A 57,671-nucleotide genomic window follows, 5' to 3' on the forward strand; every position below is an offset into this window, starting at 1 on the left:
GCCGCCGCCGCGTTCCTCCTCGGCGCGGACTTCGTGCTCACCGGGTCCATCAACCAGTGCACGCCCGAGGCGGACACCAGCACGGCGGTCAAGGACCTGCTCCAGTCGCTGGACGTCCACGACGTGGCCCTCGCGCCCGCCGCCGAGATGTTCGAACTCGGCGTACGCGCCCAGGTCGTCAAGCGCGGGGTGTTCCTGCCGGCGCGCGCCACGAAACTCCACGACCTGTGGCGCCGCCACGACTCGCTCGACGCCATCGACGCGCCGACCCGCCGGCAGATCGAGGAGAAGTTCCTGCGCGGCCCGCTCGCGTCCGCCGCCCAGGCCGGCGACCCCAAGCGTCGGATGGCCGACGCCTTCAGGAGCTACCTCGACCGCGGCTTCGAGCTGGCGCGCCGCGGTGAACCCGGCAGGACCGTCGACTACCTGATCTACTGCGGGCCCGCGATGGGCGCGTTCAACTCCTGGGCGCGCGGCACCGTCCTGGAGTCCTGGCAGTCGCGGCACGTGGATGCGATCGCCGAGCAGCTGATGACCGAGACGGCGGCACTGCTGCGCCGGCGCGCGGCCGCGTTCGCCGCGCTCTGAGCCGAACGGGCCACCCGCCGAACGAACCGAACGCCGAACCGGCCACCCGCCGAACCGGCCGCACACCGGGCCGCAGCCGCACTCCGAGCCGAACAGGGCCGAGCAGCAAGGGAAGAGGGAACGACCGTGAGTTCGCACGACGCCACCGAGGTGTCCGGGAACGACATCGCCATCGTCGGCATGGCCGGGCGCTTCCCCGGCGCCGACAGCGTGGGGGAATTCTGGGAGCTGCTGCGCGCGGGCCGCGAGGGCATCACCCGGTTCAGCGACGAGGAACTGGCCGACGCCGGCGTACCCGCCGCGCTGCGCGCCGACCCGGCGTACGTACGAGCCCACGGCGTCCTGCCCGACGTCGACCTCTTCGACACCGGCTTCTTCGAGTTCACCCCGGCGGAGGCCGAGGTCATCGACCCCCAGCAACGCCTCTTCCTGCAAAGCTGCCACACCGCGCTGGAGGACGCCGGCTACGACCCGCGCCGCTACGACGGGCTGATCAGCGTCTACGGCGGCGCCGCCATCAACACCTACCTCCAGCAGCACGTCCTGCCAAGCATCGACCAGACCGCCACCTCCGACCACTTCAAGGTCATGGTCGGCAACGACAAGGACTTCCTCGCCACCCGCGTCAGCTACAAGCTCGACCTGCGCGGACCGAGCTACAGCGTCCAGACGGCCTGCTCGACCTCGCTCGTGGCCATCCACCTCGCCTGCCAGGGGCTCATCAACGGCGAGTGCGACATGGCGCTGGCGGGCGGCGTGACGGTCAAACTGCCCCAGACGCGCGGCTACCTGTACGAGGAGGGCGCGATCCTCTCCCCGGACGGCCGGGTCCGCACCTTCGACGCCCAGGCCGGCGGCACCGTCCTCGGCAACGGCGTGGGCATCGTCGTCCTCAAGCTCCTACAGGACGCCCTCGACGCGGGCGACACGATCCACGCCGTGATCAAGGGCACCGCCACCAACAACGACGGCTCCCTCAAGGTCAGTTACGCCGCCCCCGGCAAGGAGGGCCAGGCGGCCGTCATCGCCGAGGCACACGCCGTCTCCGGCACGGAACCGGAAAGCATCTCCTACGTCGAGGCGCACGGCACCGCAACGCGGCTCGGCGACCCCGTGGAGGTGTCCGCGCTCACCGACGCGTTCCGCCGCGGCACACCCGACACGGGCTTCTGCGCCATCGGCTCCCTCAAGTCCAACGTCGGCCACCTGGACGCCGCCGCGGGCGTCGCCGGAGTGATCAAGACAGCGCTCATGCTGCGCCACCGCTCCCTCGCCCCCACCCTCAACTATCAACGGCCCAACCCGGCCATCGACTTCGCCGCCACCCCGTTCTACGTCAGCACCGAGACGAAACCCTGGACGGCCGAGGGGCCGCTGCGGGCCGGGGTCAGCTCGTTCGGCATCGGTGGGACCAACGCGCACGCGATCCTCCAGGAAGCCCCCCAGCAGGACCCGGGCGACCCCTCCGCACGCGAGGAGCAGCTCCTGCTGCTCTCCGCCAGGACCCCCACCGCCCTCGACGCCCTCACCGACGCCCTCGCCGACCACTTCGAGGCCGCCCCCGGCACCGACCTCGCCGACGCCGCGTACACCCTCGCGATGGGCCGCCGGGCCCACCGCCACCGCCGCGCCGTGATCTGCGCCGATTCCACCGAGGCGGTGCGCGCCCTGCGTGCACGCGCCGAGCCCGGCTGCGCCACCGACCAGGCCGAAGACGCCGCCGAGCAGCGGCTGTTCACACCGGACCCGGAGCTCTCGGGCCGCGCCCTGCTGGACGCCGTGCGCACCGCCTGGCTCGGCGGTGCCGAGGTGGACTGGGAGGAGTTCTACGCGGGTGAGCGGCGCCGCCGTGTCCCGCTGCCCACCTACCCCTTCGAGGGCCGCAGGGTGTGGCTCGAACCGCCGTCGGACAGCGCGGGCGCGGACGCCGTCAAGGGCCCGCATCCGCTCATCGGCGCCAACGTCTCGACCCTGGCCGAGCACCGCTACGCCACCACCCTGTCCGGCGACGAGTTCTTCATCGCAGACCACCGCGTCGACGGCCGGGCCATCATGCCCGCCGTCGGCTACCTGGAGATGGCGCGCGCCGCGGGGGCGCTGTCCCTGCCCACCGGGGCGCGCTCCCTCGCCAGGGTCTCCTTCGAACGGCCGCTGTCCTTCCCGCACGGGCCGCGCACCGTGCACGTCGAGCTGACCCCGCACGGGGACGGAGCACGGTTCACGATCACGGACCCGACCGGGACGGCGGCGGGCGAGCCCGAGATCCACGCCCGCGGCGAGCTGTCCGGCACGGCCCCCGCCGACGCCCCGCCACCGGTGGACCCGGCCGCCCTCACAGCGCGCTGCCCCGACCTGCTCGCCGCGGCCGACCTCTACGGCCTGTTGCGGGCCCGCGGCCTCGACTACGGCCCGGCCATGCGCTCCCTGCGTGAGCTGCGCCGCGGCGACGCCGAGGCACTGGGCGTACTCGAACTGCCCGCCGACGCCTTCCCGGCGGGGGAGCGGGGCACGGACGACTTTGTCCTGCACCCGTCGCTGCTGGACGCCGCGCTGCACGCGGTGGTCGGCCTGCTCGCCGCCCGTGAGGACGAGGGCACCACCTACCTGCCGCTGGCGCTCGGCGCCCTCGACGTGTTCGCGCCGCTGCCCCGGCACTGCCTGGCCCACGTCACGCTGCCCGCCCACGGCGCAGGGGAGAAGCAGACCAAGGCGGACATCGACCTCCTCGACACCGAGGGACGCCCGCTCGCCCGCCTGCGCGACCTGTCCGTGCGCACCCTCAGGAACGGCCGCGACGAGCCCGGGACCGCCCTCTTCGCCGGCGTCTGGCGGCCGGCGGCATCCGATGTCCCGGCGGCCCCGCCCCCCGGCCCGCGGCTCCTCCTCGCCCACGACCCCGCCCAGCGCACCGCGCTGCTCGAAGCGCTCAGGGACGCCGGTGACACGGACTCCACGGTGGTCCTCGCCACCCCCGGCGAGGAGTTCACGCGGGTCGACGACGACCACTACACCGTGCACCCGCACCGCGAGGCGGACTTCGCCGCGCTCCTCGACCGGCTCGCCGGAACGGGCCGCACCCCCGCCACGGTGCTGCACACCTGGTGCGCGGCCGAGGGGGGCCACGACCTCGACGGCCCGCGCTCGGTCTTCGCGCTGACCAAGGCGCTCCTGGCCCGCCGTGGCGGCGACCGCACCGCGCTGCTGGTCGCCCACCGCACCGACGCCCACGGCGCGGACCCCGCCGAAGCCGCCCTCGCGGCATTCGGGCGCACCGTCACGCTGGAGAACCCGCGCCTCACCCACCGCCTGGTCGGCCTGGACGCCGACACGGCGCCGCTCCCCGCGCTCGTCGACGAACTGGCCCGCCTGGACGACGGCGAGAGCGAGACCCGGCACAGCGGCGGCGTCCGGCACGTGCACCGCCACCGCCGCCTGGCCCGCACCGAACCCCCGGCCGACACCGCCACCCCGCCGCTCCAGGACGGTGCCTGCCTGATCACCGGCGGCACGGGCAGCCTCGGCCTGGCCCTGGCCGAACACCTCGCCGCGCGCACCGGGGGCCCGCTCGCCCTGCTCGGCAGGTCCGCGCCCTCCCCGGCGGCCGCCCAGCGCGTCGAAGCCCTGCGCGCGGCCGGACACGACGTCACCTTCCACCGGGTCGACGTCACCGACGAGGCGGCCCTGCGCGCAGCCATCGAGTCCGTCCGCGCCGAGCAGCGGGCGATACGCGGGGTCGTACACGCGGCGGGCACGCTGGACGACGCCTATCTGCTGCACAAGAGCTGGGAGGAGTTCACCGAGGTCGTCCGCCCCAAGGCCCTCGGCGCGCGGCTCCTGGACCGGCTCACCGCCGAGGACCCGCTGGACTTCTTCGTCTGCTTCTCCTCCATCGCCGCGGCCTTCGGCAACGCGGGCCAGAGCGACTACGCGTACGCCAACGCCCACCTCGACGCCTTCGCCGAGCGCCGCCGGGCCCAGGTGGCCGACGGCAGCCGCTTCGGCCGCACGCTCTCCCTCGGCTGGCCGCTCTGGCTCGCGGGCGGCATGCGCCAGGACGAGGACGCCGTCCGGGCGCTGCGGCAGCGCACGGGGCTGTCCCCGATACCCACGGACGCCGCTCTCGCCGCCTTCGACCAGGCACTGCGGCACGACGGCGGAGCGCTGCTCGTCGGCCACGGCGACCTGGCCCGCGTCGCGGCGACGCTCGAACCCGCCCCCGTACGACGCCCCCGCGCGGCCGGGGGAGCGGAGCAAGCCGAGCCGTCCGGCACCGATCCGGCCGCGTGGGCCGCCACCTTCCTCAAGCAGCTGCTCGCCGAGCGCACGAAGCTCGACGCCGGGGAGATCGACCCGCGCGTGCCGTTCGACCGCTACGGCATCGACTCGCTGGTCATCACCCGGCTCAACGCCGAACTGGAAAAGCACTTCGACGACCTGCCGAAGACACTGTTCTTCGAGTACGCCACGCTGGAGGAGCTGGCGGAGTACTTCGTCGCGGAGTACGCCGGGCGGCTCGGGGAACTGGCGGCGGCGTCCAACGGCCCGGCGGGCAAGTCCGCACCGCCCGCGAGCACCTCGGCCGACCGCGCGGAGAGCGCGCCGGCGCTCACCGCCCGGACCACGGAACCGCACCGGCCCGGCCCCGCCGGCCCCGCCGACGCCGTGGCCATCATCGGCCTCGCCGGCCGCTACCCCATGGCCGACGACCTCGACGAGTTCTGGGACAACCTCGCCGAGGGCCGGGACTGCGTCACCGAGATCCCCGCCGACCGCTGGGACCACGGCCGCTACTTCGACCCCGACCCGTCGGCCGCCGGCCGCGCCTTCTCCAAGTGGGGCGGCTTCCTGCGCGACGTGGACCGCTTCGACCCGCTGTTCTTCGGCATCTCGCCGCGCGAGGCGGAGCTGATGGACCCCCAGGAACGCCTGTTCCTGCAGAACGCCTGGCACGTGTTCGAAGACGCCGGGTACCGCGGGGACGAGCTGTCCGGCCGCCCGGTCGGCGTCTTCGTCGGCGTCATGTACGGCGAGTACCAGCTCTACGGCGCGGCCGACGCGGAGCGCGGCGGCATCAGGGTCACCGGTTCGTCGTTCGCCTCCATCGCCAACCGCGTCTCGTACACCCTCGGTCTGAACGGGCCGAGCATCGCGCTCGACACCATGTGCTCGTCCTCGCTCACCGCGATCCACCTGGCCTGCGAGAGCCTGCGCGGTGGCGAGAGCGAGATGGCCGTCGCGGGCGGGGTGAACCTCTCGCTGCACCCCTACAAATACGTCTTCCTCAGCCAGGGCCGCTTCGTCTCCACCGACGGCAGGTGCCGTGCCTTCGGCGCCGGGGGCACGGGGTACGTGCCGGGCGAGGGCGTCGGCGCGGTGCTCCTGAAGCCGCTGGCCGCGGCCGAGCGCGACGGCGACCACGTCTACGGGGTGATCAGGGGCCACGCCGTCAACCACGGCGGCAAGACCAACGGGTACACCGTGCCGAGCCCGCACGCCCAGGCCGACTCCGTGCGCCGCGCGCTGCGCGGGGCGGGCCTCGAACCCGCCGACATCGGCTACGTCGAGGCCCACGGCACCGGCACGTCCCTGGGCGACCCGATCGAGATCGCCGGGCTCGCCAAGGCCTTCGGGGCGACGAAGGCGGACGGCCGGCGGTGGCCCATCGGCTCGGTGAAGTCCAACATCGGCCACCTCGAATCGGCGGCCGGGATCGCCGGACTCACCAAGGTGCTGCTCCAGTTCAAGCACCGGCGCCTCGCACCCTCGCTGCACGCCGACGAGCTGAACCCGAACATCGACTTCGGGCGCTCCCCCTTCCTGGTGCAGCGCGAGGCCGCCGACTGGCCCGCGCCGGCCGGTGAGCACGGCCCGGCACCACGCCGCGCCGGACTCAGCTCGTTCGGCGCGGGCGGCTCCAACGCCCACCTGGTCATCGAGGAGTACCACCGGGGCCCGGAGCGCCCCGAGCGGCCCGTCGCCGCCCAGCGCTTCCCGCGCACGCTGGTCTTCCCGCTCTCCGCACGGGACCCGGAACGGCTCGCCGTCTACGCCGGCCGCCTCGCCGACTTCGCCGAACGCGAGCACGTACGCGCCGAAGACCTCGCCCACACCCTGCAACACGGCCGGACGACCATGGCCGAACGCCTCGCGGTGGTCGCCGACGACGGCGCGGCCCTCGTCAGGGCGCTCCGCGCCTTCCAACAGGGCGCACCGTGCCCCGGCCTCGTGACCGGCGCGTCCCCCGGGCCCGAGCAGCCGGCCGAACACGACCCCGCCTACAGCGTCGCCGCGCGCTGGACACGCGAGGGGGCGGCCGACTGGAGCGGGATCGCCCCCGCGGGGCCGAAACCCCGCCGCGTCCCCGCGCCGGCCTACCCCTTCGCCCGCGAGCGCCACTGGGTGCCCGCCGCCGACCGGAGCACCGCCGGCGCTCCCGCCCGCCTCCACCCGCTGCTCGACGCCAACGAGTCCACCCTCGACGAGATCCGCTTCCGCCGTACCTTCCGGGCCGACGAACCGCTCGTACGCGACCACGTCATCGAGGGGCGGACCCTGCTCGCCGGTGCGGTCTGCCTGGAGATGGCACGCGCGGCAGCCCGTCTCGCCGGTCTCGACGACGCGCTCGGCCTGCGGGACGTCCTCTGGGGCCGGCCGGTGGTGATCGAGGACGGGCAGCACGTCGACGTGCACGTCGGCCTGACCCGCACGGGCGGCGGACCGGAGCGCACGGACGGCGAACTGGCCTTCACCGTCTGGACCGCCCAGGGACAGACAACCGGGCGCACCGTCCACGTGCGCGGCACGGTATACGCGAACCCCACCGGTCCCGCCGCGGCCCCCACCGACCTCGCCGCCCTGCGCGCGAGCTGCCCCGAGGTCAGGGAGCGCGCGGCGGTCCAGGCCGCCTACCAGGACGTCCGCTTCGCCTACGGCCCGGCCTTCGACGTCATCGAGGAGGCCAGGTTCGGCGACGGCGGCGCGCTCCTCACCCTCACGCTGCCGGAGCAGGACGGCGCCTCGCCGCTGCCGCCCGCCCTGCTCGACGGCGCACTGCGGGCCTGCCACTGGGCGGCTTCGCCGTCGCCGCAGGAGAGCGGGAGCCTCGCGGTCCCCTTCCACCTCGGCGCGCTGGAGATCCGGACGCCGCGGCCGCTGCCGCGCAGGTGCCACGCGCACGCCGTGCCCGCCCGGCAGCCCCAAGGCGCCGACCAGGGGCAGTTCGACCTGCGCATCCTCGACGACTCGGGGGCCGAACTGGTCCGCATCGACAACTTCGCCGGCCGGCACCTCGCGCAGCAGGACGCCCCCTTCTTCTACGAGCAGGTCTGGCAGGACCAGGCGCTCGTGGCGGGTGCCGCTCCCCGCGCCGACGCCGTGCTCGTCCTCGGGGACGACGACGAGGTGGCCCGTGGCCTCGCGGGGACAAGCGGCGGGCGGCGCGTCATCGACGTACGCGTGGCGCAGCGGTTCGCCAGGACCGGGCCCGATCGGTACGCCGTCGATCCCGCGCGGCCCCGCGACTTCGAGCGGCTCCTCGCGGACCTGGCACACGACGGCGTCCGCTCGCTCGACGTCGTGCACCTGTGGGGCCTGAGCGCCGAGCCCGTCGCCTACGGGCGCGAGGGGGACTCCGCCGAGGCACAGTCCGCGCTCGACGGCGCCTTCGCGCGCGGACTGCACTCCCTGCGCTCCCTCGCCCTCGCCCTGGACGCCGTCCGCCTCCCCGGCCGGGTGCGCTGCGCCTACGTACTCTCCGACACGGAACAGGGGCAACGCCCCGACCAGGAGGCCGTGGCGGGCTTCGCGCTCTCCCTCGCCGGGGTGCTGCCGCGCTTCGAACTGTTCACCGTGGTCGGCGCCGGCGGGCCGGAGCTGCCGGCCCTGCTGGACGCCGAGCTGGCGCAGGGCGGCCGCCCCACCGGGGCGGAGGTCCGCCACTCGGCGGCGGGCCGCCAGGTCCGCGTCCTGCGCAGGGCCGACACGCCGGGCCCCAAAGCCGCCGTCCCGCTGAAGCGGGGCGGAACCTACCTCGTCACCGGCGGCACCGGCGGCATCGGACGCGAACTGGCCCGCCACCTCGCGTCCACCTACCGGGCGCGGCTCGTGCTGGTCAGCCGCTCCGCCGACCGGCCCCCGGCCCGCGAGGCCGCGGACGAACTCGTCGCGCTCGGCGGCGAGGTGCTGCTCGCGGCGGCCGACACCGCGGACGCGGCGGGCATGCGGGCCGCGGTGGCGCGGGCCAAGGAGCGCTTCGGGCATCTCGACGGCGTCTTCCACCTCGCGGGCGCCGCCGACCAGTGCTCGCTCCTGGAGGCGGACCCCGCCCGCTTCACCGAGCTGCTGTCGGTGAAGGCGCACGGGGTCCGGCTGCTCGACGCGCTCACCGCCGACGAACCGCTCGACCTGTTCGTGGTCTTCTCCTCTATCGCCTCGGTCGTCGGCGACTTCGGCGCCTGCGCCTACGCGGCGGCGAACCGTTTCCTCGACTCCTACGCGGACCTGCGCGACCACCGGGTCCGCGAGGGCCGTGCGGCGGGCCGCACTCTCTCCCTGGCCTGGCCGCTGTGGCGCATCGGCGGCGTGGACGCCCTGATGGGGGAGGAGGAGCGGGCCGGCTACCGCCACCGCACGGGCATGCGGGAGTTCACCGGGGAGGAAGGGCTGCGCGCCCTCGAACTGGCCTGGCGCACGGGGCGGGCCCGGCTCGTCCCCGCCATCGGTGACCCGCAGGCCGTGGACGCGGCGCTGGCACCACGCGCGGCGGGCCCGGCCGCGCCCACACGCCCGCCGCACACGACGGGGCCGCTCGCGGCGACGCACGGGAACAGCACCGCCGACACCACCCGGCCCGCCGCCCCCGCCGCACCGGCCACCACCCCCGCTCCCGCCCTGCTGGACCGCATGCGGGACCACGTGCGCGCCCTGCTCGGCCACGTGCTCGGCCTCTCGGCGGAGCGCATCGACGACCACACCACCCTGGACGCCTACGGTCTCGACTCCGTCCTGGTCATGGAGACCAACCAGCACCTGGACCGGGACTTCCCCGGCGCCCGCGGCACCCTGCTCTTCGAGTACCGCACCGTGCACGACCTCGCCGCCCACCTCCTGGACGAACACCCCGACGCCGCCCGGCGGCTGTTCCCCGAGGAGACCGCGCCCCCCGTGCCGCCGGCCGCCGCAGAGGCACCTCCTATGGCCGCCGCCGAGGCGCGCCCCGCAGCCCCCGCCGTGCCCCCGCGGCAGCCCGCGGGCGACGACGACATCGCCATCATCGGCATCGGCGGCCGCTACCCGCACGCCCGCGACCTCACCGAGTTCTGGGAGAACCTGCGCCGCGGCCACGACGCGGTCACCGAGATACCCCGCGACCGCTGGGACGCCGAGGCCCACTTCGCCGCCGACCACGCGGCCCCCGGCACCAGCTACGGCAAGTGGGGCGGCTTCCTGGCGGACGTCGACGCCTTCGACTCGCTGTTCTTCCGCATCCCGCCCTCCCAGGCCAAGCTGATGGACCCCCAGGAGCGCCTGTTCCTGGAGGCCGCCTGGTCGGCGCTGGAGAACGCCGGCTACCCGCCCTCGCGCCTGCCGCGCCCCCGCTTCGGGGGACAGGGCCGCGACGTGGGCGTCTTCGCGGGCGTGATGTGGGGCGACTACGCCCAGCTCGCCACCGAGGAGGCCGCGCGGGGCAACCACCACACCGTCCTCACCAACCGCTCGGCCATCGCCAACCAGGTCTCCTACTTCGGTGACTTCCGCGGCCCGAGCGTCGTCGTGGACACCGCCTGCTCGGCCTCGCTCGTCGCCCTCCACCAGGCCTGCGAGAGCGTCCGCAGGGGAGAGTGCCGGTACGCCGTCGCGGGCGGCGTCAACGTCTCCGCGCACCCCTCGAAGTACGCGCACCTGAGCCGGATGCGGATGCTCTCCACCGACGGCCGCTGCCGCTCCTTCGGCGCGGGCGGCGACGGCTACGTGCCGGGCGAGGGCGTCGGCGCGGTGCTGCTCAAGCGGCTCCCGGAGGCCGTCGCCGACGGCGACCACATCCACGCGGTGATCAAGGCGACCACGGTCAACCACGGCGGCCGCACCGGCGGCTACACCGTGCCCAACCCCCAGGCGCAGCAGGCCCTCATAGAAGAGGCACTGGACCGCGCGGGCATCGACCCGCGCACCATCGGCTACGTCGAGGCGCACGGCACCGGCACCGCGCTCGGCGACCCCATCGAGCACACGGCCCTGCGACAGGCCTTCGCCGATGCCACCCGCCGACCGGGCACCATCGCCCTCGGCTCGGTGAAGTCCAACATCGGCCATCTGGAGGGCGCCGCGGGCATCGCGGGCGTCACCAAGGCCGTGCTCCAGCTCTCCCACGGCCAGCTGGTGCCCTCGCTGCACTCCGAGGAGACCAACCCGATCATCGACTTCGACCGCTCACCGTTCCATGTGCAGCGCACCCTCACCGACTGGGCGCGGCCCGTCATCGAGACGGACGGGGTCAGGATCGAGCAGCCGCGCAGGGCGAGCGTCAGCTCGTTCGGCGCGGGCGGCACCAATGCGCACGTGATCCTGGAGGAGTACCGCGCCCCCGAGGAGCAGCCCGCCGCCCCGCCGTCCGGTCCCGAACTGCTCGTGCTCTCCGCGCGCAACCCGGAGCGGCTGCGCGCCTACGCCGCCGAGATGGCGGCCCATCTGCGCCGGGAGCGCCCTGCCCTCGCCGACACCGGCCACACCCTGCGCGTCGGCCGCGAGGCGCTGCCCGAACGCCTCGCCTTCGCGGCCTTTGACATCGACGACGCCGCCGACAAGTTCGCCGCCTTCGCCGCCGGAGCGGGCGTCGCCTCCGCGATCACGGGCAACGCCGACCAGCACACGGCGCTGGCCGAGGTGTTCACCGACGGCGCGGGCCCGGACTTCCTGCGGACGCTCGCCGCGGCCGGGGACCACACCAGGCTCGCCCGGCTCTGGGTCTCCGGCGCCTTCGCCGACTGGACGGCGCTGGAGGAGTTCGCGGCGGGCGGCGGCCGCACGCTCCCGCTGCCGGGCTACCCGTTCGAGCGCCCGCGCCACTGGCTGCCCGACACCCGCAGGGAACCGACCGAGGCCCCCGCGCCGCCCCGTCGGCCGGCGGATCGGCCGACACCGCCCCCAGCGGTGGACACCACCCTGACCCTCACGCCCACCGACCCGGTCGTACGCGACCACGTGGTCGGCGGCCGTGCGGTGCTGCCCGGCGTCGGCCACCTGGACCTGGTGACCCACACCCTGGGCGCGGACGCGGCACGGGTCTTCAGCGACGTGCGCTGGCTCGCCCCGCTCGTGGTGGCCGACACCGGAACCGACGTCACCCTCACCACGACGGAGTCCGACACCGCCCAGGCGCTCGACTACCGCCTGACCGCACCCTCCACCGGCGACGCCCCCGTGTACTCGCTGGGCCAAGTCCTCGCCGCCGCCCCCGAACGCCCCGACCCCCTGCCCCTCGACCTGCTCAAGGCGGACTGCCCGCACCCGGTGAGCCACGAGGAGCTGTACGAGGGCCTGCGTCGGCAAGGCCTGCCCTACGGCCCCCACTTCCGCCGCGTCACCCAGGCCTGGACCGGTGAGCACACCGCCCTCGCCCGGCTGCGCCGGCCGCGGGAGCACTCCGGCGCGGTCGGCCGGCCGCTGGACCCCGGCACCCTCGACGCGGCGCTGCACCCCCTGGCCCTGCTGCTCGCCGACGGCGGTGCGCCGGCCCGGCCGCTGCTGCCGTACGCCGCGGACCGGGTGGAGCTGCACGCCGCCCTGCCCGACGAAGGCTGGTCCCACGTCCGCGACCTGGGCTCGCGGCGGTTCGACGTCACCGTCACCGACACGGACGGCCGGGTGTGCGTACGCGTCCTCGGCCTGGCCCTGCGGGAGGCGAAGCCGGAGCCGTCCATCGACTACCGGCCCCGCTGGGCGGTCGCGCCGCCCGCCGTCGCGGACACGGCCGCGCCCCGGGCGGTCCTGATCGTGACGGGGGAGGACGGCGCGCCGCTGGCGGACACCCTCCGCGCCGCCCACCCGGACGCCGAGCACCTGCGGCTGACCGTCGGCGACGGCGGCCTGGACGAACGCGCCACGGACGACCTCCTGGCCCGCGCCCCGCACCTGGACCTGGTGTACTTCCTGGGCATCGGCGGACCGCGCGAACCGGTGGACGACAGGGCCGGGCTGCACGCGGAGCAGGAGCGCGGCACCGTCTCGCTGCACCGGCTGGTCCGCGGCCTCGACCGGGCCGGCCTGCTCGACCGGCCCCTGGCCCTGAAGGTCCTCACCGCCGACGGCCTACCGCTCGGGGACGACGACGCGCTGCGCCCGGCGGCCGCCGGGCTCATCGGCTACTGCGAGGTCGCGGCCAAGGAGTTCCCGCAGCTCACCGCGGCCTGCCTCGACGTGCGCGGCGGTGAACTCGACGCGGCGGCGGCCGCGCTGGTCCACGAGCCGGCGCGGGCCAAGGTCCAGGCCGTGTCGCTGCGCGGCGGCGTACGGCGCGTCCGCGCGCTCGAAGCGGTCGAACCGGCCGCCGCCCCGACCCGCTTCCGCGAGCGCGGGGTGTACCTCGTCATCGGCGGCCTCGGAGTGCTCGGGCGCGACACCGCCCGGTATCTGGCCCGCGCCCACCGCGCCCGCCTGGTCCTCGTCGGCCGCGCGGCACTGGACGAGCGGCGCCGCGCCGACCTCACGGCACTGCAGGAGCTGGGCGCCGAGGTCTCCTACGTACCGTGCGACGCCGGTGACCCGGCGGCCCTGCGCCAGGTGATCGACGAGACCAAGGAGCGCTTCGGCGCGCTCCACGGCGTCATCCACTCCGCGATGGTGCTCGTCGACAAGCCCATCAGGGAGCTGTCCGAAGCCGAGCTGCGCACCGCCCTCGACGCCAAGGCGGACACCGTGTGGAGCATGTTCCGCGCCCTGCGCGGCGAGCGGCCCGACTTCGTGCTGCTGTACTCCTCCGCAGTCACGCTGGAGGGCAACCACGGCCAGGCCGGATACGCGGCGGGCTGCCACGTCGCCGACGCGTGGGCGCTCGCCGCGGCCCGCACCGCGCCCTACCCCGTGCGCACCGTCAACTGGGGCTACTGGCACGCCGCCGACGACGCCCACCGGGAGCGCGTCCTCGACCGATTCGCCGCCGCGGGCATCCGGCCCATCAGCGCGGCGGAGGGCATGGCGGCCGTCGAACGGGCACTGTCGGGCCCGCTGCCGCAGACGCTCGTCGTCAAGGCCGACCCGAAGATCCTCACCGGTCTCGGCGTCGACCCGGACACCATGCTGAAGGCGCAGCCGCACCGACCCGCCCCATCCGCCCCCATGACCCCCGGCCGCGCGGCGACCGGCGCGGGCGGCCACGGCGGCGCCGCGGCCGCGGACGTCGAGACCTTCGCCCGGCGACTCCTCGTCGGCGCCCTGCGGACCATGGGCGTCCTGCGCGATCCCGGCGAGCGGCACACCCGCGACGGGCTCCGCGTCCGCCTCGGCGTCGCCGCCGGGCAGGAACGGCTCCTCGGCCTCCTGATCGACGTCCTGCTGCGCGGCGGCCACCTCCGCGCCGAGGGCGCCGACCTGGTCACCACCAACGCGCTCGACGATCCGGAGCTGCGCCGCTGCGTCGCCCACCCGAAGGAGACCGCAGCCGAGCTGACGACACGTCATCCCGAGACGGAGGCCGTGACGACCCTGCTGCTGCGGTGCGTCGACGCGCTGCCCGACGTACTGACCGGACGGCGCGGACACATGGACGTCCTCTTCCCCGGCGGCTCACTCGACCTGGTCGAGGCCGTCTACGCGGGCGACCCCGTCACCGACCGGTGCAACGAGCAGGTCGCCGACACGGTGCTGCGCTACGTACAAGAGCGCCTGCGCGAGCGGCCCGGTGACCGGATCCGCGTACTCGAAGTCGGCGCGGGCACCGGCGGCACCAGCACCCGCGTCCTGCGCGCCCTCGCGGCGGCCGGACTCGGCGACCACGTCGCCTACCTCTACACCGACGTGTCCGACGGATTCGTGCGGCACGGCCGCAAGCGCTTCGCCGCCGACCACCCCTTCGCCGACTTCAGGGCCCTGGACATCGAACGCGACCCCGGGGAACAGGGCCTTGAAACCGGCGCCCACGACCTGGTGCTCGCCACCAACGTCTTCCACGCCACCGCCAGCATCGACCGCACCCTGGCCCACACCAAGCGGCTCCTGGCCACCAACGGCGTACTGGTGCTCAACGAGGGCGTGGAGCTGCGCGACCAGATGTCCCTGATCTTCGGCCTGGCCACCGGCTGGTGGCTGTTCGAGGACGCGGAGTACCGGCTGCCCGGCTCCCCGCTCCTTTCCACCACGGCCTGGCGCGACGTCCTCACCCACAACGGCTTTTGCCGCGTCACCGAGGGACCGCGCCCGGACGGCGGCACCCATCAATGCGTCCTGGTCGCCGAGAGCGACGGCTTCGTGCCCGTGTCCGCGCCGGCCCCGTCCGCGCCGGCCCGCCGGGCCGCCGACGAGGACCCCGCCGCGCGGCCCTCCGGCGCCGACCCGGTCGGTGGGGCGGAATGCCGGGTCAAGGAGGTCTTCGCCCGCGTACTCGAAATGCCCGAGGACCTTCTCGACCCCCGGGCCACCTTCGAGAACTACGGCGTCGACTCCCTCGTGGTCCTCAGCCTCACCAGGGAACTGGAGCGCGAGTACGGGCCGTTGCCGTCCACCCTGCTCTTCGAGCACATCACCATCGAACGCCTCGCCCGCCACCTGGCCACCCTCGGCTCCGGGAAGACCCCTGCACCGCAACCCGCTCCCGAGCCGCGGCCCGGGACCGGTGCGGGGCCACGGCCCGGCGGGACCGAGACCGCAGCCGGGCCCGAACCCGGCATCGAGCAGATCGTCGACAGCCTCTCGGACGCGGAGGTGGACCGCCTGCTGCGCCAGCTGAGCAGCGTCCTCGAGGACCAGGAGGAACAGCGATGACCACACCCTTCAGCGCCGTCCTGATCGGCGAGGAGCCCCTGCTCGCCGAATGCGGCGAGCACCTGCTGACGCGGGGCCACCACGTGGCCGCCGTGGTCGCCGAGGACCCGGGGCTGCGCCGCTGGGCCGCCGGGCACGGGCTGAGCGTCGTCGATCCGGGCCGGGGCCTCGCGCAGCGGCTGCGTCCGCTGCGGTTCGCCTACCTGTTCAGCATCACCAACCTGCGGATGCTGTCCGACGAGGTCCTCGCACTGCCCGAGCGGATGCCCGTCAACTTCCACGACGCGCCGCTGCCCCGGCACGCCGGCCTGCACGCCACCAGCTGGGCCATCCTGGAAGGCGCCACCGAGCACGGCGTCACCTGGCACGTCATGGAGCGCGAGGCCGACACGGGCGACGTGCTCAAGCAGCGGGCAGTGCCGGTCGGCCCCGAGGACACCGCGTACACCCTCAACCTCGCCTGCTACGAGGCCGCGGCGGCCGGCTTCGGCGAACTCGTGGAGGAACTGGCCGCGGGCACCGAGACCCGCACCCCGCAGGACCTCACCCTGCGCACCTACCACGGACTCCACGACGGCCCGCCCGACGGCGGCCTGTTCTCCTGGCGCCGGTCCGCCGCCGACCTCGGCGCCCTGGTGCGCGCCACCGACCTCGGACCGCACCGCAACGCGTTCGGCCTCGCGCTCCTCGCCCTGGACGAGCGCCTGTTCGCCGTACGGAAGGCGGAGGTCACCGACCGCCCCTCCACGAGCCCGCCCGGTACCGTGGTCGCCGTCGACGGCCCGGCCGTGACCGTCGCCACCACCGACTTCGACGTACGGCTGAGGGACCTGGCCGACCTGGACGGCGACCCGTCGGCCGTGGCGGGACTGCGTCCGGGCGACCGGTTCACGCAAGGGGACGACGCGGCCCGCCGGCAGTGGGCGACCACCGCCCGCGCCGCGCGGCGCCACGAGAGGCACTGGCTGCCCCTCCTCGCCGACCGGGCCCCCCTCGAAGTCCCCTGGCCGGCCGCCCCGGAGCCCGCCGAGCCGTCCGGCGCCGGCGACCTCGCCCGCGCCGCGGTCCCACCGGACATCCCGGCCGGGGGCCCCGACGAGGCCAGGGCCTGGCTGCTCGCCGTACTCCTGCGGTTCCTCGGCCGGATGGCGGGGGAGGACGAGGGCGGCTTCGACGTGGCGCTGCGCCTCACCGCGGAAACGACCGGGCCCCTCATGTCCGACGTGCCCTTCCGTGCCCCCGAGGCCGGACAGGACCGTTCCCTGGCGGCTTTCGCGGAAGAGGTCTCCCGACGGCTCACCGAGCAGGCCGGGCGGAGCGCCCCGCTGCGGGGAGCGCACCTGCGCCTGCCCGGCCCCGGCGGACGAGCGGCGCTCGCGGCGGGCGCGCTGCCGGTCACCGTGGACCTGAGCGACGGCCACGGCACCGCGCACCGCCCCGCCGGGCCCGCCGGGCCCGCCCTGACCGTACGGATCGGTGGGCCCGGTGCCGTGCCCCGCGCCGTCGCCTTCCTCCCGGCGGACGAGAGCAGGGCGGCCGCCGCCCACCAACTGGCCGCACGCTTCGAGCGGTTCCTGCGCTCGGCCGCCGAGCGGCCCGACGAGGACGCCGGACTGCTTCCCCTGCTGTCCGGCGACGAGAGCCGCCTGGTGCTCGACACCTGGAACGACACGGCCGCCGACTACCCCGCCGACCGCTGCGTGCACCAGCTGTTCGCCGAGTGGGCGGACCGGCGGCCGCAGGAGCCCGCCGTCCGGTCCGGCGACACCGTCCTCACCTACGGCGACCTCGACCGGCGGGTCAACCGGCTCGCCCGCCGCCTCGCCCACCTCGGCGCGGGTCCCGGCACCCTTGTCGGGGTCTTCCTCGACCGCTCGGCCGACCTGATCACCGGGCTGCTCGCGGTGTTGCGGACGGGCGCCGCGTACGTGCCGCTCGACCCGGTCTACCCGCCCGAGCGCATCCGGCACATGCTCGACGACTCCGGCGCCGCCCTGGTGCTCACCGAACCCGCGCTCTTCTCCGCGCTGCCCGCCGACTGCCCGGCACAGCCGGTGGAGATCCACCCCGGCGAGGAGGCGCACGAGGCACAAGAGGCGGACGTCGAGGAGGACTTCCCCGACCGCGCCTCCGCCAAGGACCTCGCCTACGTCATCTACACCTCCGGCTCCACCGGCCTGCCCAAGGGCGTCAGGGTCGGCCACCGCGCGCTGACCAACTTCCTGTGCTCCATGGCCAAGGAGCCGGGGTTCGGCCCGCGGGACTCCCTGCTCGCGGTGACCACCGCCTGCTTCGACATCGCGGGACTCGAGCTGTACCTGCCGCTGGTCACGGGTGGTGAGGTGCGGGTGGCGCCCGCCGAGACGGCCGCCGACGGATTCGCGCTGCGCGCCCTGGTCGAGGCCTACCGGCCGACCGTCATGCAGGCGACGCCCGTCACCTGGCGCATGCTGATCGGCGCCGGCTGGCAGGGCGGTGCCGGGCTGACCGTCCTGTGCGGGGGCGAGGCGCTGCCCGGCGACCTGGCCGCCGAACTGGTGCGGCGGGCGGACCGGGTCTGGAACATGTACGGACCGACCGAGACCACCATCTGGTCCTCCCTCGACCGCGTCGAGGCGGGCCGGCCGGTCACGATCGGCCGGCCGCTGGCCAACACGCGGATGTACGTGCTCGACGAGCGGCTGCGGCCCGTGCCGCCCGGCAGCCCGGGAGAGCTGTACATCGGCGGTGACGGGGTGGCCGACGGCTACCACGGCCGGCCGGACCTCACCGCGGCCAGGTTCCTCGACGACCCCTTCGCACCCGGCCGCGTCTACCGCACGGGCGACCTGGTGCGGCACCTGCCCGACGGCCGCCTGGAGTATCTGCGCCGGCTGGACAGCCAGGTCAAACTGCACGGCTACCGCATCGAGCCCGGCGAGATCGAGACCGCCCTGCGCGACCACCCCGCCGTCGCCCAGGCCGCGGTGGTGGTACGCGACGACGAGCCGGGCGGCGACAGGCTCGTCGCCTACACCGTGGCCGAGGGGGATGCGCGGGTCCCGGACACCGCCGAGCTTCGCGCCCACGTACGGGCGCGGCTGCCCGCGTACATGGTGCCGGCGGCCGTCGTCCCGCTGCCCGCGCTGCCGCTGACGCCCAACGGCAAGCTCGACCGCAAGGCCCTGCCCGCCCCGCACGGCGCGGCCGTCCACGACGGGCCGTCGGCCGACGCCGTGCCACGCGGCGCGCTGGAGCAGCGGATCTCCGCGATCTGGCGGAGCGCGCTCGGCCTCGCGGACGTCGGCGCCGACGTCAACTTCTTCGACGCGGGAGGCGACTCGCTGCGGCTGACCCATGTGGTGGCGCGGCTTCGGGCGGAACTGCGCCCCTCGCTGAGCCGGCTCGACATGTTCCGTCACCCGACGATCCGGGCGATGGCCCGCCACCTCGCCGAGGACGGCGCCCCGCCCCGGCCGCCGGAGGGCGGCCGGCCCAAGGGCGGCCGGGACAGATCGCTGCTCGGAGCGCGCCGTCGCAGGTCCGGCGCCGAACGCTGAGCCCGCCGCAGGCCGCAGGGCCGACACAACCCACCAGGAGGCACCGTGGAACCCACCATCGTCCGCTGCAAGATCTGCTCGCTCAAGGACGGGCACCCGGGGGTCGTCCTCGACGACCAGCAGGTGTGCAATCTCTGCAACCTCGATTTCGCGGGTGACCTGATCGTCAACTACAAGTACACCAACGAGGTGTTCGCCGAGTTCCAGGCGGCGCCGCCCAATCCGCGCGGCGAGTTCGACTGCCTCTTCATGTACAGCGGCGGCAAGGACAGCACGTACATGCTGGACAAGTTCGTCAACGAATACGGCAAGCGCACGCTCGCCTACACCTTCGACGTGCCCTTCGAGAGCACGCACGCCGCGCAGAACATCAAGCTGGCGCAGGAGAAGCTGCCCGCGACGTTCGTGGTGGACGCGGACGACGACAACATCAAGAAGATGATGCGGGACGTCTTCAACCGGCCGCGCCCGAAGAAGCCGGGCCAGTACCTCGACGAGAAACTGCCCTGCGTCTCCTGCCGCACGTTCTTCGTGATCCGCGCCATCCTGTACGCCTTCCGCGAGCGCATCCCCTACATCGCCCTGTGCGCCGATCCGCAGCAGATCCTCACGATGGAGTCGAACGTCAGGGAAGTGGTGCGCGGCTTCTACAAGTCCTTCGGGCCCGAGCTGGCGAGCGAACTCTTCGACGGCGAGATCGAGGAGATCCTCTTCGCCGAGGACGACGAACTCCCCAAGATCGTGTTTCCGTTCATCGCCATGCGGCACGACTACGACCCCGACCGCATGGTGGCGGAACTGAAGGAGAAGGGCCTGTACGCCTCGTCGCCGATGGAGACGCACTGCACGCTGTTCCCCCTCCTGAACTACTACTCGTTCAAGAACTGGGACTGCATGTTCTACAAGCTCAACGCGTCCAGCTACACGCGCGCGGTGAGCCGCAACAAGGACTACGACCGTTCCACCTTCAGCATCAAGTTCCCGCGCTCCCTGAACCTGCCCGAGGTCGAGGAGAAGCTGAAGAAGGTGGTCCTGGAGATAGCCGCGGGCGAGGGGGACCGCGAAGAGCATCGCGCCGCACTGGTGGAGCTGTTCAAGCAGATGGACACCACCGACGACGGCGCGCGGTTCATCGCGGAGACGTTTTTGGACATGCGCGCGGTCGCCGCGGACCTCGGTATCAAGGTGGGTTGAGGAGAAGACATGAACGACCAGCGGACAGAACAGCAGGAATTCGAGGCCCGGGACTCCGACATCGCCGTCATCGGGCTGGCCTGCCGGTTCCCCGGCGCCGACACCCCCGACGCGTTCTGGCAGGTGCTGAGCGAGGGCAGGGAGACCCTCACCTACTTCACCGACGAGGAGCTGCGCGCGGCGGGCGTCGGCGAAAACCTGCTGAACGACGACCGGTACGTCAAGGCCGGGCAGGTGCTCGCGGACGCCGACACGTTCGACGCCGGCTTCTTCGGCATCACCCGGGACGAGGCGGAGCTGATCGACCCGCAGCAGCGCCAGTTCCTGCAGTGCGCGCACGAGGCACTGGAAACAGCGGGCTACGCCCCGCGCCGCGGCGAGCAGCAGATCGGCGTCTACGCCGGAGTGGGCCTCAACACCTACCTGCTGCACAACCTCGGCGAGCGCTACCGCACCGCGTCCTCCGTTGACCGCTACCGCATGATGATCACCAACGACAAGGACTTCGTCGCCACCCGCACCTCCTACAAGCTGAACCTGCGCGGCCCGAGCGTCAGCACCAACACGGCGTGCTCGACCTCGTTGGTGGCCGTCCACCTGGCCTGCCTCAGCCTCCTCTCGGGAGACTGCGCGATGGCCGTCGCGGGCGCCGCCCACATCCAGGCCGACCAGGGCGAGGGCTACCTCCACCACGAGGGGATGATCTTCTCGCCGGACGGCCACTGCAGGGCCTTCGACGCCAAGGCGCAGGGCACCGTCATCGGCAACGGCGTGGGCGCCATGGTCCTCAAGCGGCTGAGCGACGCGCTGGCCGACGGCGACACCGTGCACGCCGTCATCAAGGGCACCGCGATCAACAACGACGGCTCGGACAAGACCGGTTACACAGCGCCGAGCGTCCAGGGGCAGGCCGCCGTCATCGCCGAGGCCCAGCAGATCGCCGAGGTCGCCCCCGAGACCATCACGTACGTGGAGGCCCATGGCACGGCGACCCCGCTCGGCGACCCCGTCGAGATCGCCGCGCTCAACCAGGCCTTCGGCCGCGAGGGCGGCACCCTCGCCCCGCGGTCCTGCGCGATCGGCTCCGTCAAGACCAACGTCGGCCACCTCGACACGGCTGCGGGCATGGCGGGCCTGATCAAGACGGTCCTGATGCTGCGGCACCGCACACTCGTCCCCAGCCTCCACTTCGAGTCCCCCAACCCGGAGATCGACTTCGCGGCGGGACCCTTCCACGTCGTCACCGAGACCCGGCAGTGGCCCGAGGGCGCCACACCGCGCCGGGCGGGCGTGAGTTCCTTCGGCATCGGCGGCACCAACGCCCACGTCATCGTCGAGGAGCCGCCCGCCCTCCCCTCCGCCCCCGACGCCGAGGACGCCGGGCCCCGCCTCCTGGTGCTCTCCGCCAACACCCCGGCCGCCCTCGACACCGTTGCCGCCGAGCTGGCCCGCCGGCTCCGCAAGGACCGCGGCCTCGCCCTGTCCGCCGTGTCCCAGACCCTGGCGCTCGGCCGCCGCGCGCACCCCTACCGGCGCGCACTGGTCGCCGCCGACGTACGGGACGCCGCGCTCGCCCTGGCCCTGGGCGACGCCGACCGGATCCTGACCGCCGATCCCACCGACGAACGGCCCGTCCTGGACCTGGCCCCCGGCGGCGCCGCGCCGGGACACGCCTCGGCCCTGTACGAGGGGACCGCCGCCTTCCGCGAGCACTACGACCGCTGCGCCGCCGAGCTGGGGACATCCGCCGACGAACTGCTGGGCGCGCGGAGCCCGGAGGCGGACTTCGCCGTCCAGTACGCCACGGCGCGGACCCTGGCCGGCTGGGGGATCACCGCCCCCGTGGTCGCCGCCGACCGCACCGCGCTGCCCGACGCGGCACTGCGCCTCCTCGAAGGGATCGGCGCGCAGCACGCCGCCGGTGCCGGGCGGCCCGGCATCGCCCTGCTGCCGCAAGGGCCTGTGCCTGTCGGCGCCGAGTTCCTCCTCGCTCTCGTCGGGCGGCTGTGGACGGCGGGCGAGGACGTCGACTGGGCGGCGTTCCACGAGGGCGAGCGGATACGCCGGGTGCCGCTGCCCACCTACCCCTTCGAGCGCGTACGGCACTGGATCGAGCCGCACGGCGGCGCGGCACCGGCCGCAGAGCCTGCCGCGCGGACGCTGCGGGACCGCTTCGCGGGGGCCACGGACGCGCAGAAGAGCGCGCTGCTCACCGAGTTCATCCGACAGGAGATCGCCGCCGTCCTGGGCGCGCCCGACCCGCGGACCGTGGACCTCGACACCAATCTGTTCGACATGGGTCTGGACTCGCTGATCCTGATCGAGGTCATCGCCAAGCTCAGCGAGGAACTGGCCCACCCCGTGCGCTCGTCGGCGTTCGTCGAGTACCCGACGGTGCGCTCCTTCGTCGCCGACCTCAGCGGCGAACTGGGCATCGCCCCGGACACGGCGGCCGCCGCCCCCGCCGCCGCCTCCGAGGGCCGTGTCTCCCGCAGGGCCCAGCGGGCCGCCGCGCGCCGCCCGGGGGGCACGCGGTAGCCGGTACGGCGACGCGCGACAGGCGGTGCGGAGCGGCTGGGCCGACGGGCTCAGCCGCCCCGCACGTCCGCGCCCCGCACCGCCGTGCCCGTCACCGCGCTCCCGGGGTGCGGGCGGTCAGCCGCAGGCACGGGCGGCGCGGCTGGTACAGGGACCGACCCGGACGACCCCGCGAACTGACCCCGTCCGGGGACATCAGCCCGTCTCCCGCGTAGCCCTGGCCCGCGGAGAACCACATCTGGGCGTCCTGGTCGTCATCGGCTGGACGCGGCCTGCCGAGCATCCCGGCGACCTCGTGCCGATCCGCATCCCGTGGCCCGGCCGCCCGGCTGCGCTGCTGCCGGGTCTGGAGGTATGACGCGAGGGTCTCCAGGGCCATGCCGGTGCGCTGGCAGTACGCGGCGATCAGCAAGGCCGCCGTGTCCATCCTGTCGGAGGCGTCCGTGGCGCGGATCAGGGTCACGCGCTTCCAGTCGCGTGCGATGTCCGGCTCGGTGTAGCGCAGCACCTCCTGGCAGTTCATGACCACTTCGGAGACGAGCTGGTGAACCGCCTGCCGCAAAGGTTCAGGCATCTGGGAGTCTTCCCTGGCCGCACGGTAGGGGGGTGCGCCTTCCGACACCGGGGTTGCGGCCCTTGGTCACCCGGACGGACCAGACCCGCCTCGGCCGCTGGCGGCACCCCTGACGCCGTACCGCACCGCGGGACGGTCGCCGCGCAACTACGCGCAACCGGCCGGCCTCGGAGGGGATCATGGCGTTACTTTCTTCGGCACGGACCCGAACTCGGGTGGAGGGAACTGTCCGGCGGTGTGGGTGAACACCGACACCGCCCAGGGCCCAGAGCTGGTTGTGCAGGGCAAGTTCGCCAACGCGCCGACGCGGGCTGCGTGCCGTCAGGACAGTCCGCCCGCCGACGACGAGGGGATCGTCCGAATCCCGCTCAGCATGGTGGAGCAGATCAGGAGGGTGTCCGGCTTCGGGATGGACAACTCGCAGATCGCACCCGGGTGCCGCCCGGATGCCAGTGCTGTTGCCGTCCGGGTGGCCGGCCTTCCGCGCCGGTGGCCTTCTGTGTGATGGCCCTGCTGGAGGAGGCAGAGTTCCGTCTCTTCCGTCTCTTCCTGCGCCTCCGTCTCCTCCGGCGCCTTGAGCGCTGCCTTGGGGTTGGGCCGGGTTGCCGGCCGCGTGTCCGCTCAACGCGCCAGTGGGTGATTTCTGCGGGAGGCTGGCCGGAACCGGTGTCTGTCTGGCGCGTCTCGTCACTTCGCTGCTTCGACACCGGTGGTTGTCCACGGAGCGTGGCCGTCTGCCGAAACCGGCATATGGGGATTCAAGATCTTCAAGCCTGGCGTTTCGCCTGCTTGTTTGACTACTCGTAAGTACGCGTTGATCGCTTCGGGTGATGAAAGGTCCGGCATCTTACAGCCTGTAGCCGATTCTGCAATCAGAAGACCGAGTCCCTTTGGTCCGGTTCATCCATACATTCGATCGGCGTGAGAAGTCGTGAACGGGTACGGTCGGCCGCTTCCGCCCGGCCGGGCCGCAGGGAGGGCAAGCGGAGGGGTGTCACCGGATTGCGTACCCGGCTGTCCGGTGTGAGCTGCGAAAACGCCGAGGGCCCCGCCGGTGGCGGGGCCCTCCTGACAAGAAACATCGGGCACCCGGAGGGGGCCAACCCCCCGGGCAAATGCCCGATGATGCTGAGCGAAGGGCAGTCCAGGGCCCGTGGTCCAGCACGGATTATGTAACCGAACTTCGTGTCTCCTTATGCCTTATCCAGAGGGGTTCGGGGGGTGGACGCGGGCAAAGCCCTCCCGATACGGGTTTCTTGACGGGCAAACAACCCCCTCAAGCCAGGCAAGTGGGCGTTTAGCGTGATTGCTGCGCTTTGGCCAATGGATCTTCAAATCCCTCTGGCGAAGCCTTAGTTGGGCCTGTTGTCGGACTTCGGTATCGTCAGCGTTTAACCGGTCGATGGAGCCTGTTAAACGGGTGCCGAAGCCCGGCCAGCGCAAGTAGAGCGAAGTAAAGTCCAGCGGTCTCCGGCACCCGTGCCGGGCTCGTCCTCCCTCCGGCATCAGCCACCGGAGGGAAGCCGGGCAGCAGCCGCAGTCCCCGTCAGTCCACGCACCCGGGAGAACTGCTCGTGTCCGCCACGGCCCCGTTGGTCGCCCTCGTGGTGATCTTCCTGATCGTCTTCGCGACGATCGCCTTCGTCGTCCACCGCTTCCAGTCCAAGCCCGTCCGTGTCGCCGCGGTCATCACCGCGCTCGCCACCCTGGTCGGCGCCCTGGTCCCCATCACGCGCATCCTGATGGAGCCCCCGCCCGAGCCCGAGACCGACCTTGTCCGGCTCGTCGTCCTCGTGGTGATCTTCCTGATCGTCTTCGCGACGATCGCCTTCGCCGTCGACCGGCTCAAGTCGACACCGGCCCGCGTGGTCGCCGTCATCGTCGGGATCGGCACGCTCGTCGGGTCGATGGTCCCCATCACCAAGCTCCTCACCGAGCCCGTGACGCCGCCCGTGGCCGCGTCGCACACCATCGCCGCGCCGTCCCGGGCCGGCTTGACGGCGGGTGTGCTGTGAACGACATCCGCACCGGGGACGAGGGGTCCAACCGGCTCGTCACCGGCAGCCGCGCCGGCATCCAGCTCACCACGCAGCGTCTGGCCGCGGCCGGGTACGACATGGCCGGCGTGAGCGCCGAGCCCCGCAGCCACCGGGCGATGCGCGTGCTGCAGTACTACTACCTGCAGCAGGGCCTGGGCCACGACGTCGCCGACGAACTCGCCCGCTTCAGCCAGCTCTACCGCCACCAGCGCTCGACCGAGTCGGAACCGCTGAACGCCCACCACATTGAGTTCGTGCTGTTCGGCACGGTGCTCGTCAACGGTCGTATCTGGGGCGGCAACTACGTCCTGGGCAACCTCGACCTGTTCACCGATGTGCCCTCCGTCAACCGGCTCGAACAGGTCCAGTTCCTGTCCGCCACCCGCACCGTGCGCATACCGCGCAAGGCCCTGCGCTCCATCGCGGTGCGCAACCTGCCGGTCGTCCGCATGGTGCACCAGCGACTGATGACCTACGTCCTGGAGTTCGAGGACATCTACGGCACCGACGCCTGCAAGCCGATCCACCGCGTCGCCCGGCTCCTGTTCCACCTCGCCTACCAGCAGGGCCTGGGCGCCGAGATCCTCTCCGGCGCCCTGGACCCGAACATCGTGACCGGCCCCACCCAGCGAGACTTCGCCAACGCCCTCGGGCTGGGCGTCTCGACCGTGGAGAAGGCCCTCAAGGAACTGCGCGAACACAAGATCCTCGCCGACGCCTCCCATGGGCGGATGAACCGGACCTACCGCATCCTGGACGCCGCCCAACTCCGCGCGGTCGGCCTGGGAGCGACCCTTCCCGACCTCGGGAGCCAGTAGGCGAACGGACGGGTGATGGGGCCGCTGATCGGTCCGGCGCTGCTCACGGCCGGACCGATCAGTGGAGCCGCTCACCCCACAGCCCGAGAGCCGCGCGCGGGTCCGGACAGCAAGGCGCTACGCAAAACGCGGGCGGTGGGAGTCCGGCCCATGCTGCGATCGCCTGAGAGCAGCAGATTGCGGACCGTGGCAGGCCCTGCGCGCACCGCCGCGTGCGACGGGGGGCATGAGCACCGGCGTACACACGACAACCACCTCAAGGGATGGCCCTCGCCTTGGCCTTCGGCCGTGGGACGCGTCGCACCCCTGAACTCGCGGGGAAGGAGACGGGTCAGCTCAGCGCCCGTGCCGCTGCCGGCTTGCTGACGGCCGCCAACGGCGTCGGCAACGGAGAGGCCGGGGCGCGTCCGGTTCAAGGCGGGCCAGACGGTCGTGCGGCGCGACGTGCACCGTACGGGCCGGGTGTGGAGCGAGCACGCGCTGCGCGTCGTCGCCGAGACGAGCGAGGCCCTCGTGGCCGCCTGCGCGCCGGGAGCCGGGACCCGCTGGCCCGCCCTGTATGTCAAGGTCCGCGACGAGGGCGACCGGTCGTGCGCACGAAGGCGTTCGATGCGATGGCGATGGGCATGTGGGAGCTGGCGGACGCACTGTGGCAGGAGACCGAGCTGCTGCTGTGGAAGCCGCCGACGGCGTGGTTCAGCGTCAACGCCTTCTGCACGAGCGGCGGGTTGCGGAACTGGTACGTGAACTTCGAGCACCCCACCCGCCGTACGACGGAGGGCTTCGACACGTTCGACCTGACCGTGGACCTGGTCGTCGACGCCTATCTGACGGGCTGGCAGTGGAAGGACGAAGACGAGTACGCGCACGTGCGGCGGCTCGGCATCGTCACCGACGCCGAACACCAGGCCGTCAACGCCGCCCGCGACCAGGTCCTCGCAATGCTCGCCGAGCGCTCCGGCCCGTTCGCCGATGCTGCCGCGTGGTCGGCCTGGCGGTGGAACCGGGCCTGGTCCGCCCCGCGGCTGCCGCGCCCGGCGAAGGCAGCGGGGGGGGGGTGCACCGAAAGGCGGCTGAACCGCTAGCTGCACGGTTGCCTCCAGTGAGGGACCGAGGTCGACCGCGACGTCCTCGCCCGGCAGGTCGCCTGCGAGGGCGCCCAGAGCCGCGCCCTGGTGCCTTCCTGGACGGCTGGGACGCGATGGCCGGGAGCGCCCGCTTCGTGCTTTCGGGCCCGGTTCCGGATCTGCTGTCAACAGGAAGCCTCGGGCCGGGCATCGAGGGCGGCGTTGATCGGCATGGTTTCAGCCACGGCATGTGATTGCCAGGCGGGGCCAGGACCGCGCTGTGGATACGGTGGATCGATGTGACGGCCGGTGGTGGCCGCCGGTGGGAAGTGTTCGGTCGGCGTGCCGTCGCATCGCGGGTAGTGGTTCGGTGGGTAGCACTGAGCAGCAGATCGAGGAGCAGTTGGCGCACTCCAGCAGCGGGTCGGCGCTCGCCATGCGGGGGTGCTGACCCTCGCCGACCTGCTGGCCGCGCCGCTTCTAAATCCAGAACAAATGCCCGCGATGCCGCGCAGGAAGGGGCAAGGACTGCGTCAACGACACGCGTTCCGGAACCGGGGAGGCCGGGCGCTGAAGGCTCTGGCACGCGAGCTGGCCGTTCCCGTCGTCTTCACCGCCCCGGTGCGGGCCGTGTCGCGCCAGCCGCACTGGATGCCGGCCCCGGAAAACCTGCACGACGAGGTCGTCTTCGCCGCGGACACCGTGGTCCTGGTCCACCGCGAGGAGGCGTACAACCGGACGGCTCGGCCCATGGTGGCCGACCTCGTGGTCGCGAAGGCGCGGAACTCCCGTCCCACCATCACGGCCGACATTGCCTTCCGTCACAAGATCAGCGCCAGAGCCCATAACTTCGTATTCGGTGGTGCACTCAGACGAGTACCTGGACAACAGCCACAGCAACACGGATCGAAGCCCACTTGAGCCCGCCCAGTGAGCCCAACGGCGGACCAGCGTCCTCGGCTGGTCACGCAGCCTCCGACCGTGGGAGACCATTCAGACGGGTCAAACGGAGCCCTTGGTTGACCTTCACCTTGGGGGAGCCCACAGCATGAGTGGGGCCAGGCGACGTGCCTGGCATGAGGAGAACGAGCAAGGGGTTGCTGACCATTGGGGCGTTCGCGAAGGCGTCCCGGCTGTCGCCGAAGGCGCTGCGTCTTTACGACGAGCTCGGCCTGCTGACTCCCGCTCGCGTCGACCCGGTGACCGGCTATCGCCTCTACGCACCGGAGCAACTGGATCAGGCCCGGCTGGTTGCCTGGCTCCGACGGCTCGGGATGCCTCTCGCCCGCATCCAGCAGGTCTGCACGCTGGATGCAGGTCCGGCAGCCGAAGAGATCCGCGCGTTCTGGTCCCAGGTCGAAGCCGACATCGCCGCACGGCGGGACTTGGCCACCTTCCTCATCGACCACCTCTCCTGGAAGGACCCTGCCCTGTCCCCGATCGCCAAGCCCCTGGGCATCCGTTACGCCGCCCTTTCCGACACCGGCCTTGTCCGCGAGAGCAACCAGGACACCGTCTACGCAGGGTCCCGTCTGCTCGCGGTCGCCGACGGCTACGGCAGCGGAGGTGCGCCCGCGAGCGCCGCCGCTGTCGACGCGCTCAAGAGCCTCGAAACCGACAGCATCCCGGCGCGCAATCTCCTCAACGTCCTCGAAGACGCGATCGACCAAGCCAAACAGGCCGTACACGGCGTCTCCGGAGCCGACCCTTCCGCCGAAGAGGCAGGCACCACACTCACCGCGATGCTCTGGACCGGCTCACAGCTGGCCCTCGTCCACATCGGCGACTCCCGCGTCTACCTCCTGCGCGACGGAGAGCTGTTCCAGATCACTCAAGATCACACCATGGTGCAGTCGATGGTCGACGAAGGACACATCAGCCCAGAGGAGGCCGTCTCCCACCCCCAGCGATCACTGTTGATTCGGGCCCTGGGTCAAGGAGCCGATGGCACCCCCGACATGCGTCTGCACGACGCACAGCGGGAAGACCGCTACCTGCTCTGCTCCGACGGCCTGTCGACCGTCGTGCCGACCGAAGAAATCCGCCGAGTGCTCTCCGACATCAGCGAGCCAGAGCAGGCGGTCCGCGAACTCGTCTCCCTCGCCAACGGCTCCGGCGGCCCCGACAACGTCAGCTGTGGGTCGCCGACGTCATGGAGCTCCAGCAATAGGAGCGAGCGGCATGCACTTCGAGTTGCACCAGATCCGCTCTCACGAACTCATCCGCGAGGCGGACGGATACCGACTCGCCCAACAAGTCAGGGCGGCCAAATCGGTCCGCCGGTCCAGGCCTCGAAGTCCTAGCTCAGACACCAGGGAACAAGTAACCCGTCAGTAGTCTTCTGGGCGGTATTGGCCTCGGTACTGGCGGACTCTCGTGATCAACTGTCGCCAGTTCCCCGTGGAACCCAACCTGCCGGTGACCGTGTGTGACGCCCAACGGCGTATCGGCTGCAAGGTCCCGGCGGCCCCGTTGAGCCGGCGGGGTGGTGGTTTTGTCGTGGTAGCCGAGAGCGGTCGAGATGGTCCGATCGTCGTTGCCTGCCCGGTAAGGGTGGGAACCGAACACGCAGGAAAGGGGCCGCCGGAACCGGCTACGCGCTCCGGGTCGGGAGCCAGGTGTCGATGACCTCGGCGACAAGGGCGGCGCCGCGGCTGTTCTGATGGATGTGGTCGGTCGTGAGCACGAGACCTCGGCGCCGCGAGATCGTGTCGAGGCTGCGGCGCAGCACGGCGTGCCGGACCAGGACGCTGACGCTCGCCGCGGGCGTCGGGTCCCGGTAGGGGATCGGCGGCGGGTCCGCCTGGCGTAGTTCCTCGGTCTGGCGTTCGTGCAGCGGGAGGTAGGTCGCCTTGTTGGTGGTGGCGACCTCGGCGATCATGCGGCTGTACGCCTGTGATGCCCGTGCCGCGGCTCCGTCGAGTTGTTGGCCGAGGACCGGGAGGGTCAGCAGAGCGATCGTCGCGTCAGTCTCCGTTCGCAGCCGTTCGACGACGGCTCCCGGGTACTGCTGGAACCAGCCGGCCGACGGGCGCTCGGGGAGTTGTTTGCGCTTCACGGCCCGCTCGGTGGGGTAGCCGGCGAGGCTCGCTCGGGCGTCGTTGGTCCCGATCAGCACGGTGATCACGTCGGGTTCGTCCGCGACGACGGCATCGAGGCGCCGTGAGAGGTTGTGGGCGAAGTCGCCGTTGACGCCGAAGCGGGCGAGCCGTACGTCGCCGGGAGGGCGGCGGCGTTCGAGAAGGTCCAGGTAGTCGACGCTGAACTGCGCGCGGGTGAGGCTGTCGCCGAGGCATGCGACACGGGTCGTCACGGTGTTTGCGGGCCGGACGTGCCGACGCGCTCGGTCGGGCGGGCTTCGGTCCGGGGACGGTGGTCGGTGCCGAGGCCAGCGGTGATGGTCAGGATGGACGCCGGTCCCGCCATGTCGACCGCGTGCCATGTCCCGGCCGGGTTGACGGTGGCCTCGCCCGGCCCGAGCACAACCCGGTCGGGCACTCCGTCCACATCGCGGGTGACCGTCACCGACCCGCTGAGGCAGACGACCAGTTCGTCGCCGGCGGGGTGGCGCTCCCAATGGTCGCCCAGGCCGTCGGCGTCGAAGATCGTCACCATCCGGCCCTCGGCGCCGTCCGCCGCGACCGCGGCGCTGTAGGCATGGAGCACCTCGGGGTCCCAAGCGAAGCCCTCGACGGGTTTCGCTCTCGACCCCAGCCCGAGGTGCACGGGGGTGGTCCGCAGGTCGATGGCGTTGGGTTCGTGATTGACGAGTCTCATGCCGCCGATCGTCACAGGACAGCAATAGGGTGGTCTTGAAGAAAAGGGAACGGAAGCCGACGCGATGGGCGGCGCGGTCGGCGACTACCCGGTCCCGAGCAGGACTTCGCCGCGACGCCATGCTGTCGGCGATCTGCCCGTGAACTCGCTCCAGTCCCGGACGAGATGGGCCTGGTCGGCGTAGCCGGAGACGGCCGCCACTTCGGCCCACGGAAGCGGGTCGTGCGTGGTGGCCAGTTCGTGCGCGTGCTCGAAGCGCAGAACCCGGGCGAAGGTCTTCGGCGACAGGCCCACCTCACCGCGAAACCGCTCGGTGAGGTACCGACGGCTCCAGCCCAGTTCTGCGGCGACCCTCCCAACCTGGACGCGGCCCCGCGCGGTCAAGAGGCGGCGCCAGGCCTCCGCCACCTCGGGGCGCATTCGGGACACGGGGTCGCCGTCGGCACCGCGGCCGACGGCTCGCAGGAGCAACTCGTCCAGCGCGGCGAAGCGCGCGGCCCATGTCGTCGCCGCGCGGAGCCGGTCGACCAGCTCGACGCCGAGCGCTCCGAGAAGCTCGCCGAGTGGGACCAGTCGTTGGGCGAGGTCAGCGGCGGGCATGCCGTAGACGGCCCGGGTCCCGAGCGGTGTCAGCGACACCTGCACGCCTTCCTGGCGTCCGTCGTGGTGGATCGCGACGGACCGGCGCATCAGACCGCCGGCCACGCTGCCGAATCGGGTGACCGGTGACCCGTCGTCGACGCCCGCCGCCACCTCCAAAGGGCCGGACAGACTGATCACCGCAGTGAGCACGCGGCCCGGCGGACCGCAGTGCACCCCCGCCGGGAACCCACGAAGATCGAAACCGACATACGAGCCGACGTACCGCCGCAAGGCGGGCGCCCGACGTGCACAGATCCTGGTGGCCAGGCGTCGGCGCCAGTCGACATCGTTGCGCAGCAGGGCCTTGGTCTGCATGAGGTCCAGGGCCCGAACTGCCGGCCTGGAGGGAAGACCACAACGCTTCTCACCGCCAGCTTCGCGCCCGTGTCGAGCACGCCTTCGCCCGCATGAAGAACTGGAAGATCCTCCGCGACTGTCGCCTGAACGGCGACGGCGTCCACCACGCCATGCTCGGCATCGCCCGCCTTCACAGCCTTGCCTTGACCGGATAGCGGATCTATGCCTGCAGGACCGCGTCTGTGACCACGTTGGGATCTCAGTGCGTAGTGCTGGCGTGGTGGGAAATTTGGTGGACCCGATGTGGATGATGAAGGCGTGATCTCCAAGGAGCGTGCCGTCGAACGGGTGGAGTCGTTGCTGGCCACGATGCGGCTGGCACATGAGCTGGTCGTCCACGAGGTGAAGGAGCACTCGTTGGGCTGGCTCGTCTTCTGGAACTCGGCGGAGTACGCCCGCACCCGCGATCTGCGCGATCTCCTCGTCGGCGGCGGCCCTTACCTGGTGGACCGGTACGACGGGAGCGTCCACCACATCCCTGTCACCACGTGGGTGGGTGAGGACTGGGAGGAGCTCTACCTCCGGCAGATCAAGGGGGTGCGGGCGCCCGACCCCCTGGCCGCTTTCGTGCTCGCGCTGATGAACTCCGCCGGGACGGTGGCCGCGATGCATCATCTCCGCAACCAAGCCCCGCGCTTGAGCCTGCAGGAGGCGAGGACCTACGTCATGGCCGTCCGAAACGGAGCCGAGCCTCCACACGAGCTGGTGGACCTCACCAGGGAAGAAGAGGTCTGCCCACCTCTGGCGATCGAAACAGTGGCCGGCCCGGACCCCCTGTAGTCCGCTTATGAGGGTGAGGCCCAGATCGTGTGGCTACGGCAGCCCTCAAACGCGGCCTGAGATCACTTGCGGGACCTTAGAGGTCCTCACAAAGGCGTCGACGTGGCGGTGGGTGATCAGGCAGACGGCGAGTCCGAGGAATGCTTCGTGGATGTCGTCACGTCTCTCCCAGCGGATGCGCAGGCGGCGGAAGCCGTGGAGCCAGACGATCGTGCGCTCGACGACGTAGCGGAAGATGCCCAGGCCGGTGCCGTGCGGCTCGACTCTCTTCGCGATCACGGGGCGGATGCCTCGCTGCCGGAGCAGGCGGCGGTACTTGTCGTGGTCGTAGCCGCGGTCGGCCAGCAGGGCATCGGGGCGCCGGTGAGGTCTGCCGACCTGGCCTGCGACGGCGGGGATCTTGTCGAGCAGCGGCTCGAGTTGGGTGGCGTCGTTGCGGTTTCCGCCGGTCACAGACACCGCGAGCGGGATGCCCTGCCCGTCGACGACGAGGTGGTACTTGCTGCCCGGCCGTGCGCGGTCGAGCGGGCTCGGCCCCGCTTTTGGGCCCCGCCGGGTAGCCCGCGCGTGCGAGGAGTCGATCACCGCCCGCTCCCAGTCCAGCCGGTTCTTCGAGCGCAGCTCGTTCAGCAGCAACCCGTGGAGCTGGTCCAAGACGCCGGCCTCGTTCCAGGCCGCAAGACGCCGCCAGCAGGTCATGCCCGAGCCGAAACCGAGCTCCTGGGACAGGTACTCCCACTGGAACCGTGTTCCAGACCGCACAGCAGGCCGTTCAGGAGTACCGGGACCGCGCCCTGACGATTCTGCTCCGGACCGACGAGGTTGAAGCCGAAGCCCGGCGGGCGTACAAGACAGAACAGCATCGCCCCTGGTTCCAGTACCACCCCAACGGCGCGAACGCCGTTGCCGCCCCGGTAAAAGCCGCCGATACGGCCCGGGAGCGTGTAGCCGAGCACCTGCTAACAACGCGACTTGAACAATTGCGCGAACATGCAGCGCCCCCCACCGAGGCGGCTGCGCCCACGGCTTGGACGGACCGGCTCCCCAGCTCGCTGCGCGCCCGATAGACGGCGGCATGGTCAGTACGGCGATCGCGTAGCACCGGACTGAGTGAGGTCGACATCGCTGGTCTCGCCCCGGGATCGGCGAAGATGATCGCCTCCAGGTTCTGTGCCCTGAGGTCGTCATCAGCGAATGCGGCCTCGATGACGGCGGCCTCCAGCGGGGCCATCCCCCGCGGGCGCGCGGAGCAGCAATCGCTGCACCGATGCTCCCCAAGGCCGGAGGGACCATTCCCGCGGGCGCGGGGAGCAGACCAAACGCGAACCCCTGAGCGCTGCAAGGTCGGGACCATCCCCACGGGCGCGGGGATGGTCCCCCGCCCCGGGCAGTTGTCCGGCGAGCTTGGCGGTGCTCCCCGCGCGTGCGGGGATGGTGCCGACGCCGGCGGCGGCCTGTCGTCAAAACTGTGCTCCCCGCACCCCGCGGGATATGACATGGCGGAGCCAGGCCGCGTCGAAGTTGTGCCGGTCAGCGGCGAGACCTTGTTCACGGATCACCTCGGCGAGACGGTGCTGGCAGTCAGCGAAGAGAGTGTCCCGGACAGCGGGCGGATCGCACTGGAGATCACCTTCGACTCCGGCCGTGTCCTATGTGAGACCTGGGCCGGAGATCTCCGCCTGTCCAGCAAGTGATCAACACGCGAGCCATGGCGTGAACGGTGTGAGGCTCCTGCCGTGGCTGGTGTGACCACGGCGTCACAGCCGTCCTGGTTAGCCCCGTTCACCGGGCCGATGGCCGGACGCCCAGGCCACTTCGACATCAGCCGGGCCATGATCAATATCCATGGCTTCTGGGCCGCAACTAGGTCCTGTCCGGTAGGTCCGGTGACTGACCAGCTTGGGGATCGTTTCGATCGGCATGGGGCGGGGTGACCTCTCGGATGAGGAGTGGGTTCGGCTGGAGCCGCACCTGCCGAAGAACGTTGGACGAGGCGGACGTTGGAAGAGCCACCGCAGAGTGATCAACGGAATCCTCTTCCGGCAGCGGACCGGCATCCCATGGAGGGACCTACCGCTCCGGTTCGGGAAGTGGAAGACGGTGCACGACAGGCATCGACGCTGGTCAGCGGACGGCACGTGGGACAGGGTTCTGCGGGCTGTCCAGGCTGACGCTGACGCGGAGGGCCGCATCGACTGGTCCATGGTGAGCGTGGACTCCACCGTGTGCCGCGCTCACCAACACGCGGCCGGAGCCCGTCGAACCGCCCCTCGCATTCCAGCACGCCGTCGGCGCCCTGTCTCGCACCGCGCCGACGAAGCTTTGGGACGCTCACGCGGTGGCTTCACATGCAAGATCCACCTGGCCAGTGAAGGCGGCCGACGGCCGCTCGCATTTGTGATCACACCGGGCCAGTGGGGCGATGCCCCGCAGCTGATCGAGGTCCTGGACCGCATCCGCGTCGCCCGGCCCGCCGGCGGACACCCCCGCACCCGGCCGGACTACCTGAGCGGCGACCGGGCGTACAGTGCACGCCGCAACCGCCGCTACCTGCGCAGACGTCAGATCAAGCACACCATCCCAGAGCCCAGGAACCAGCGGGCCAACCGCCACAACCGGGGCAGCAAGGGCGGTCGGCCCACCGGCTTCGACAGGACGGTCTACAAACGCCGTAACCAGGTCGAGCGAACGATCAATCGCCTCAAGAACTTCAGGGCCGCCACGAGGTACGACAAGCGGGCCTACATCTTCCATGGGCACCGTTACTGCCGCCGTAATCCGACTCTGGCTCTGCCCATAAGCGGATTGCGGGAACGCACAAGCAGTCGACGAATGGTCACGCGGCGAACGCGACTCTCCGCAGGAAGCGGGCCACGCCCTTGTCAGTCCTCAGGGCGACGCCGCAGCGACGCAGAACTCGTTGCCCTCTGGGTCGGCCATCACGATGTGGTGCTCGTCGAACTCTCTGACGACGTTACCGCCCGCCTTCATCAGGCGCTCGGCCTCCGCCTTGATCCGCGCCCAACGCTCATCGCAGCGGCCATGTCCCGGCACCCGGACATCGATGTGAAGTCGGTTCTTCGCTGCTTTCGGTTCAGGGACCTTGAGAATGGAGAGCCGGGGGCCGACTCCGTCGGGATCGCACAGCCACGCGGCGTCGTCCACGGAGTCGTCATCCTGGAGGTTGAACTGCGCGAGCCACTCCTCGCGGGTACTGAAGGGAGCGGGCGGCGGCTCGTCTACGTACCCCAGGGCCGTCTTCCAGAACTCGGCAAGGAGCTGCGCGTCTGTGCAATCAAGGGTCAGATCGATTCTGGCTGCCATGACAGGACGGTACTGCGCACCTCTGACAGGGGGAGTCGCCCCAGCATCCGGCTGCGGCCTACACGCCATAACTCGTCGGACACCGCCTAGTCCCGGCGGTGCGCCCAGCCTCTTTTGCACCGGGGGTGAGGGATAGGGCATGAGGCCTGTCCGGGTACGGGTACGTACCCGTACCCGTACCCTGGGGGGTGGAAAGGAGTGTGGCGATGTCTGATGCCAATATCCGTGTCCCTGAGGAGGCCAAGGATCGCCTCGCGGCGATCGCGGCCGCGGAGGGACTGTCGCTGCGGGCGTACCTGGCCCGCCTCGCCGAGACCCTCCTCACCCCTGCTGAGCGGGCCGAGCGGGCCGAGAAGGCCAAGGCCGCACTCGCGGCGTGGAACGGGTACGCGCCGACCGCGGCCCAGGAACAGGACCTGGACTCCGAGCTGGACCGCCGCCTGGCACAGGCGGCTGGCCGGTGAGCGAGCCGATGCACATCGTCCTGGACGAGAGCGCGATGGCGGCTGCCGGACAGGGCAACGTCCTGGCCTCCCGGCTCATCCACCGCGCGCACGCCGAGGCTGACTGGCACCTGTACGCCCCGACGTGCGCACTCATCGAAGCCGACCGCGGCCGGCCGGGCACCGCCGAGCACCTGGCCGCATTGCCCGGCGTCACCGTTGTCGACCTGGACCTGCCCGCTGCCCTGGCTGTGGCTCGCCAGAAAACCTGGGCACTCGCCCACGCCGCGCACACCGCTCAGCCCACCCCGGACCGGCCGGCCGGGGCGATCGTGGCGACCACCGTGCCGCAGCGGTGGGAAGGCCAGCCGGTGCGCGTTCTGGACCTGACTCCCTGATCGTCACGACGACGGCGGGGCAACGATCGTGGCCGAGGATGCCGGCCGTCTCAAGGTGGGGGACCTCTTGTTGCGGTGCTGCACATCGGCCGAGGCCGGGAGCGAGCGGGCCTCGGACCAAGGGCCGAGTCACCGGGTTGTTTCGGCCGGACCGCCTGCGCGGTGTATGTGACGAACAGTCTTGCTGCCACCGTTTTCGTTGACCGAGGAGATGAGCAGGAGGACGAAGCGCCGACGTCGCTCGAGGATGTCCGTGCTCAGACCGGTGCGACCAGCTCTCCTGCGCTGCGTCAGGCCGGATGAGCTCTCGCGCTCCGTCCGGCCGGTTACAGCGGAAGCGCCAGTCGGTGATGCGGCGTCGGCGGAATCCCGCAGGTCATCGTCGTTGTCCAGGGTCTCCAGGCGAGTGCGGTGAAACGCAGAACACTGCCCGACACCACTGTAGGTACCAGTTCTGGTGGCTAGAGTGGTGGCATGACTGTGATGACGCTGCGCATCCCGGACGATCTGGACTCCTCGATCCGTGCCGGCGCCGAGGCCGCGGGCCTGTCCCTGAACGCGTACATCGTCCGGGCGGCTCGCCGTCAGGCCACCCTGGATGCCGCGCGGCAGCTCGCCTCTCTGGGTCTGGGGGAGGACCTGGCGGGCGAGGGCGACGCTCTGTGAGGCGCGGTGAGGTCTGGACTCTGGCCGATGGACGCAGCGTCCTGATCGTCTCCCTGGACGGTCTGGAGACATCGTTCAAGGCGGTACTCGCGATCGTGCTGCACCCGAGCGGGCGCTACCCCGACACGGCGATGAGCGTGGTGATCGGCGACCCGATGCCGTGCACCGCGGTCGCCGTTAACCTTCAGCAGTTGCGCGTGACACGCTTTACGGACGCGACCCGTGTCGGGGTGGTGCCCGCCGAGACGATGGTGCGGGTGGACCAGGCGCTGCGCGCGGTTCTCGATCTGTGAGGCGGGTTCTCACCTCACCGCGAGCGGCGGTCACCGCGTAGGCCGGTAGTTCCTCCCGCTACGGCTGTCGCGCGTATGAGGGCGCCGGCCTACTCCATGCGGCCCGGAACGCGGCCGCGCCCACGCATACGGATCTCAGGATGCCCGAAGACGAGGCCGGCCGGTAGCGGCGGGACATCGGCTCCCCGGCCCCGGCTCCGTCCTCAGTCAATGAGATGGCTCCGGGACGGCCGGGGCCAGAGCGCAGGCCCGGCTATCGGCCATCCGGAGCGGCAGGGACTTCCTCCCAGGACCAGCCGTAGGCGGCCATACCTTCCTTGGTCCACTCCATCATCAGCCGTGCTCCCTCGTCGGCCCGCCTGTGTCGTGGCCACCGCCCGTGGTGAAGAAACGTATGACAGCGGCGGCCGCAGGTTTGTCCGCGTCGCAGACTTTGCACAGCTCCAGTCGTATTGGTCGGCCATACGAGTCGGTCTTCGGCATGCGGGCCACGGTGACGAGCTGATGCTGCTGACAGCGTGAACAGGCGGGCAGGGCTTGGGATCGCACAACGTGGTTCATAACGCGCCCCCTTGCGCAAAACGAGAGCCTCCACCCAAGACTCCCTCACACCTCTCGTCAACCTTCTTGCACACACCACCCGCGCCAGAACTCCCCAGCCGCCGCACCTGACCGGCTTCCAGCGGTGGTAAGCGGCGGCGCATGCGGTGACGTCGGTCGCCGCTCGATGCCGCGGGCCGTCCGGGCGCCCCCTCGCTGTCCCACCTCGACGCGGGCCGCACCCGCCGCCACAGGCCATCGCGGCGGCACAGCGTGCAGTCAACCGCCGAGGAGTATGGCCAGCAGCCGCCGCGTGGTCGCCGAGCTGTCCGTGGCCGGTCCGGGGCTGCGGGTCATCAACAGATGGTGGGTCGTGCCAACGAGCGCGAGGGCGATGGCGGCCGTGTCGCTGCCGACGGGGACCCGGCCGGCATGCTGTTCCGCCTGGAGGTAGGCGGTGACGGCGTGCTGGATCGCATCGAACGCGGGCGCGCCGGACTGGAAGCCCTCGCGGGTATGCGACGCGGCCGCGGGGCGGGTCATCGCCAGGCCCACGACCGCAGGCGGAAGGGAGTCCAGCAGAGCCTCGACTACTTCGTGGAGGTTCTCGGCGACCGTGGCCTGCCCCACCTTGGCCTGCAGGGCCTCAGCCTGGCGGGCGCTACGCGCGAACCGGTCCAGGACCAGTTCGGCGACGAACTCGTCGAGGCCGGCGAAGTGGGTGTGCAGGACGCCCTTGGCGCAGTCGGCCTCCGCGGTGACCGCGCGGCTGGTCAGGGCCGCGGCCCCGTCACGGGCCACCACCCGTTCCGCGGCCGCGAACAGCCGCTCCCGCAAATCCGGAATCGCCACTCCACGAGGTGACACGACAGCCATCCCCTTCACCGATTGCAAGTATGGGCGTTCGCCCATACCCTTTGGGCACTTGCCCATTCTAGGGCCGGGGCGCCCTTCCGCGCCCCGGCTGGAGGGAGTCACCCATGGGGCAGTTCGCCAACACCATGCAGGCCGAGGCGTGGAACGGGTACGAGGGCGCGCAGTGGGCCCGCAGCCAGAAGCGCTGGGACGCCGTCAACGACGGCTTCAACCAGCTCTTGCTGGACGCCGCGGCCATCTCCGGGACCGACACCGTGCTGGACGTCGGCTGCGGAGCCGGCCGCACCACCCGCCTTGCCGCCGGGCGCGCCGCGCGCGGCCGGGCACTCGGCCTGGACCTGTCGGCGCCGATGCTCGAAAGGGCCCGGGAGAGCGCCGTACGCGAAGGCGTCTCGAACGTGGCCTTCGTTCAGGGCGACGCGCAGGTTCACCCGCTGGACGCCGAGGCGTTCGATGCGGTCATCAGCCGGTACGGCATGACCTTCTTCGGCGACCCGGTCGCCGCGTTCGCCAACCTCCACCGGGCGCTGCGCCCCAGCGGCCGACTGGCCTTCATCTGCGCGGCCGAGGCCGAGGCCAACGAGTGGCTCACCGCGCTGGCCTCCCTCAAGGGCATCCTGCCACTCGGCGGCTTCGGGAAGCCCGGCGGCCCCGGCATGTTCTCCCTGACGGATCCCGGCCGCATCCGCGACCTGCTCGCCGCGAGCGGGTTCGACGGGGTGAACGTGCAGCGAGTCGAGGCGGCAGGGAAGTGGGGCGCCGACCCAGCGGACGCCGCGGCGTTCCTGCTGAACTCAGGCCCCGGGCGTCACCTCCTGGACCAGGTGACTCCGCCTGCGCAGGAGACGGTGCGCCAGCAGCTGACGGCCGCGCTGCAACGCCATGAGGCGGACGGCGGAGTGTGGCTGCGCAGCAGCTCCTGGCTGGTCACCGCCGAACGCGGCGGAGTGGCACGGAACTGAAATTCGCCGCCCTGGGCAATCGCGTCGGCCATGCAGGAGTGGGGGTGGTCGTTCCCAGGCGGCCATCGGCCGCTTTCGGCAACGGCACTGCCGCCACCGCGCGCCGCAGCCGGTCCACCTCCAATCGTCCGCGTTTGAGGCCCGCGTACAACGCTCCGTGCCCACGGCGGTGCTCGGCCGCAAGCGCCAGGCCGACCAGGGTCTTGACCGGTCCGTCCGCGCACAGCATCGCGTCGGTCAGTTCGAACAACGCGTCCGCCCGCGCGGTCAGGGATGCGTACAACTCCGCACGGAAGGCTGACAGCAACCCCAACGGCTCCCGCGTGACATCGTGATGCAGCAGACTCACGTCTACGGCCGATGGCTACGACTACGAGCGCGGCCGGGCGTTAATGACGGCTGAGGCGAACGCCGTGATCGCCGGTGTCCTGGACGCCGAACCCACGGCCGAGGTGTGGGTCGCCGACGCGCACGGCCCTTTCCGTAATCTGCTGCCCGAGGAACTCGACCGCCGGGCGGTCGCTGACCGGCGTCTCGTAGGCCGCGAAGGTCCACTTTGTCTCGCGGCCTTCGGCATGTACGGCTTTATGTAGCTGATTCTCCCCACGCGCTCCCCGGCGATGCGGTAACTCCCCAGATTCTCCCCAGAGAGGCCGGCGCGGCAGCGCTTCGGAAGCCTGCAAACGCTGTTGCGTCCAAGTGCTGTACGAGGGTCCCTTGCGAAACTCAGCGTAACCAGCTCGGCGGGCGTCCGCTATGGGGTTGGTGGTGAGGAGGCGGAAGGTCTGGAGAGACTTGTCCGCTGCTGCTGCGCCGGATCTGTGCGCTCGCTTGACCTGGGTCTGGGTGATGTCTCAGGGCGGGCCGGGTTCAGCAACTGCCGTTGTCCTTCAGCGCGTTCGAGCATCACGCCGCTGAAGGGCCCGAACGGCGACCGGCGCCAGTGGCCGAGCACGATGCGGGTCCCGGACGAGGTGCCCATGCCCGCGATCCAGCCCTTGAAGCGCAGCAGCGGGCGCCGTGCGACCCCGCTGGGCATGCGGCTCATCCGCTCGTCTCCGCTCGGAGTGCCGCCGGGCGGGAAGGGCCGAGCCGTACGTGCCTGACCCCTCGGGAGAAGTGGACCACGGGGCGGCCGAGAGGGGCGGGCAGGCCCGCCGCGGCCGTCAGCGTCTCGTCCAGCGCCTCGACGGCAGCGCCGGCCAGTGGCCACGGCTCGTGCTCGACGGGGGTCTCCCAGAGCATGCCCAGCCGGCGTGTGTACGCCTGCCAGCGCGCGGTCATCCATATGTCCCTCTCCGCCTGCCGGACCGGGTCACCGGGGCGGACGACCATGCGGTACGAAGCCCCGTCGGACCACCGCGAACCGGCGTACGAGACGGTGTCCCCGATCGCGGACACGCTGAGGGTGGCCGGATAGTACGGGGCGCCGAGCGCGCGGGCCGCCACCATCAGCGGGCAGGCGACGTCCAGGGACAGGAACCACAGCCCGTCCCGGCCGTTGCGGTGGCGGACGTAGGTCCGCAGGTTCGTCTCCGCGAACGCCGGGAGTCCGGGCAGCGCCGCGGGTGTGCCGGGAGGGCGGACATGCGCCATGACGAAGGGCGTGAGGCCCACCCAGGCGGCCCCCTCGTACTCGTCCAGGGCCAACTCCTCGGGCACCAGAGTCCGTATGTCCGACGGCCGGAAGGGCCAGTGGACGAATGTCTGCGTCAGCCAGGCGGCCCGCAGCGCGGGCAGGCGCACCCGGCGATCCGGGCTGTATCCCGCCATAGGGGGCCCATGCCCTGGGTGCGGTCGCCGGAAACACACAACGCAGAGGCCCGGGCCGAGCCTGTGCGCGCAGGCCAGGGCCCCGTCGGGGCGCCCGGCATCATGCCAGGTCCGAGCCCCGCAGCAGGAGCTGTGCCACCGCCATGCCGGCCACCGCGATCGCAGCCCGGAACGGCCACCGGCTCCGCGCCCCCGACGGCACGGTCGTGCCCGCGACAGCGACGATCACGGCGACCGCCGCCAGTACCCGATCCGCACTCCCCACCGTCCCGGGCGCCCCCGTGACGATCACGGTTAGGGCCGCCAGTATCACGAAGGGGGCCAGCCACCGGCAGGCCGGACGGCCCAGCCGCTGCGGCAGTCCGCGTACACCGGTCGCGAGGTCGTCCTCGATGTCCGGAAGGACGTTCACCAGGTGCGCCCCCACCCCCAGCAGCGCCCCCGCGGCCATCGCCCACCAGGCGGGCCAGGACGGTGTGGGCAGACCGAGGGTGACGAAGGCCGGCAGCGCGCCGAAGGCCGCGGCGTAGGGCAGCGGAGAGCAGACCGTGTGCTTCAACCGCAGGTTGTAGGCCCACCCCGCGGCGACCATGCACAGGTGCGCCGTTCCCGCGGCGGCGCCGCTGAGCAGCGACAGCGGCACGCACAGGGTCAGCGCCGCCCCGGCCGCGACCGCCACCGCCCAAGGCGGGAGTTCGCCGGTGGCCACCGGCTTGTCGCCGCGCCCGCACACCGTGTCGCGCCGCGCGTCGGCCGCGTCGTTGCACCAGCCCACGGAGAGCTGACCGGCCAGCACGGCCGCGGCCACCACCACCGCCCCCGCACTTCCCCGGCCCGCCGCCACGGCCAGGGCGGTCACGAGCACCGTCACGGCAAGCGCCGGCCCCAAGTGACAGGAGCGCAGCAACGCCGGGGCACGGCGTGTCGTACGCGAGAGAACCCCAGATGGGTGGAGAGACACGTGTGCAAGGTAATCAGTGCCCGCGGTGCGGAAGGCATTACCGGCATGCGTGTCCCCGCCATCGTCGACCCTGCCCCGTCCCCGCCCTCCTCCCCGTCACCGGCCCCGCCCACCGCGCTGGCGTACAGACGCGCGCCCGGCGCGGCGACCACGATTGCCGCCGTCCACACCGCGCTGCCCCCGCACCGTTACGCCCAGGACGACCTCACCGAGCCGATCGGCGACCTGTGCCTGCGCCCGGGGGCGAACCGGGCCGTACTGCGCCGCCTGCACGCGTCCGCCGGGGTACGCACGCGCCATCTCGCCCTGCCGATCGAGCGGCACGCCGGTCTCGGTGACTTCGGGCGGAGCAACGACGCGTGGCTGGCGGTGGCCCTGGAACTGGGCGAGGAGGCCCTGAGCGGCGCGTTGCGCAAGGCGGGGCTGGAGCCGGCCGACGTCGACCTGCTGGTGTGTGCCTCTATCACCGGCATCGCCGCCCCGTCGCTCGACGCCCGGCTGGCCGGGCGCATGGGGCTGCGGCCCGACGTCAAGCGGCTCCCCGTCTTCGGGCTGGGCTGCGTGGCGGGCGCCGCCGGAATCGCCCGGGTCCACGACTACCTGCGCGGGCACCCCGGCGACGCCGCCGTGCTGCTCACCGTCGAACTGTGTTCGCTGACCCTCCAGCAGCGCGACGACTCCCGGGCCAACCTCGTCGCGGGCGCCCTGTTCGGCGACGGCGCGGCGGCGCTCGTCGCCCGCGGCGGCGGCACAGCCGACGGCAGCACGCAACCGGCCGCGGCCGGGCCCTGCGTCGTCGCCACCCGCAGCCACCTGTACCCGGACACCGAACGGCTCCTGGGCTGGGACATCGGCGCCCGCGGATTCAGCGTCGTGATCGACGCCGCGGTTCCCGACGTCGTGCGGGACCACCTCGGCCGACAGCTGCGCGCCTTCCTGGCCGAACACGACCTGACCACCGAGGACATCGGGATCTGGGTGTGCCACCCGGGAGGCCCCAAGGTCCTCTCCGCGATGACCGACACCCTGGGCCTGCCCGACGACGCCCTGGACTCCGCGTGGCGCTCCCTGGCGACGGTCGGGAACATGTCCTCCGCCTCCGTGCTGCACATCCTGCAGAACGTGGGGGAGTCCCGGCGGCCCGGTCCCGGCACCTGGGGGCTGCTGCTGGCGATGGGCCCGGGTTTCTGCTCCGAATTCGTCCTGTTGCGCTGGTGAGTGATCCCATGACCTGGTACGCGCTTCTCGTACTCGCCGTCGCCGCCGAACGGGTCGCCGAACTGATCGTCGCCCGGCGCAATGCGGCGCGCGTCCTCAGCAGGGGCGGTGCGGAGCACGGCCAAGGCCATTACCCGGCCATGGTCGCCCTGCACCTGGGCCTGCTCGCGGCCTGCCTGCTCGAACCCGCCCTCGCCGACCGGCCGTTCCTTCCCGCCCTGGGGTGGCCCATGCTGGCGCTCGCCCTGCTGGCCCAGGCTCTGCGCTGGTGGTGCATCACCACACTCGGGCCGTACTGGAACACCCGGGTCATCGTCGTCCCCGGAGCACGCCTGGTCGCGGCCGGGCCCTACCGCTTCCTGCGCCACCCCAACTATGCCGCGGTCGCCGTGGAGATCACCGCCCTGCCCCTGGTGCACTCCGCGTGGCTGACCGCGGCGGTGTTCACCGCCGCCAACGCGGCACTGCTCACCGTACGCATCCGCTGCGAGAACGCCGCCCTCGCCCAAGCGGTCCCGGCGTGAGCGGCCACCACGACCTGATCATCGCCGGAGGCGGACCCGCCGGCCTCGCCACCGCCCTGCACGCCGCGCGCGCCGGCCTCGACACCGTCATCGCCGAGCCGCGCCCGACACCGGTCGACAAGGCGTGCGGCGAGGGCCTGATGCCCAGCGCCGTACGCGCCCTCACCGCACTCGGCCTGCAGATCCCCGGCCACCCCCTCACCGGCATCCGCTACCTCCAGGGCCCGCACCGCGTCCAGGCCGCGTTCCGGCACGGCCCCGGCCTCGGTGCGCGCCGCACCGGCCTGCACAGAGCCCTCCACCGGGCCGTCCTGGACGCGGGAGTGCCCGTACTGCCCCTGCGGGTGGAGGAAGTACGTCAGGACACCACAGGGGTGACCGTCCCCGGCACAGGACTGCACGCCCGGTTTCTGATCGCTGCGGACGGCCTGCACTCACCCGTACGCCGCTTCCTCGGCCTGGGCGTGCAGCCCCGGGGAACACCCCGGTACGGGCTGCGCCGGCACTACGCCGTGCCTCCCTGGTCGCCCTACATCGAGGTGTACTGGGGAGCGCAGGCCGAGGCGTACGTCACCCCGCTCGGGCCGGAACTCGTCGGCGTCGCCCTGCTGACGGCCCGGCGCGCCCCCTTCGCCGCTCAGCTGGCCGGCTTCCCCGAACTGGCGGCCCGCCTCGCCCCGGAAGCGGCCGTCACGGCGGTGCGCGGCGCGGGGCCGCTGCGCCAGGCGGCCCGTACCCGCGCTCACGGGCGGGTCCTGTTCGTCGGCGACGCCGCCGGATACATCGACGCGTTGACCGGCGAGGGCGTCTCTCTCGCCCTGGCCGGCGCCCAGACCCTGGTCGCCAACCTGCGCCGTGGCACACCGCACCGCTACGAGACCGACTGGAGCCGAGTAACCCGCCGCCACCGGCTCCTGACCGAGCTCCTGCTCAGGGCCCGGCAACAACCCGTACTCGCACAACGCATCACCCCTGCGGCCACACGCCTGCCGCGCCTGTTCGCCGCCACGGTGAACGCACTGGCCTGAGGTTTCACCTTCGCCCGCAGGCCGCGCCACCGCGCAGCTGCGCCCTGCCCCGCATGAAACGGTGCGCGGCGTGCAGGTGTGAGGCATGGAGTGTGTGATCTATCGAAGCGACGGCGGCGCCCCTCAGGCGCCGCAGACGGCTGACAGCGCCAAGAGCGCGTTGAAGCGGCTGCGGGACGCGCCGGAAGGCACCTTCGGGTGGATCCGGCTGGCCGATCCCTCCGCCCAAGAAGTGGAGGCGCTGGCCGGCGAGCTGGGTCTGCACCCCTTGGCGGTCGAGGACGCCGTCCAAGCGCACCAGCGGCCCAAGCGCGAGCGCTACGGTGAGGTGCTGTCCGTCGCACTGAAGACGCTGCGGTACGTGGAGGAGACCTCGCAAGTCGAATCCGGCGAGGTCATGATCTTCCTCGGCCCGAACTTCGTCCTCACCGTCTGCCACGGAAAGGCGGACCCCGCACCGGAGGCCGCCCGTCGCCTCGACCGCGACCCGGCCATGCTGGCGCTGGGCCCCGTGGCGGTGCTGCACGCCGTGCTGGACGTGACCGTGGACACCTATACCGCCATCGCCGCGGAGGTGCGCGACGACCTCACCGGCCTGGAGCGCCGGGTGTTCTCCCCGGAGCGCGAAGACGTGACCGAAGAGGTGTACTCCCTCAAGCGGGAGGTGCTGGAATTCCGCGATGCCGTGCAGCCTCTGGTGCCCGTGGTGCAGGACTTCACCGGTGCGCGCTCGGGCTGGCCCGAGGAGGCCCTGCCATACTTCCGGGACGTCGCCGACCACGTGCACCGCACCGACACCGAGGTCCGGTCCCTGGACGAGCTACTGAACTCCGTCCTGGATGCCCACCTGGCCCAGGTGGGCGCCCGGCAGAACGATGACATGCGCACCATCTCCGCCTGGGCCGCCATCTTCGCCCTGCCCACCCTCATCGCCGGCGTCTACGGCATGAACTTCGCCCACATGCCCGAACTGCAGTGGACCTACGGCTACCCGCTCGCCCTCACCGTGATGGTCGGCGCGTGCACAGCGCTCCACCGCGTATTCCGCCGCAACGGATGGCTATGACCCCGAGCCGGGGGACACGTGGGGGCAGTTTTCCCGGACCGGCGCCTTCGGGACGCGCATCCGCCGCAGCAGATCGCGCGTGAGGCGCCGGTCGAGCGTGGTGCGCCAGGTGACGCCGGGGTAGCGGGAGCGCAGATGCGACAGCGCCCTGGTGCCCAGGCCACTGTCGCGGAACGGCTCGTCGAGGACCACGTCGGTGATCACTCCCTCGGCGCACTGCCCGCAGGCCCGGTAGGTCACCCGTCCGACCACCTTGCGGATGTGCACCAGGAGCAGGCAGTCCGCACCTTCCCCCTCCGGCGAGGGGGAAGGCAGCAGTTCGACGGCGCGATAGGCCAGCAGCCGCCGGTGCCATTTGCCCAACCGCCGTCCGGAGCGCCGGTGGCGTCCCCCCGCCCGCTGTTGTGGGGCGCCGGTCCGCAACCCGGCCGGACGGCCGTGTGTGGTGGTCATGGCAAGCGTCTGGTTTCCCATACATCGACGCGTGCCCCGATACCGAGGACCGATGTATGCGCGGCGCTGCGAAGTCGCCCTGTCGCGGCGCCCGGGTCATCGGGCCTTCGCCGCGATGAGGTAGGCACGTGCCGCGGTGGGGTTCTTCGGGCACGTGCCGGTCGTGAGTGCTCCAGGCGGTTTCAGACGTGCTTGAAAGGCCCAGCATGGCCGGGAACGGCCCCGCGCGCGGGAGGTCGGCACGCGTCGCATGACCTGCTCCCGGGTGCTGGTACCGGGGGGTCGGGGGAGGGTGCCGAGGGCCGGAACGGAAGCTACAGCCATCTTCGCCGCGTATTGCGTTTGCCCGGCGTTGACCTGCGGTGCCCGTGCTCGGGCCGTGTCCCAGCCGCCTGTGGCGGGTGTGCCGGATACCGCCTTGGGCTCGGCTCCGTGGCGGGGCAAGACTTTGCAACCGTCCCCGCAAGGACCGCGAATCCCTCGGGAGCCCCGCTCGGCTCCCGAGGGTCCACATGAAGGAGACGACTGTGAAGCTCGCTCGTTTCGCCGCCGCCACCGGCCTGGCCGCCGCACTGATCGGCGCCGGTGTCGCGCCGGCCACGGCACAGCAGCACAGCGCCGGCAGTCCGCACAGCTACACCTGCTCCAACCAGGGCGGCGGCCCCGACCACACCGTCAACTGTTCCGGCCTGATCACCGTCAACAACGTCCTCAACGGCACCACCGTGAACGTCGGTGACATCAACGTCCTTTCGGGCAACCAGCTCGGCGACCTCGAAGTCGCCCTGACCGACGTCGCCGACACCAGCGTGAACCTCCCCGTCACCGTGCAGCTCGCGAACCTGGAGGTGGCCACCGTCGACACCTACCTGAGCAAGTTCGGCATCACCGTCCTGCCCGTCGACGTGAAGGTCTGCGTCGGCAGCGTCTGCGTCTGATCCGCTCGCGCGAACCCGACCCGACAGAGCGCAAGGACCGGCCTACCCCGAACCGAGGGGTGGGCCGGTCCCTTGTGCTGCTCGACCGCGTCGGGTCCGGGAGGGCGGGGCCGTCAACTGTCCGTCACATGTTCGGCTGCCCAGGGCGGCCGGGCTGCTCGCGTACCTCGTGGACGGTGTCCTGGCCCATTTCGCGCAGCCCCTGCGCCGTGTCCTGTCCGGCGCTCTGGGCGTGCTCCTTCGTGGTCTGGGCCGCGTCCTGGGCCGTGGACTTGACCGCTTCCACCGCTTCGGCGGCCGGCTGGCGCAGCTCTTCCTTGACGTCCTGTGCCGCCTGGACGGCTTGTTGCTTGACCGGTTCGAGCAGTTCATCGGAGTGCTCGCGCAGCTGCTGGCCCGCTCGCTCCTCCGCCTTGGTGGTCGGCAGCAGCGCGGCCGTGAGCATGCCGGCACCGAAGGCGATGAGCCCCGCCGCGAGCGGGCTGCCCTGCGTCTGTTGCTTCACCTGGGAGGGCGCCCGCTGGACGGCCTCACTGATCTGTCCGGTCGTGTCCTTGGCGGTGTCGGCGAGGCTGCCTGCCGCCTGGCCGGCCGAGTCCGCCAGCCCGTGCGCGGTGTCCGTGACGTTTCCTGCGGTGTTGCTGGCTGTGCCCATGACACGCTCCTTGATGCCGGTCAGCCGGCCCCGGGCCGCGCCGACCTTGCGCTGGGCGACCTTGCGGGGGGTCACCTTGTCCGCCAGGAGGTCGACGTTGCGGGCGAGATGAGCGCGCCGGTACTCCACGTCGGTCCTCAGCTCGTCGGGTGTCGTGCCCATTGGGCGTCCTCCTTCAGGGTTTCCACGGTCTGTTCGGGCTTGAGGTTCACGGTGCGCAGGCGCGTGCGGCCCGTCTTGTACAGCACCGCTGCGACCACCGCCCACACGGCGGTGACGATCAGGGCCGCCCAGGCGATGTCCATGACATGGGACAGGGCGAAGATCACGGTCAGGCTGCCCAGGAGCAGCGCGAGGTGGCCGGCGTAACCGGCTCCGCCGAGCATGCCGACGGCCTTGCCGGCTTTCGTCGACTCCTGCTTGATCTCCGCTTTGGCCAGTTCGATCTCGTCGCGGACCAGCTGCGACACATCGGTGCTGATCTCGCTGAGGAGATCGCCGATGGACGGATCGCCCGGCTTGGCGGACCGGGGGGCCGTTCGGTGCTCGGCGCCTGTGCCGACGGGGTCGGGAAACTGTGTGGCCACCGCTCAGCTCCCTTGGCTCGGCCCCTGCGAGCCCGAATAGGGCGGCGGGGCCGCCGGTGGCGGGGGTGGCGTCGTCGAGGCCGGCCGCGAGGGGGCGGCCGACCCGCCGTAGCCAGGAGCGACGGGCGGCGGCGGGAACGGGCCGGGGGACGTCTGAGGGCTCGGCGGCCCTGCCTGGGGAACGCCGATCCCGGGCGCCGGGGGCTGGGGGGAGCCGACCGGGCCGGCGGGAGACCGGGGCTGCCCGCTCTCCGCGGCCGGGCTCGACGCGTCGGAGCCGGCGGCGCTGATTCCCTTGCCGGCCCGCGCCACGGCGAAGCCGGCCAGCGCCGCTCCCGCCAGGAATACGCCCGGCCTGCGCCGCGCGAAGTCCTGCAGGTCACCGATGAGGCCGTCCGGGCCGCGCTCCTCCAGCCGGGAAGCCACCTGATGGCCGCCGTCGGCTATCTGGCGCACCACGCCCGACACGCTGGAATCCGGCTTGCCGTTCTCACTCATCTCCCGCAGCTCACCCGCGAGCCGGCGCACGTTCTCCGCGAGGCGCTGGGTCTGGGTCTGCGCCTGGCCCTGGAGCTGGTCGCGCAGCTCTCCCACCAGGTCACGCGCCTGTGCGGTGGCCTCCTGGGCCACTCCTGCCGCTTGTTCCTTCGCGGTTCCGGCCACCTCGGTGGCCTTGTCGCCCACCAGGTCGGCGCCCTCGCCGGCCTTCTCCTGGGCTGTCTGCGCTACCGCTGCGGACTTGCTCTGGTCCGGGCGGCCCGCGCCCTGGAAGTCGCTCAAAGCTCCTCCTGGTCGATCGAAGCGTTCAGGTTCGGCTGTCTGGTATCCGCCGCGTACCCCTATCCCGGGGTGCTACCGCTCTTTCATTGCGGGAGAACACTGGTGCGATGGCCGGACGCATTACAGCTCCCACGCTGCCGCAAGCAAGCCTTGGCCGCATGTCGGACTCGTGTCAGCACTCCTGCTGCGGGTAGCCGGGCACACATGTTCAAACATCGACGGGTACGGGTCGCCTGCGTAGCGCTGGTCAGCTGGGTGGTACTTGCTGCCGTGGAACGGTGGGCGGAGTACGCCACCACCTGGCCGGGCGCGTTGGCGCACGGTGCGCTGTGGTCGTGCGTGGTGGCGGGCACCTGGTGGTTCGTGGAGATGACGCAGGGCCACTCGCCACGTGCAGACACCGCACGGGAACCGGGGGAGCCGGGCCACCACGGGTGAGACTCGTCAAGACGCCGTTAGCGGTTGGGTTCAGGCGACGTATTCCAGCCATGTCATATGCCCCGGAACCGGCATCTCGGCTCGCCCGCCCAGGGGGAACACCCTCCAGGCCGGTTGCCGCAGTCGTGGGCGCCACATGAGGAGACTGCCGCCGACCGCTGCGCTCGACGTGACACGACGCGATTGATGTCGCGTTCTTAACACTGGAGCCGGTGCGGCTCGGCTCTTCCTGCCAGGACTAGCGCAGGCCCGACATGTTGAAGACGGAACGGGCGGTCTCCGCATCGATGCGCAGGGACACCCGGTCGAGACTCGCTGCTCCGCGGCCGAGGGTGCCGCGCTTCTCGGCAGCTCGCGCGTCGGTTTCGAGCCGCAGCCACAGGGCCGGGTTGGCGATGAGCACACGCAGATCGACCTCTGTCCGTACGCCGTCTCTGTCCGTCAGAACCAGTTGCTGTCCGATGTCGGCAGGCCAGTCGACCGCCGTGAGCCGGTCGGTTCGGACCGTCTTTGTGGCCCACAGTCCTTGGACCGTCAGTCGGCCTGGTCCGGCGCTGACACGCACGGGCAGCAGTATCACCAGCAGGGCTGCTGCCAGGGTGCTCCAGGCTGTCGTCCGGAGCAGGGTCAGACCGTGTGCGGCTGCATCGACGAGCAGCGACGTTCCGAGCAGGAGGGTTGTACACCCGATCGCATACCGTGCCTCGCCAAGCCATCCGGCGTCGTACACAGTGTCCGGGGGAGCGTCCGCCGGGGGACACGGAGATGGCGATGGCTGCATGGAGCCGACGCTAGGCTCTCCGCCCGCCGTGCTCTGGGACAGCTACGCGGTGTTTAGGCCGCCGCCCGCAGAATTGACACGCTGCTGACGGGGACAGGTTCCGTTGTGTGATGGACGTACTCGTCGGCGAGGCGGAAGCCGGCCGTCCAGGCGAGGAGGCGGCTGGCGCGGTGGTCGCCGGCACAGCTCCAGGTGGCGGTCCGGCCGCGAGCGGTGACGTCGGCGATCAGGCCCTGGACGCAGGCGAGGGAGAGGTGTTGCCGTCGTCCGTCAGGGTTGGAGGGGCAGGCCACGTCCTCGTACCGGGTTCCGGTGAAGTGTGTGCAGGCCATGGCGAGCACGCGGTCCCTGTGGAAGGCGGCCCAGCCGTATCCGGATGCCGCGAGCGCAGCAGGGCCACCCCAGCTCGCGTGGATCCATGCTGTCGCCGGGGCGGCCGCGGCGAGCGCCGGTCCGTCCTCGGGGCGGATGCGGCGCACCGTCACTCTGCGGGCCAGGCGCGGTGGTACTCCGGCCGCACGGTGGATGTAGAGCATGCGGGCCTGGGAGTGCAGGCGGCCGAGGGCGGCAGCGAGGGCCGGCAGGAACCGTTCGGGGGCCTCGACGCGGTGACCGGCCAGTGGTGCGAGGTCAGCCGAGGTGAGGGCGGTCGGGTCGCCTGCCAGAAGGGCGTGGTCACCGCAGGTGACGGCGATGACGCGGGGGTCTTCGGCGCGGTCGGTCCACCAGGCGCCGTGGCCGGTGGCGAGGACGTGCTCGGCGAGAGCGGAGGTGCCCGGCCCGCCGATGCGCAAGAGGCGGGCCAGGGCCGGTGGCCGGTGGGCGGGGTGAGGGATCACGGAAGAACCTCCGGGGACGGGACGGGGGGGGGCGGCCCGCACCATGGGGTGGGCCGCCGCGGCCGGGTCAGCTCTGGCCGGCCTTGCTGCCGTGGTTCGCCTTCTTCTTGCAGCGAAACTTCTTCTTGCGGGCGCGCTTGGACATGTGACGGATGCCTTTCAAGCGGTGTGGCCGACGAGCAGGTCGGCGAGTTTGTTGAGGCGCTTGATCGTGCGTTCTTCGGTCGCGGCGGGCGCCGGTGCGACGCGCTGGTCGCGGTCGTAGTAGGCGCCGTTGACGATCTCGACGGCCGGGTCGCAGAGCCGTACGACATGGGCGGCGCCATCGGCCGGGGCGGTGCCTTCGTGGGCGTACAGCGGCAGGAGGTTCGTGTCACAAATGCCGGGGTGGACGGAGACCGCTGTGACGCGAGGGTCGGCGGCGAAGACGGTGAGGGCGAGTTGTGACTGGGCGTAGGCGGCGAGGCGGGAGTAGCGGCGGGTGCGGTTGGGATCGTTCCACTGGATGGAGCCGGTGCGGTGGAGCGTGGAGGAGACGTTGACGACCCGGCCGCCGGGGTCGCTGGTGAGCGCCGGTTCGAGGAGGTGGGTGAGGAGGTAGTGGGCGAGGAAGTTGACCTGGAAGGCGATCTCGTTGCCGTCGGCGGTGACGGTGTGCCGCTCCGGGGCCGCCATGCCGGCGTTGTTGACCAGGACGTCCAGGTGCGGGTGGGATGCCGTGACCCGTGCGGCCAGTCGCTCGACCTCCTCCAGACGGGCGAAGTCCGCCCCGTACGCGCACAGTTGCTCGGCCGGCATCCCGGACTGCGTGGCGAGACGGTCGACGGCGGTGTGCGCCTCCCCGGTGGTGCGGCCGTGCATGAGGACGGTGGCGCCGTGTTCGGCGAGGAGCCGGGCGGTCTGGTAGCCGATGCCGGAGGTGGCACCGGTGACGAGAACGGTGCGTCCGGACAGGGAAGAAGACATGGTTCGTCCAGGGATAGGTGGGGTGGTACGTCAAAAGGGGCGCCGGACCGGTACGGTCACGGCGCCCCTGGAGCAGCGGTGCGGCGGGCGGCGTCAGCGCGGAACGGCGGACGTGCCCGGACAGCGGGGCGTGCGACACGGCCACGCCTGATGAGGCGGTCGGTCGAGCAGGAGCCACGCGCTGTTCATGCCCCCCATCGAACCTTGTGCCCCGTCCCCGGACAAGACCGGCGGGCTTTCTCTGACGCCGCCCTGACGGTGCCTCACCCCAAGCCTGGCACCGAGGAAATGAGAAGATCGATCGACTTGATGCCGACGAACGGCAGGACGAGACCGCCAAGCCCGTACACGGTCAGGTTGCGCCGCAGCAGGTCATGCGCGGAAGCGGGGGTGTGGCGGACGTCGCGCAGGCCACCGCTTCACCCACCGCGCCGTCCCCGGCGACGGCCCGGCCGCCTACGTCGCCGACAAGATCGCCACCGCCCCGACCCGCTACTGTGCTATCGCGACCGTGCACGCTCCCGCCGACACCGTCCGCCGCCGCACCTGGGCTCTGGCCACCCGCATCCGCCCCCTCGACGAAGCCACCTGCACCGTCGACTGCTCCAGCAACTACCTCCCCGGCATCGCCCAGACCCTCGCCGCCCTCGACGCCGACTACACCCTCGATGCCGACCCCGAGGTGACCGCCTACCTCCACCAGACCGCCGCACGCATGCAACGCGCCACCAACCCATGATCGCCTGACCGGCACCCGCGGCTTCCGAGCAGCAAACGCGTTCACCAGGTCGCTCTGGTGGGTCGGTTGCGCCCGGACCGACTAAGGAAGTGAAGGCGGCAACACCTGCCCGGTGCCGCCATGCTCACCGGCCGACGAGCCGGTGCACGAAGCCGTCACGCGGAGAGACTGGCTTGCTGCTCGATGGACGGAATGTGCAAGGTCAAATGGGACAGAGCCCGCTGACCGTAGCCGTGGCGTCCCTTCACCAACCAGCTAGTCCTGCCGCACTCATGCATTGACGGGGAAGAAGGGACAATTCGCTACGCGATAGTCAGGGATCTCTGAGGGGTGCGATGGCCATCCTGCGAGAGCGCCGACATGACTGGCATGATCGTGGTCAGTGACTACGACCTCCGATGGCCCGAGCGGTTCGAGGAGCTGCGGCAGCGACTGGCGCCTCACGTCGCGGATCTGGCTGTGTCCATCGAGCATGTCGGCAGCACGGCCGTGCCCGAGTGTGCCGCCAAGCCGATCATCGACCTTGACGTCGTGGCGATCGAGGAGACCGTCATGCCTGAGTTGATCTCGCGGCTCGCGGGCAGGACTACCGATATGAAGGCGATCTTGGGGTTCGGGGGCGGGAGGCATTCCAGGTCCCTGCTGTGGCGGCTCGGGTGAAGGTGAGCAGGTGGGGGAATCCGAGCTGGGCATTGCTCAACGTCTGTGAGCGCACCCCCTAGGTAGGAGTTCTTGGCGGTGGCCTCGACTGGCCTTCGATGGAGTTACACGTGGTGCCGTTGGCCTGCGTTCTGTGACCTGTGAGCTGGTACAGCCTGTGTTGCTCACAGAGAGCGGACGCTGCGCAGCTTTACCGAGCCGTCGGTGTAGTGGTCGAAACCGCATCGCAGCCGGCTGGCACGTTGTGGGGGGCCAGGGAGGCACGGTGTACGGGACGCAGTTTCTTCGTCCGGCGGGGCGGTGGTGCCGGCAGAAGCCACTGGATGAGTACCGCGGCGCCGTAGGGCAGTCCTTGCGGGCGCGGAGCGTGCGAGAAGTAGTTTTGAGTAAGGGGTCTCGGTGGTCGGAGGGTGCCCCAGCTGGCCTGCATCGGCACGTCACTGCCGGAGGAGGAGCCCTAACCTCGACAACATCGATGGCCACACCTGGCCGACGGCCTGCGTTGTGAGAGACACCCCCACCTGGCTGGAGTACTTCATCACTCCGCCCGTGCACTGGGGCGAACTCCTCACCAGCCACCACTCATGCTCGCGAGAAACCAGGTGTACGCCGGCATGGACTGCTGACACGATGCCTCGGAACGACTGCTTGGCTCTCGACTGCGTGGGTTCTGGCATGCCGTAGAAGGCGACCCCCGACACGCAATGGGAGTACAGCGCACTCATGACCACGCGCCCGTCCGGCAACGACATCGCCCTGCAGCTGATCGCGCAGGACCTCATGTTCCTGCGACGATTCTTCCAAGCGGTCGCCACCTCACAAGACCGGGCCGTCGTCCCGATCTTCTGCCTGTACAACTACATGTGCCTGATCATCCACGAGTCCCACAAGGCTCTCCGCCGTATCGATCCCGACCTCGCGGCCGCACTCGCCTACAACCACGCCCCGGCGATCGAGCGCGCACGGAACTCGGTCAAGCTCTACGACGACAAGGCCAAGACGCCAGTGGCGGTGAGCGCTGAGTTCCGGCGCATCATCGAGCAGCACCGGCATGAGCATCTCAACAACACGTGGCTGCCGCTGGCGCGACCACTGGAGACAGACCTCGCCCTCTGGCGCTTCCGCGGCAAGCTCATCTCCACCTCCCACACAGTCAGCTTCTTCCTCGCCCTTCCCCCCCGGTCCCTCAAACCCGAAGTACTGGGCCCGGTGCTATACGACATCGCAGTGGAACAGAGCCGCTACGTGAGTACCATGGCCGACGGATTCCCTTGGCAAGGCCCTTCCTTCCTCGACACGGTGGCCGAGCCGGACCTGACAGCGAACAATGTCCGGGCGAAGAAGCACTACCGGGGAGGCTTCGCCCCCTCTCTGCCTGAGGAGGTCAAGGCCTCCCTGACCGCCATGACCTGCGCGCTGAACACCCTTGATATCCTCCTGGCCGAGGAGCCCGAGCAGTCTTCAGCGGTCAGCTTGTGGAAACTGCGCTACATCACGCTCCACCATGTGCTCTCCAGTCTCAGCAAGCTCAATGAGCAGTACGGAGCCAGCCTTCGATTGCCCGACCGCTCTGTGCTGAATGAGATCCTCGACGCCCCCATGACGGGTCTGATCCTGAAAGCCCACGGCGGCTTCAGGAACACCCTGGTCCACTACGTGCCGCTACGGAACGTGCACGAGCAACTGTCGCTCCACCAACCGCTCTACGGGCTGCTGGACGCATACTTCTCCGAGGCGGACGCCCGCCTTCTGCACGAAGGTCTCGCGAGCCACACTGGCCGCGTCGCCGGAATTCTGGATGCCTGGTCCGGATCGCACATCTCCTCGACAGTGTGAGACATGCCCCGGCCCGGCAGTTGTACGGCCCGCCGCGCTCCCGGCAGCCCCGACCGAGGCACCGCGACTCTCCCTTGCGAGGGTCCTGGCGTGTTGCGGCCGCTGCGCCATGCTGGCAGCACCTGCTGACCTCCTCGGCGTGCGAGGCTTTCGCCGAAACTCTGGACCGGCACATCCGAGACCGCGCGAACACCGCCGGCCACCGTCACGGTGCTCGGCGCCACCACGCTCAGCCGCCGCCCGAACCGGACCGCCGGAGCCTCGAACGCCTCCTGCCAGCGACCAGCCGTGGCACGGCCAGCCGCAGCCGCACGGTACGCGCGGGCCGCGTCCTCCTCAGCCCGCCGCCGGGTCTGGATCTCGGCCAGGACCGCCCGCCACCGTATCCGTACGACATGCGCCTGCCCATTCGCTCAGCCCCCTGCTGCTGCAACGGCAAACCAACCCCCAAGGACACGTGCCGACCGTCCACCACGTCACAACGTGAGTCCCGCCCTGGGCGCGCGAGATCAGCACCAGACAACGCTGCGCGCCCATCGACCCGGCAGGGGAAGCCGGGGTGGCATACTGGCTTTGCGCTTGTGGGCGCATGCCACCCCGTAGGGCCACCGCCTTGGGTGAACCCGGCCGCCGCCAGGACCACAGTGATGTACTCCGGCTCGGATCTGACCTTTCACGTCCACGGCCTGCTGGGTACGGAGTGCGGTGGGGTGTATCCGATGGTGCGGGCCTTGATGGGATCGTGATGTCCGGTCGTATTCACCGCACGCGCCTGGCCCGGGCCTTCGCCTCTGCCCAGCCCATGGCCTATCAGAAGGCTCTGAGTCATGTGATCGCTTGCAGCGAGGCGGGACTTCTCCCGACCCGGCTCGACGATGCCGGCATGCAGCTGGCCTTGGTCGTCCTGCGGCAGAACCTTGGCGACCTGGTGCCGAAGCGGACCCCTTCCGGAGCCGAGCCGGCCGCCGTCGCAACGGAGACAGCCGAACCCGTGCCGGTCAAACGGCCTGCTCTGTCGAAGGACCCGCGGTGTGTTGCTCT

At 71.6% G+C, this 57,671-nt stretch carries 47 protein-coding genes and 4 pseudogenes (2 of these 51 only partly in view); 32 read left to right on the forward strand and 19 right to left on the reverse strand.

The window, feature by feature from the left end; genetic code table 11:
• The 5 genes from fabD to J2N69_RS35965 all read left to right on the forward strand — a co-directional run.
• Window positions 1-588, forward strand: the end of a protein-coding gene (fabD, locus tag J2N69_RS35945) for an ACP S-malonyltransferase (protein ID WP_230904475.1). 2,649 nt of this gene lie to the left of the window's left edge; 588 of the gene's 3,237 nt are visible here — the last part of the coding sequence; its start codon lies off the left edge, out of view; its stop codon occupies window positions 586-588.
• A gap of 126 nt (window positions 589-714) precedes the next feature.
• Window positions 715-15,561, forward strand: a complete 14,847-nt coding sequence (locus J2N69_RS35950) for an SDR family NAD(P)-dependent oxidoreductase (RefSeq protein ID WP_230904476.1) — start codon at window positions 715-717, stop codon at window positions 15,559-15,561.
• Window positions 15,558-19,100: an amino acid adenylation domain-containing protein gene (locus tag J2N69_RS35955; protein WP_230904477.1), complete on the forward strand. Its 3,543-nt coding sequence runs from the start codon at window positions 15,558-15,560 to the stop codon at window positions 19,098-19,100. The genes J2N69_RS35950 and J2N69_RS35955 overlap by 4 nt, the downstream gene beginning before the upstream one ends.
• A 45-nt stretch (window positions 19,101-19,145) precedes the next feature.
• The gene (locus tag J2N69_RS35960; protein WP_230904478.1) at window positions 19,146-20,294 is read left to right on the forward strand and encodes an adenine nucleotide alpha hydrolase family protein; all 1,149 of its coding nucleotides are present in this window, start codon (window positions 19,146-19,148) and stop codon (window positions 20,292-20,294) included.
• A 9-nt stretch (window positions 20,295-20,303) separates the two neighbouring features.
• Window positions 20,304-22,832, forward strand: a complete 2,529-nt coding sequence (locus J2N69_RS35965) for a type I polyketide synthase (RefSeq protein WP_230904479.1) — start codon at window positions 20,304-20,306, stop codon at window positions 22,830-22,832.
• 91 nt (window positions 22,833-22,923) lie between these two features.
• Here J2N69_RS35965 and J2N69_RS35970 read toward each other — a convergent pair whose 3' ends face one another.
• Window positions 22,924-23,406 (reverse strand): hypothetical protein, encoded by a 483-nt coding sequence (locus tag J2N69_RS35970; protein ID WP_230904480.1) that lies wholly within the window; start codon window positions 23,404-23,406, stop codon window positions 22,924-22,926.
• Window positions 23,407-23,647: 241 nt separating this feature from the next.
• Between J2N69_RS35970 and J2N69_RS35975 the strand changes: the two genes are divergently transcribed.
• The 6 genes and pseudogenes from J2N69_RS35975 (at window position 23,648) to J2N69_RS36000 (ending at window position 29,500) form a co-directional block, all read left to right on the forward strand.
• Window positions 23,648-23,911, forward strand: a complete 264-nt coding sequence (locus tag J2N69_RS35975) for a hypothetical protein (RefSeq protein WP_230904481.1) — start codon at window positions 23,648-23,650, stop codon at window positions 23,909-23,911.
• 1,069 nt (window positions 23,912-24,980) lie between these two features.
• Window positions 24,981-25,421: a hypothetical protein gene (locus J2N69_RS35980; RefSeq protein WP_230904482.1), complete on the forward strand. Its 441-nt coding sequence runs from the start codon at window positions 24,981-24,983 to the stop codon at window positions 25,419-25,421.
• Window positions 25,418-26,263, forward strand: a complete 846-nt coding sequence (locus J2N69_RS35985) for a helix-turn-helix domain-containing protein (RefSeq protein WP_230904483.1) — start codon at window positions 25,418-25,420, stop codon at window positions 26,261-26,263. Before J2N69_RS35980 ends, J2N69_RS35985 begins: the two co-directional genes overlap by 4 nt.
• A gap of 590 nt (window positions 26,264-26,853) precedes the next feature.
• Window positions 26,854-27,348 (forward strand): ribonuclease FAU-1 family protein, encoded by a 495-nt coding sequence (locus J2N69_RS35990; protein ID WP_230904484.1) that lies wholly within the window; start codon window positions 26,854-26,856, stop codon window positions 27,346-27,348.
• Window positions 27,349-27,774: 426 nt separating this feature from the next.
• Window positions 27,775-28,251, forward strand: coding sequence for a DnaB-like helicase C-terminal domain-containing protein (locus J2N69_RS35995; RefSeq protein WP_230904485.1), 477 nt, complete (start codon window positions 27,775-27,777; stop codon window positions 28,249-28,251).
• A gap of 155 nt (window positions 28,252-28,406) precedes the next feature.
• Window positions 28,407-29,500, forward strand: a pseudogene (locus J2N69_RS36000) (MerR family transcriptional regulator).
• Between the two features lie 423 nt (window positions 29,501-29,923).
• Here J2N69_RS36000 and J2N69_RS36005 read toward each other — a convergent pair.
• The 3 genes from J2N69_RS36005 to J2N69_RS36015 all read right to left on the reverse strand — a co-directional run bounded on the left by J2N69_RS36005 (window position 29,924) and on the right by J2N69_RS36015 (window position 32,064).
• Window positions 29,924-30,643, reverse strand: a complete 720-nt coding sequence (locus J2N69_RS36005) for an SGNH/GDSL hydrolase family protein (protein WP_230904486.1) — start codon at window positions 30,641-30,643, stop codon at window positions 29,924-29,926.
• Window positions 30,640-31,107 (reverse strand): cupin domain-containing protein, encoded by a 468-nt coding sequence (locus J2N69_RS36010; protein WP_230904487.1) that lies wholly within the window; start codon window positions 31,105-31,107, stop codon window positions 30,640-30,642. The genes J2N69_RS36005 and J2N69_RS36010 overlap by 4 nt, the downstream gene beginning before the upstream one ends.
• 84 nt (window positions 31,108-31,191) lie before the next feature.
• Window positions 31,192-32,064: a helix-turn-helix domain-containing protein gene (locus J2N69_RS36015; protein ID WP_230904488.1), complete on the reverse strand. Its 873-nt coding sequence runs from the start codon at window positions 32,062-32,064 to the stop codon at window positions 31,192-31,194.
• Between the two features lie 14 nt (window positions 32,065-32,078).
• On the opposite strand from J2N69_RS36015, the pseudogene J2N69_RS36020 reads away from it, so the two are divergent.
• Window positions 32,079-32,261, forward strand: a pseudogene (locus J2N69_RS36020) (transposase); the annotation flags it as partial.
• A 103-nt stretch (window positions 32,262-32,364) separates the two neighbouring features.
• The gene (locus tag J2N69_RS36025) at window positions 32,365-32,886 is read left to right on the forward strand and encodes a YrhB domain-containing protein (protein ID WP_230904489.1); all 522 of its coding nucleotides are present in this window, start codon (window positions 32,365-32,367) and stop codon (window positions 32,884-32,886) included.
• Between the two features lie 45 nt (window positions 32,887-32,931).
• Here J2N69_RS36025 and J2N69_RS36030 read toward each other — a convergent pair whose 3' ends face one another.
• Window positions 32,932-33,585: an IS5 family transposase gene (locus tag J2N69_RS36030; RefSeq protein WP_230905018.1), complete on the reverse strand. Its 654-nt coding sequence runs from the start codon at window positions 33,583-33,585 to the stop codon at window positions 32,932-32,934.
• Window positions 33,586-33,632: 47 nt separating this feature from the next.
• Here J2N69_RS36030 and J2N69_RS36035 point away from each other — a divergent pair, with 47 nt between their 5' ends.
• The 3 genes from J2N69_RS36035 to J2N69_RS36045 all read left to right on the forward strand — a co-directional run bounded on the left by J2N69_RS36035 (window position 33,633) and on the right by J2N69_RS36045 (window position 35,686).
• Complete coding sequence (locus J2N69_RS36035; RefSeq protein WP_230904490.1) at window positions 33,633-33,953, forward strand: hypothetical protein; 321 nt, start codon at window positions 33,633-33,635, stop codon at window positions 33,951-33,953.
• 429 nt (window positions 33,954-34,382) lie between these two features.
• Window positions 34,383-34,580: a hypothetical protein gene (locus J2N69_RS36040; RefSeq protein WP_230904491.1), complete on the forward strand. Its 198-nt coding sequence runs from the start codon at window positions 34,383-34,385 to the stop codon at window positions 34,578-34,580.
• 226 nt (window positions 34,581-34,806) lie between these two features.
• Window positions 34,807-35,686, forward strand: a protein-coding gene (locus J2N69_RS36045; protein WP_408056932.1) for an IS5 family transposase whose coding sequence is annotated in 2 segments (ribosomal slippage) — window positions 34,807-35,640 and window positions 35,642-35,686 — 879 coding nt in all. Because the reading frame shifts where the segments join, the coding sequence is not laid out codon by codon here.
• Window positions 35,687-35,775: 89 nt separating this feature from the next.
• Here J2N69_RS36045 and J2N69_RS36050 read toward each other — a convergent pair.
• Window positions 35,776-36,210 carry a VOC family protein gene (locus J2N69_RS36050; protein ID WP_230904492.1) on the reverse strand — a complete coding sequence of 145 codons (435 nt, stop codon included), beginning with the start codon at window positions 36,208-36,210 and terminating at the stop codon, window positions 35,776-35,778.
• Window positions 36,211-36,416: 206 nt separating this feature from the next.
• On the opposite strand from J2N69_RS36050, the gene J2N69_RS36055 reads away from it, so the two are divergent.
• From J2N69_RS36055 to J2N69_RS36070, 4 genes are all read left to right on the forward strand, one after another.
• Window positions 36,417-36,674, forward strand: coding sequence for a hypothetical protein (locus J2N69_RS36055; protein WP_230904493.1), 258 nt, complete (start codon window positions 36,417-36,419; stop codon window positions 36,672-36,674).
• 8 nt (window positions 36,675-36,682) lie between these two features.
• Window positions 36,683-37,051 carry a PIN domain-containing protein gene (locus tag J2N69_RS36060; protein ID WP_408056933.1) on the forward strand — a complete coding sequence of 123 codons (369 nt, stop codon included), beginning with the start codon at window positions 36,683-36,685 and terminating at the stop codon, window positions 37,049-37,051.
• 474 nt (window positions 37,052-37,525) lie between these two features.
• The gene (locus J2N69_RS36065) at window positions 37,526-37,717 is read left to right on the forward strand and encodes a toxin-antitoxin system HicB family antitoxin (RefSeq protein ID WP_230904495.1); all 192 of its coding nucleotides are present in this window, start codon (window positions 37,526-37,528) and stop codon (window positions 37,715-37,717) included.
• Window positions 37,714-38,010, forward strand: a complete 297-nt coding sequence (locus J2N69_RS36070) for a hypothetical protein (RefSeq protein ID WP_230904496.1) — start codon at window positions 37,714-37,716, stop codon at window positions 38,008-38,010. The genes J2N69_RS36065 and J2N69_RS36070 overlap by 4 nt, the downstream gene beginning before the upstream one ends.
• A 333-nt stretch (window positions 38,011-38,343) precedes the next feature.
• Here J2N69_RS36070 and J2N69_RS36075 read toward each other — a convergent pair whose 3' ends face one another.
• Window positions 38,344-38,571 carry a DUF6300 family protein gene (locus J2N69_RS36075; RefSeq protein ID WP_230904497.1) on the reverse strand — a complete coding sequence of 76 codons (228 nt, stop codon included), beginning with the start codon at window positions 38,569-38,571 and terminating at the stop codon, window positions 38,344-38,346.
• Window positions 38,572-38,829: 258 nt separating this feature from the next.
• On the reverse strand, window positions 38,830-39,417 hold the full coding sequence (locus J2N69_RS36080; protein WP_230904498.1) for a TetR family transcriptional regulator: 588 nt from the start codon (window positions 39,415-39,417) through the stop codon (window positions 38,830-38,832).
• A 113-nt stretch (window positions 39,418-39,530) separates the two neighbouring features.
• Here J2N69_RS36080 and J2N69_RS36085 point away from each other — a divergent pair, with 113 nt between their 5' ends.
• Window positions 39,531-40,388, forward strand: coding sequence for a class I SAM-dependent methyltransferase (locus J2N69_RS36085; protein ID WP_230904499.1), 858 nt, complete (start codon window positions 39,531-39,533; stop codon window positions 40,386-40,388).
• On the opposite strand, the gene J2N69_RS36090 is transcribed toward J2N69_RS36085, so the two are convergent.
• Window positions 40,354-40,737: a transposase gene (locus J2N69_RS36090; RefSeq protein WP_408056865.1), complete on the reverse strand. Its 384-nt coding sequence runs from the start codon at window positions 40,735-40,737 to the stop codon at window positions 40,354-40,356. The two genes, J2N69_RS36085 and J2N69_RS36090, sit on opposite strands and share 35 nt — an antisense overlap.
• A 10-nt stretch (window positions 40,738-40,747) precedes the next feature.
• On the opposite strand from J2N69_RS36090, the pseudogene J2N69_RS36095 reads away from it, so the two are divergent.
• Window positions 40,748-40,945: pseudogene (locus tag J2N69_RS36095) on the forward strand (M55 family metallopeptidase); the annotation flags it as partial.
• Window positions 40,946-41,247: 302 nt separating this feature from the next.
• Here the strand turns inward: J2N69_RS36095 and J2N69_RS36100 are convergent.
• The 3 genes and pseudogenes from J2N69_RS36100 to J2N69_RS36110 form a co-directional block, all read right to left on the reverse strand.
• Window positions 41,248-41,436 (reverse strand): annotated as a pseudogene (locus tag J2N69_RS36100) (hypothetical protein); the annotation flags it as partial.
• A complete protein-coding gene (locus tag J2N69_RS36105) occupies window positions 41,433-42,161 on the reverse strand; it encodes a YqjF family protein (RefSeq protein WP_230904500.1) in 729 nt (242 codons plus the stop codon). The gene J2N69_RS36105 and the pseudogene J2N69_RS36100, both read right to left, overlap by 4 nt.
• A 100-nt stretch (window positions 42,162-42,261) precedes the next feature.
• Window positions 42,262-43,122 (reverse strand): UbiA family prenyltransferase, encoded by an 861-nt coding sequence (locus J2N69_RS36110; protein WP_230904501.1) that lies wholly within the window; start codon window positions 43,120-43,122, stop codon window positions 42,262-42,264.
• Window positions 43,123-43,167: 45 nt separating this feature from the next.
• Here J2N69_RS36110 and J2N69_RS36115 point away from each other — a divergent pair, with 45 nt between their 5' ends.
• The 4 genes from J2N69_RS36115 (at window position 43,168) to J2N69_RS36130 (ending at window position 46,958) form a co-directional block, all read left to right on the forward strand.
• A complete protein-coding gene (locus J2N69_RS36115) occupies window positions 43,168-44,340 on the forward strand; it encodes a type III polyketide synthase (protein ID WP_230904502.1) in 1,173 nt (390 codons plus the stop codon).
• Between the two features lie 8 nt (window positions 44,341-44,348).
• On the forward strand, window positions 44,349-44,864 hold the full coding sequence (locus J2N69_RS36120) for an isoprenylcysteine carboxyl methyltransferase family protein (RefSeq protein ID WP_230905020.1): 516 nt from the start codon (window positions 44,349-44,351) through the stop codon (window positions 44,862-44,864).
• Window positions 44,861-45,892 (forward strand): NAD(P)/FAD-dependent oxidoreductase, encoded by a 1,032-nt coding sequence (locus tag J2N69_RS36125; protein WP_230904503.1) that lies wholly within the window; start codon window positions 44,861-44,863, stop codon window positions 45,890-45,892. The genes J2N69_RS36120 and J2N69_RS36125 overlap by 4 nt, the downstream gene beginning before the upstream one ends.
• Window positions 45,893-45,977: 85 nt before the next feature.
• Complete coding sequence (locus J2N69_RS36130) at window positions 45,978-46,958, forward strand: magnesium and cobalt transport protein CorA (protein WP_230904504.1); 981 nt, start codon at window positions 45,978-45,980, stop codon at window positions 46,956-46,958.
• On the opposite strand, the gene J2N69_RS36135 is transcribed toward J2N69_RS36130, so the two are convergent.
• Window positions 46,953-47,411: a hypothetical protein gene (locus tag J2N69_RS36135; protein ID WP_230904505.1), complete on the reverse strand. Its 459-nt coding sequence runs from the start codon at window positions 47,409-47,411 to the stop codon at window positions 46,953-46,955. The genes J2N69_RS36130 and J2N69_RS36135 overlap by 6 nt on opposite strands.
• A gap of 527 nt (window positions 47,412-47,938) precedes the next feature.
• Between J2N69_RS36135 and J2N69_RS36140 the strand changes: the two genes are divergently transcribed.
• Complete coding sequence (locus J2N69_RS36140) at window positions 47,939-48,349, forward strand: preprotein translocase subunit TatB (RefSeq protein ID WP_230904506.1); 411 nt, start codon at window positions 47,939-47,941, stop codon at window positions 48,347-48,349.
• Window positions 48,350-48,473: 124 nt separating this feature from the next.
• On the opposite strand, the gene J2N69_RS36145 is transcribed toward J2N69_RS36140, so the two are convergent.
• From J2N69_RS36145 to J2N69_RS36155, 3 genes are read right to left on the reverse strand one after another with little or no spacing between them, the layout of a single operon-like run.
• Complete coding sequence (locus J2N69_RS36145) at window positions 48,474-49,166, reverse strand: DUF3618 domain-containing protein (RefSeq protein ID WP_230904507.1); 693 nt, start codon at window positions 49,164-49,166, stop codon at window positions 48,474-48,476.
• Window positions 49,142-49,591 carry a phage holin family protein gene (locus tag J2N69_RS36150; protein WP_230904508.1) on the reverse strand — a complete coding sequence of 150 codons (450 nt, stop codon included), beginning with the start codon at window positions 49,589-49,591 and terminating at the stop codon, window positions 49,142-49,144. The genes J2N69_RS36145 and J2N69_RS36150 overlap by 25 nt, the downstream gene beginning before the upstream one ends.
• 3 nt (window positions 49,592-49,594) lie before the next feature.
• Window positions 49,595-50,371: a hypothetical protein gene (locus J2N69_RS36155; protein WP_230904509.1), complete on the reverse strand. Its 777-nt coding sequence runs from the start codon at window positions 50,369-50,371 to the stop codon at window positions 49,595-49,597.
• A 204-nt stretch (window positions 50,372-50,575) separates the two neighbouring features.
• Between J2N69_RS36155 and J2N69_RS36160 the strand changes: the two genes are divergently transcribed.
• A complete protein-coding gene (locus J2N69_RS36160) occupies window positions 50,576-50,809 on the forward strand; it encodes a hypothetical protein (protein WP_230904510.1) in 234 nt (77 codons plus the stop codon).
• A gap of 238 nt (window positions 50,810-51,047) precedes the next feature.
• Here J2N69_RS36160 and J2N69_RS36165 read toward each other — a convergent pair whose 3' ends face one another.
• The 3 genes from J2N69_RS36165 to J2N69_RS36175 all read right to left on the reverse strand — a co-directional run bounded on the left by J2N69_RS36165 (window position 51,048) and on the right by J2N69_RS36175 (window position 53,395).
• Window positions 51,048-51,539, reverse strand: a complete 492-nt coding sequence (locus tag J2N69_RS36165) for a hypothetical protein (RefSeq protein ID WP_230904511.1) — start codon at window positions 51,537-51,539, stop codon at window positions 51,048-51,050.
• 104 nt (window positions 51,540-51,643) lie between these two features.
• Entirely contained in the window at window positions 51,644-52,429 is a 786-nt protein-coding gene (locus J2N69_RS36170; protein WP_230904512.1) for a GNAT family N-acetyltransferase, read from the reverse strand.
• Between the two features lie 159 nt (window positions 52,430-52,588).
• Entirely contained in the window at window positions 52,589-53,395 is an 807-nt protein-coding gene (locus J2N69_RS36175) for an SDR family NAD(P)-dependent oxidoreductase (protein WP_230904513.1), read from the reverse strand.
• A gap of 511 nt (window positions 53,396-53,906) precedes the next feature.
• Here J2N69_RS36175 and J2N69_RS36180 point away from each other — a divergent pair.
• The 4 genes from J2N69_RS36180 to J2N69_RS36195 form a co-directional block, all read left to right on the forward strand.
• Window positions 53,907-54,134: a hypothetical protein gene (locus tag J2N69_RS36180; RefSeq protein WP_230904514.1), complete on the forward strand. Its 228-nt coding sequence runs from the start codon at window positions 53,907-53,909 to the stop codon at window positions 54,132-54,134.
• Window positions 54,135-54,494: 360 nt separating this feature from the next.
• On the forward strand, window positions 54,495-54,794 hold the full coding sequence (locus J2N69_RS36185; RefSeq protein WP_230904515.1) for a GrpB family protein: 300 nt from the start codon (window positions 54,495-54,497) through the stop codon (window positions 54,792-54,794).
• Between the two features lie 723 nt (window positions 54,795-55,517).
• Window positions 55,518-56,630 (forward strand): hypothetical protein, encoded by a 1,113-nt coding sequence (locus J2N69_RS36190; protein ID WP_230898837.1) that lies wholly within the window; start codon window positions 55,518-55,520, stop codon window positions 56,628-56,630.
• Window positions 56,631-57,375: 745 nt separating this feature from the next.
• On the forward strand, window positions 57,376-57,671 hold the start of the coding sequence (locus J2N69_RS36195; RefSeq protein ID WP_230898836.1) for a hypothetical protein. Its footprint extends 421 nt past the window's final position; only the first 296 of its 717 coding nucleotides appear in the window; it begins with the start codon at window positions 57,376-57,378; the stop codon falls past the right edge of the window.

The organism is Streptomyces huasconensis, assembly GCF_021028635.1.
Taxonomy (GTDB): Bacteria; Actinomycetota; Actinomycetes; order Streptomycetales; family Streptomycetaceae; genus Streptomyces; species Streptomyces huasconensis.

Excerpts from the sequence above, each read along its gene's own strand:
- J2N69_RS36040 (WP_230904491.1), top strand. The coding sequence starts at position 34,383 with ATGGCGGAGCCAGGCCGCGTCGAAGTTGTGCCGGTCAGCGGCGAGACC.
- J2N69_RS36060 (WP_408056933.1), top strand. The coding sequence starts at position 36,683 with ATGCACATCGTCCTGGACGAGAGCGCGATGGCGGCTGCCGGACAGGGC.
- J2N69_RS36085 (WP_230904499.1), top strand. The coding sequence starts at position 39,531 with ATGGGGCAGTTCGCCAACACCATGCAGGCCGAGGCGTGGAACGGGTAC.
- J2N69_RS36145 (WP_230904507.1), bottom strand. The coding sequence starts at position 49,166 with ATGGGCACGACACCCGACGAGCTGAGGACCGACGTGGAGTACCGGCGC.
- J2N69_RS36135 (WP_230904505.1), bottom strand. The coding sequence starts at position 47,411 with ATGACCACCACACACGGCCGTCCGGCCGGGTTGCGGACCGGCGCCCCA.
- J2N69_RS36050 (WP_230904492.1), bottom strand. The coding sequence starts at position 36,210 with ATGGCAGCCAGAATCGATCTGACCCTTGATTGCACAGACGCGCAGCTC.
- J2N69_RS36175 (WP_230904513.1), bottom strand. The coding sequence starts at position 53,395 with ATGTCTTCTTCCCTGTCCGGACGCACCGTTCTCGTCACCGGTGCCACC.
- J2N69_RS36030 (WP_230905018.1), bottom strand. The coding sequence starts at position 33,585 with ATGACCTGCTGGCGGCGTCTTGCGGCCTGGAACGAGGCCGGCGTCTTG.
- J2N69_RS35970 (WP_230904480.1), bottom strand. The coding sequence starts at position 23,406 with ATGCCTGAACCTTTGCGGCAGGCGGTTCACCAGCTCGTCTCCGAAGTG.
- J2N69_RS36010 (WP_230904487.1), bottom strand. The coding sequence starts at position 31,107 with ATGAGACTCGTCAATCACGAACCCAACGCCATCGACCTGCGGACCACC.
- J2N69_RS36015 (WP_230904488.1), bottom strand. The coding sequence starts at position 32,064 with ATGCAGACCAAGGCCCTGCTGCGCAACGATGTCGACTGGCGCCGACGC.
- J2N69_RS36190 (WP_230898837.1), top strand. The coding sequence starts at position 55,518 with ATGACCACGCGCCCGTCCGGCAACGACATCGCCCTGCAGCTGATCGCG.
- J2N69_RS36115 (WP_230904502.1), top strand. The coding sequence starts at position 43,168 with ATGCGTGTCCCCGCCATCGTCGACCCTGCCCCGTCCCCGCCCTCCTCC.
- J2N69_RS36055 (WP_230904493.1), top strand. The coding sequence starts at position 36,417 with ATGTCTGATGCCAATATCCGTGTCCCTGAGGAGGCCAAGGATCGCCTC.
- J2N69_RS36130 (WP_230904504.1), top strand. The coding sequence starts at position 45,978 with ATGGAGTGTGTGATCTATCGAAGCGACGGCGGCGCCCCTCAGGCGCCG.
- J2N69_RS35965 (WP_230904479.1), top strand. The coding sequence starts at position 20,304 with ATGAACGACCAGCGGACAGAACAGCAGGAATTCGAGGCCCGGGACTCC.
- J2N69_RS36075 (WP_230904497.1), bottom strand. The coding sequence starts at position 38,571 with ATGAACCACGTTGTGCGATCCCAAGCCCTGCCCGCCTGTTCACGCTGT.
- J2N69_RS36120 (WP_230905020.1), top strand. The coding sequence starts at position 44,349 with ATGACCTGGTACGCGCTTCTCGTACTCGCCGTCGCCGCCGAACGGGTC.
- J2N69_RS36065 (WP_230904495.1), top strand. The coding sequence starts at position 37,526 with ATGACTGTGATGACGCTGCGCATCCCGGACGATCTGGACTCCTCGATC.
- J2N69_RS35955 (WP_230904477.1), top strand. The coding sequence starts at position 15,558 with ATGACCACACCCTTCAGCGCCGTCCTGATCGGCGAGGAGCCCCTGCTC.
- J2N69_RS36185 (WP_230904515.1), top strand. The coding sequence starts at position 54,495 with ATGACTGGCATGATCGTGGTCAGTGACTACGACCTCCGATGGCCCGAG.
- J2N69_RS36105 (WP_230904500.1), bottom strand. The coding sequence starts at position 42,161 with ATGGCGGGATACAGCCCGGATCGCCGGGTGCGCCTGCCCGCGCTGCGG.
- J2N69_RS36160 (WP_230904510.1), top strand. The coding sequence starts at position 50,576 with ATGTTCAAACATCGACGGGTACGGGTCGCCTGCGTAGCGCTGGTCAGC.